The 56,184-nt window shown below is 36.1% G+C and carries 66 protein-coding genes and 1 pseudogene; 32 read left to right on the forward strand and 35 right to left on the reverse strand.

The window, feature by feature from the left end; all coding sequences use genetic code 11:
- From AC3EA5_RS13880 to mobQ, 8 genes are all read right to left on the reverse strand, one after another.
- The coding region (locus AC3EA5_RS13880) for a hypothetical protein (RefSeq protein ID WP_488608879.1) at positions 1–428 on the reverse strand (428 nt) is incomplete at its 3' end.
- Positions 421–948, reverse strand: coding sequence for a sigma-70 family RNA polymerase sigma factor (locus AC3EA5_RS13885; RefSeq protein WP_488608880.1), 528 nt, complete (start codon positions 946–948; stop codon positions 421–423). The genes AC3EA5_RS13880 and AC3EA5_RS13885, both read right to left, overlap by 8 nt.
- A 567-nt stretch (positions 949–1,515) precedes the next feature.
- Positions 1,516–1,659 (reverse strand): hypothetical protein, encoded by a 144-nt coding sequence (locus AC3EA5_RS13890; protein ID WP_488608881.1) that lies wholly within the window; start codon positions 1,657–1,659, stop codon positions 1,516–1,518.
- A 5-nt stretch (positions 1,660–1,664) separates the two neighbouring features.
- Complete coding sequence (locus AC3EA5_RS13895; RefSeq protein WP_488608882.1) at positions 1,665–1,964, reverse strand: hypothetical protein; 300 nt, start codon at positions 1,962–1,964, stop codon at positions 1,665–1,667.
- Positions 1,965–2,213: 249 nt separating this feature from the next.
- Positions 2,214–3,815, reverse strand: coding sequence for an ArdC-like ssDNA-binding domain-containing protein (locus AC3EA5_RS13900; RefSeq protein ID WP_488608883.1), 1,602 nt, complete (start codon positions 3,813–3,815; stop codon positions 2,214–2,216).
- Entirely contained in the window at positions 3,805–4,029 is a 225-nt protein-coding gene (locus AC3EA5_RS13905; RefSeq protein ID WP_394189523.1) for a hypothetical protein, read from the reverse strand. Before AC3EA5_RS13905 ends, AC3EA5_RS13900 begins: the two co-directional genes overlap by 11 nt.
- A 49-nt stretch (positions 4,030–4,078) precedes the next feature.
- Entirely contained in the window at positions 4,079–6,064 is a 1,986-nt protein-coding gene (locus AC3EA5_RS13910) for a VirD4-like conjugal transfer protein, CD1115 family (protein ID WP_488608884.1), read from the reverse strand.
- Between the two features lie 15 nt (positions 6,065–6,079).
- Entirely contained in the window at positions 6,080–8,140 is a 2,061-nt protein-coding gene (gene mobQ, locus AC3EA5_RS13915; RefSeq protein ID WP_488608885.1) for a MobQ family relaxase, read from the reverse strand.
- Positions 8,141–8,360: 220 nt separating this feature from the next.
- Here mobQ and AC3EA5_RS13920 point away from each other — a divergent pair, with 220 nt between their 5' ends.
- The 3 genes from AC3EA5_RS13920 to AC3EA5_RS13930 all read left to right on the forward strand — a co-directional run bounded on the left by AC3EA5_RS13920 (position 8,361) and on the right by AC3EA5_RS13930 (position 9,323).
- Entirely contained in the window at positions 8,361–8,591 is a 231-nt protein-coding gene (locus AC3EA5_RS13920; RefSeq protein ID WP_488608886.1) for a hypothetical protein, read from the forward strand.
- A complete protein-coding gene (locus AC3EA5_RS13925; RefSeq protein ID WP_488608887.1) occupies positions 8,581–8,838 on the forward strand; it encodes a hypothetical protein in 258 nt (85 codons plus the stop codon). Before AC3EA5_RS13920 ends, AC3EA5_RS13925 begins: the two co-directional genes overlap by 11 nt.
- Positions 8,839–9,071: 233 nt before the next feature.
- Positions 9,072–9,323 (forward strand): DUF6199 family natural product biosynthesis protein, encoded by a 252-nt coding sequence (locus AC3EA5_RS13930; protein WP_488608888.1) that lies wholly within the window; start codon positions 9,072–9,074, stop codon positions 9,321–9,323.
- A gap of 64 nt (positions 9,324–9,387) precedes the next feature.
- Here AC3EA5_RS13930 and AC3EA5_RS13935 read toward each other — a convergent pair whose 3' ends face one another.
- Genes AC3EA5_RS13935 through AC3EA5_RS13945 form a run of 3 tightly spaced genes read right to left on the reverse strand, consistent with a single transcriptional unit; the run spans position 9,388 to position 10,328 of the window.
- Positions 9,388–9,624 carry a hypothetical protein gene (locus tag AC3EA5_RS13935; RefSeq protein WP_488608889.1) on the reverse strand — a complete coding sequence of 79 codons (237 nt, stop codon included), beginning with the start codon at positions 9,622–9,624 and terminating at the stop codon, positions 9,388–9,390.
- Positions 9,625–9,637: 13 nt separating this feature from the next.
- On the reverse strand, positions 9,638–9,802 hold the full coding sequence (locus tag AC3EA5_RS13940) for a YvrJ family protein (protein ID WP_488608890.1): 165 nt from the start codon (positions 9,800–9,802) through the stop codon (positions 9,638–9,640).
- On the reverse strand, positions 9,792–10,328 hold the full coding sequence (locus tag AC3EA5_RS13945) for a sigma-70 family RNA polymerase sigma factor (RefSeq protein WP_488608891.1): 537 nt from the start codon (positions 10,326–10,328) through the stop codon (positions 9,792–9,794). The genes AC3EA5_RS13940 and AC3EA5_RS13945 overlap by 11 nt, the downstream gene beginning before the upstream one ends.
- A gap of 168 nt (positions 10,329–10,496) precedes the next feature.
- Here AC3EA5_RS13945 and AC3EA5_RS13950 point away from each other — a divergent pair, with 168 nt between their 5' ends.
- On the forward strand, positions 10,497–10,940 hold the full coding sequence (locus AC3EA5_RS13950; protein WP_488608892.1) for a hypothetical protein: 444 nt from the start codon (positions 10,497–10,499) through the stop codon (positions 10,938–10,940).
- Positions 10,941–11,024: 84 nt separating this feature from the next.
- On the opposite strand, the gene AC3EA5_RS13955 is transcribed toward AC3EA5_RS13950, so the two are convergent.
- A complete protein-coding gene (locus AC3EA5_RS13955) occupies positions 11,025–11,483 on the reverse strand; it encodes a hypothetical protein (protein ID WP_488608893.1) in 459 nt (152 codons plus the stop codon).
- 742 nt (positions 11,484–12,225) lie between these two features.
- Between AC3EA5_RS13955 and AC3EA5_RS13960 the strand changes: the two genes are divergently transcribed.
- Positions 12,226–12,864 (forward strand): hypothetical protein, encoded by a 639-nt coding sequence (locus AC3EA5_RS13960; protein ID WP_488608894.1) that lies wholly within the window; start codon positions 12,226–12,228, stop codon positions 12,862–12,864.
- A gap of 54 nt (positions 12,865–12,918) precedes the next feature.
- Here the strand turns inward: AC3EA5_RS13960 and AC3EA5_RS13965 are convergent, their stop codons facing one another.
- A complete protein-coding gene (locus tag AC3EA5_RS13965) occupies positions 12,919–13,374 on the reverse strand; it encodes a hypothetical protein (RefSeq protein ID WP_488608895.1) in 456 nt (151 codons plus the stop codon).
- Complete coding sequence (locus AC3EA5_RS13970; RefSeq protein ID WP_488608896.1) at positions 13,371–14,174, reverse strand: AAA family ATPase; 804 nt, start codon at positions 14,172–14,174, stop codon at positions 13,371–13,373. The genes AC3EA5_RS13965 and AC3EA5_RS13970 overlap by 4 nt, the downstream gene beginning before the upstream one ends.
- A gap of 946 nt (positions 14,175–15,120) precedes the next feature.
- Between AC3EA5_RS13970 and AC3EA5_RS13975 the strand changes: the two genes are divergently transcribed.
- The gene (locus AC3EA5_RS13975) at positions 15,121–16,632 is read left to right on the forward strand and encodes a primase C-terminal domain-containing protein (RefSeq protein ID WP_488608897.1); all 1,512 of its coding nucleotides are present in this window, start codon (positions 15,121–15,123) and stop codon (positions 16,630–16,632) included.
- Between the two features lie 132 nt (positions 16,633–16,764).
- On the opposite strand, the gene AC3EA5_RS13980 is transcribed toward AC3EA5_RS13975, so the two are convergent.
- A complete protein-coding gene (locus tag AC3EA5_RS13980; protein WP_488608898.1) occupies positions 16,765–17,079 on the reverse strand; it encodes a helix-turn-helix domain-containing protein in 315 nt (104 codons plus the stop codon).
- Between the two features lie 318 nt (positions 17,080–17,397).
- On the opposite strand from AC3EA5_RS13980, the gene AC3EA5_RS13985 reads away from it, so the two are divergent.
- The 11 genes from AC3EA5_RS13985 to AC3EA5_RS14035 all read left to right on the forward strand — a co-directional run bounded on the left by AC3EA5_RS13985 (position 17,398) and on the right by AC3EA5_RS14035 (position 27,277).
- Complete coding sequence (locus AC3EA5_RS13985) at positions 17,398–18,342, forward strand: replication initiator protein A (RefSeq protein WP_488608899.1); 945 nt, start codon at positions 17,398–17,400, stop codon at positions 18,340–18,342.
- A gap of 212 nt (positions 18,343–18,554) precedes the next feature.
- Complete coding sequence (locus tag AC3EA5_RS13990; RefSeq protein ID WP_427447687.1) at positions 18,555–18,779, forward strand: hypothetical protein; 225 nt, start codon at positions 18,555–18,557, stop codon at positions 18,777–18,779.
- Positions 18,780–18,799: 20 nt separating this feature from the next.
- Positions 18,800–19,834, forward strand: coding sequence for a TraC-like domain-containing protein (locus AC3EA5_RS13995; protein WP_488608900.1), 1,035 nt, complete (start codon positions 18,800–18,802; stop codon positions 19,832–19,834).
- Between the two features lie 15 nt (positions 19,835–19,849).
- Positions 19,850–21,724: a VirB4 family type IV secretion system protein gene (locus AC3EA5_RS14000; protein ID WP_488608901.1), complete on the forward strand. Its 1,875-nt coding sequence runs from the start codon at positions 19,850–19,852 to the stop codon at positions 21,722–21,724.
- Positions 21,725–21,741: 17 nt separating this feature from the next.
- Positions 21,742–22,821 carry a M23 family metallopeptidase gene (locus AC3EA5_RS14005; RefSeq protein ID WP_488608902.1) on the forward strand — a complete coding sequence of 360 codons (1,080 nt, stop codon included), beginning with the start codon at positions 21,742–21,744 and terminating at the stop codon, positions 22,819–22,821.
- Between the two features lie 15 nt (positions 22,822–22,836).
- The gene (locus AC3EA5_RS14010; RefSeq protein ID WP_488608903.1) at positions 22,837–23,388 is read left to right on the forward strand and encodes a hypothetical protein; all 552 of its coding nucleotides are present in this window, start codon (positions 22,837–22,839) and stop codon (positions 23,386–23,388) included.
- 26 nt (positions 23,389–23,414) lie between these two features.
- On the forward strand, positions 23,415–23,663 hold the full coding sequence (locus AC3EA5_RS14015) for a hypothetical protein (RefSeq protein WP_488608904.1): 249 nt from the start codon (positions 23,415–23,417) through the stop codon (positions 23,661–23,663).
- Entirely contained in the window at positions 23,660–24,685 is a 1,026-nt protein-coding gene (locus AC3EA5_RS14020; protein WP_488608905.1) for a conjugal transfer protein TrbL family protein, read from the forward strand. Before AC3EA5_RS14015 ends, AC3EA5_RS14020 begins: the two co-directional genes overlap by 4 nt.
- Before the next feature lie 16 nt (positions 24,686–24,701).
- Entirely contained in the window at positions 24,702–25,436 is a 735-nt protein-coding gene (locus tag AC3EA5_RS14025) for a hypothetical protein (RefSeq protein ID WP_488608906.1), read from the forward strand.
- A 35-nt stretch (positions 25,437–25,471) separates the two neighbouring features.
- Positions 25,472–27,016 (forward strand): hypothetical protein, encoded by a 1,545-nt coding sequence (locus tag AC3EA5_RS14030; RefSeq protein WP_488608907.1) that lies wholly within the window; start codon positions 25,472–25,474, stop codon positions 27,014–27,016.
- Positions 27,017–27,028: 12 nt separating this feature from the next.
- Positions 27,029–27,277, forward strand: a complete 249-nt coding sequence (locus AC3EA5_RS14035; protein WP_488608908.1) for an AbrB/MazE/SpoVT family DNA-binding domain-containing protein — start codon at positions 27,029–27,031, stop codon at positions 27,275–27,277.
- A gap of 761 nt (positions 27,278–28,038) precedes the next feature.
- Here AC3EA5_RS14035 and AC3EA5_RS14040 read toward each other — a convergent pair.
- On the reverse strand, positions 28,039–28,584 hold the full coding sequence (locus tag AC3EA5_RS14040; protein WP_488608909.1) for a hypothetical protein: 546 nt from the start codon (positions 28,582–28,584) through the stop codon (positions 28,039–28,041).
- A 207-nt stretch (positions 28,585–28,791) separates the two neighbouring features.
- Complete coding sequence (locus AC3EA5_RS14045; protein WP_488608910.1) at positions 28,792–29,211, reverse strand: Lrp/AsnC family transcriptional regulator; 420 nt, start codon at positions 29,209–29,211, stop codon at positions 28,792–28,794.
- 143 nt (positions 29,212–29,354) lie between these two features.
- Between AC3EA5_RS14045 and AC3EA5_RS14050 the strand changes: the two genes are divergently transcribed.
- Together AC3EA5_RS14050 and AC3EA5_RS14055 are read left to right on the forward strand one after the other, a co-directional pair.
- On the forward strand, positions 29,355–29,543 hold the full coding sequence (locus AC3EA5_RS14050) for a DUF1272 domain-containing protein (protein WP_488608911.1): 189 nt from the start codon (positions 29,355–29,357) through the stop codon (positions 29,541–29,543).
- Between the two features lie 75 nt (positions 29,544–29,618).
- A pseudogene (locus AC3EA5_RS14055) lies at positions 29,619–29,787 on the forward strand (DNA polymerase III subunit beta); the annotation flags it as partial.
- A 117-nt stretch (positions 29,788–29,904) separates the two neighbouring features.
- Here AC3EA5_RS14055 and AC3EA5_RS14060 read toward each other — a convergent pair.
- Positions 29,905–31,179 carry an MDR family MFS transporter gene (locus tag AC3EA5_RS14060; RefSeq protein ID WP_488608912.1) on the reverse strand — a complete coding sequence of 425 codons (1,275 nt, stop codon included), beginning with the start codon at positions 31,177–31,179 and terminating at the stop codon, positions 29,905–29,907.
- A gap of 100 nt (positions 31,180–31,279) precedes the next feature.
- Between AC3EA5_RS14060 and AC3EA5_RS14065 the strand changes: the two genes are divergently transcribed.
- The 3 genes from AC3EA5_RS14065 (at position 31,280) to AC3EA5_RS14075 (ending at position 34,171) form a co-directional block, all read left to right on the forward strand.
- Positions 31,280–32,935: an ABC transporter substrate-binding protein gene (locus AC3EA5_RS14065; protein WP_488608913.1), complete on the forward strand. Its 1,656-nt coding sequence runs from the start codon at positions 31,280–31,282 to the stop codon at positions 32,933–32,935.
- A 168-nt stretch (positions 32,936–33,103) separates the two neighbouring features.
- The gene (locus AC3EA5_RS14070; protein WP_488608914.1) at positions 33,104–33,661 is read left to right on the forward strand and encodes an AAA family ATPase; all 558 of its coding nucleotides are present in this window, start codon (positions 33,104–33,106) and stop codon (positions 33,659–33,661) included.
- Between the two features lie 204 nt (positions 33,662–33,865).
- A complete protein-coding gene (locus AC3EA5_RS14075; RefSeq protein WP_488608915.1) occupies positions 33,866–34,171 on the forward strand; it encodes a hypothetical protein in 306 nt (101 codons plus the stop codon).
- Between the two features lie 208 nt (positions 34,172–34,379).
- Here the strand turns inward: AC3EA5_RS14075 and AC3EA5_RS14080 are convergent, their stop codons facing one another.
- The 4 genes from AC3EA5_RS14080 to AC3EA5_RS14095 all read right to left on the reverse strand — a co-directional run bounded on the left by AC3EA5_RS14080 (position 34,380) and on the right by AC3EA5_RS14095 (position 36,998).
- On the reverse strand, positions 34,380–34,667 hold the full coding sequence (locus AC3EA5_RS14080) for a hypothetical protein (protein ID WP_488608916.1): 288 nt from the start codon (positions 34,665–34,667) through the stop codon (positions 34,380–34,382).
- A 63-nt stretch (positions 34,668–34,730) separates the two neighbouring features.
- On the reverse strand, positions 34,731–35,288 hold the full coding sequence (locus AC3EA5_RS14085) for a site-specific integrase (protein WP_488608917.1): 558 nt from the start codon (positions 35,286–35,288) through the stop codon (positions 34,731–34,733).
- A 535-nt stretch (positions 35,289–35,823) separates the two neighbouring features.
- Positions 35,824–36,081, reverse strand: coding sequence for a hypothetical protein (locus AC3EA5_RS14090; RefSeq protein ID WP_488608918.1), 258 nt, complete (start codon positions 36,079–36,081; stop codon positions 35,824–35,826).
- 17 nt (positions 36,082–36,098) lie between these two features.
- A complete protein-coding gene (locus AC3EA5_RS14095) occupies positions 36,099–36,998 on the reverse strand; it encodes a hypothetical protein (RefSeq protein WP_488608919.1) in 900 nt (299 codons plus the stop codon).
- A 621-nt stretch (positions 36,999–37,619) separates the two neighbouring features.
- Between AC3EA5_RS14095 and tcmP the strand changes: the two genes are divergently transcribed.
- The 3 genes from tcmP (at position 37,620) to AC3EA5_RS14110 (ending at position 40,638) form a co-directional block, all read left to right on the forward strand.
- Positions 37,620–38,804 (forward strand): three-Cys-motif partner protein TcmP, encoded by a 1,185-nt coding sequence (gene tcmP / locus AC3EA5_RS14100; protein WP_488608920.1) that lies wholly within the window; start codon positions 37,620–37,622, stop codon positions 38,802–38,804.
- A 73-nt stretch (positions 38,805–38,877) separates the two neighbouring features.
- Entirely contained in the window at positions 38,878–39,645 is a 768-nt protein-coding gene (locus AC3EA5_RS14105; protein ID WP_488608921.1) for a DUF5131 family protein, read from the forward strand.
- A gap of 69 nt (positions 39,646–39,714) precedes the next feature.
- Positions 39,715–40,638 carry an HNH endonuclease gene (locus AC3EA5_RS14110; protein ID WP_488608922.1) on the forward strand — a complete coding sequence of 308 codons (924 nt, stop codon included), beginning with the start codon at positions 39,715–39,717 and terminating at the stop codon, positions 40,636–40,638.
- 88 nt (positions 40,639–40,726) lie between these two features.
- Here AC3EA5_RS14110 and AC3EA5_RS14115 read toward each other — a convergent pair whose 3' ends face one another.
- Positions 40,727–41,746 carry a phage lytic cycle repressor MrpR family protein gene (locus tag AC3EA5_RS14115; protein WP_488608923.1) on the reverse strand — a complete coding sequence of 340 codons (1,020 nt, stop codon included), beginning with the start codon at positions 41,744–41,746 and terminating at the stop codon, positions 40,727–40,729.
- A gap of 197 nt (positions 41,747–41,943) precedes the next feature.
- Positions 41,944–42,498, reverse strand: a complete 555-nt coding sequence (locus AC3EA5_RS14120) for a recombinase family protein (protein WP_488608940.1) — start codon at positions 42,496–42,498, stop codon at positions 41,944–41,946.
- Positions 42,499–42,992: 494 nt separating this feature from the next.
- Here AC3EA5_RS14120 and AC3EA5_RS14125 point away from each other — a divergent pair, with 494 nt between their 5' ends.
- Positions 42,993–43,115, forward strand: coding sequence for a hypothetical protein (locus AC3EA5_RS14125; protein ID WP_488608924.1), 123 nt, complete (start codon positions 42,993–42,995; stop codon positions 43,113–43,115).
- 321 nt (positions 43,116–43,436) lie between these two features.
- Here the strand turns inward: AC3EA5_RS14125 and AC3EA5_RS14130 are convergent, their stop codons facing one another.
- Positions 43,437–44,438: a DUF2268 domain-containing putative Zn-dependent protease gene (locus tag AC3EA5_RS14130; protein ID WP_488608925.1), complete on the reverse strand. Its 1,002-nt coding sequence runs from the start codon at positions 44,436–44,438 to the stop codon at positions 43,437–43,439.
- A gap of 270 nt (positions 44,439–44,708) precedes the next feature.
- Between AC3EA5_RS14130 and AC3EA5_RS14135 the strand changes: the two genes are divergently transcribed.
- Positions 44,709–45,761: an ATP-binding cassette domain-containing protein gene (locus AC3EA5_RS14135; RefSeq protein WP_488608926.1), complete on the forward strand. Its 1,053-nt coding sequence runs from the start codon at positions 44,709–44,711 to the stop codon at positions 45,759–45,761.
- A 139-nt stretch (positions 45,762–45,900) separates the two neighbouring features.
- Complete coding sequence (locus AC3EA5_RS14140) at positions 45,901–46,221, forward strand: hypothetical protein (RefSeq protein ID WP_488608927.1); 321 nt, start codon at positions 45,901–45,903, stop codon at positions 46,219–46,221.
- Positions 46,222–46,380: 159 nt separating this feature from the next.
- On the opposite strand, the gene AC3EA5_RS14145 is transcribed toward AC3EA5_RS14140, so the two are convergent.
- The 7 genes from AC3EA5_RS14145 to AC3EA5_RS14175 all read right to left on the reverse strand — a co-directional run bounded on the left by AC3EA5_RS14145 (position 46,381) and on the right by AC3EA5_RS14175 (position 50,931).
- Positions 46,381–46,632 (reverse strand): IS3 family transposase, encoded by a 252-nt coding sequence (locus AC3EA5_RS14145; RefSeq protein WP_488608928.1) that lies wholly within the window; start codon positions 46,630–46,632, stop codon positions 46,381–46,383.
- A 175-nt stretch (positions 46,633–46,807) separates the two neighbouring features.
- Complete coding sequence (locus AC3EA5_RS14150) at positions 46,808–47,110, reverse strand: IS3 family transposase (RefSeq protein WP_488608941.1); 303 nt, start codon at positions 47,108–47,110, stop codon at positions 46,808–46,810.
- A gap of 241 nt (positions 47,111–47,351) precedes the next feature.
- Positions 47,352–47,741 (reverse strand): transposase, encoded by a 390-nt coding sequence (locus tag AC3EA5_RS14155; RefSeq protein WP_488608929.1) that lies wholly within the window; start codon positions 47,739–47,741, stop codon positions 47,352–47,354.
- Positions 47,742–47,873: 132 nt separating this feature from the next.
- Entirely contained in the window at positions 47,874–49,085 is a 1,212-nt protein-coding gene (locus tag AC3EA5_RS14160; RefSeq protein ID WP_488608942.1) for a Y-family DNA polymerase, read from the reverse strand.
- Between the two features lie 100 nt (positions 49,086–49,185).
- Positions 49,186–49,671 carry a hypothetical protein gene (locus AC3EA5_RS14165; protein WP_488608930.1) on the reverse strand — a complete coding sequence of 162 codons (486 nt, stop codon included), beginning with the start codon at positions 49,669–49,671 and terminating at the stop codon, positions 49,186–49,188.
- Positions 49,672–49,809: 138 nt separating this feature from the next.
- Positions 49,810–50,055, reverse strand: coding sequence for a hypothetical protein (locus AC3EA5_RS14170; RefSeq protein ID WP_488608931.1), 246 nt, complete (start codon positions 50,053–50,055; stop codon positions 49,810–49,812).
- Between the two features lie 54 nt (positions 50,056–50,109).
- Positions 50,110–50,931 (reverse strand): JAB domain-containing protein, encoded by an 822-nt coding sequence (locus AC3EA5_RS14175; RefSeq protein ID WP_488608932.1) that lies wholly within the window; start codon positions 50,929–50,931, stop codon positions 50,110–50,112.
- A gap of 260 nt (positions 50,932–51,191) precedes the next feature.
- Here AC3EA5_RS14175 and AC3EA5_RS14180 point away from each other — a divergent pair, with 260 nt between their 5' ends.
- From AC3EA5_RS14180 to AC3EA5_RS14190, 3 genes are all read left to right on the forward strand, one after another.
- On the forward strand, positions 51,192–51,548 hold the full coding sequence (locus AC3EA5_RS14180) for a hypothetical protein (protein WP_488608933.1): 357 nt from the start codon (positions 51,192–51,194) through the stop codon (positions 51,546–51,548).
- A 24-nt stretch (positions 51,549–51,572) separates the two neighbouring features.
- Positions 51,573–51,917, forward strand: coding sequence for a hypothetical protein (locus tag AC3EA5_RS14185; protein WP_488608934.1), 345 nt, complete (start codon positions 51,573–51,575; stop codon positions 51,915–51,917).
- Positions 51,918–52,019: 102 nt separating this feature from the next.
- Positions 52,020–52,397 (forward strand): transcriptional regulator, encoded by a 378-nt coding sequence (locus AC3EA5_RS14190; protein WP_488608935.1) that lies wholly within the window; start codon positions 52,020–52,022, stop codon positions 52,395–52,397.
- Positions 52,398–52,540: 143 nt separating this feature from the next.
- Here the strand turns inward: AC3EA5_RS14190 and AC3EA5_RS14195 are convergent, their stop codons facing one another.
- Complete coding sequence (locus tag AC3EA5_RS14195; protein WP_488608936.1) at positions 52,541–53,407, reverse strand: Abi family protein; 867 nt, start codon at positions 53,405–53,407, stop codon at positions 52,541–52,543.
- A gap of 1,159 nt (positions 53,408–54,566) precedes the next feature.
- On the opposite strand from AC3EA5_RS14195, the gene AC3EA5_RS14200 reads away from it, so the two are divergent.
- Positions 54,567–55,016, forward strand: coding sequence for a hypothetical protein (locus tag AC3EA5_RS14200; protein WP_488608937.1), 450 nt, complete (start codon positions 54,567–54,569; stop codon positions 55,014–55,016).
- 59 nt (positions 55,017–55,075) lie between these two features.
- On the opposite strand, the gene AC3EA5_RS14205 is transcribed toward AC3EA5_RS14200, so the two are convergent.
- Together AC3EA5_RS14205 and AC3EA5_RS14210 are read right to left on the reverse strand one after the other, a co-directional pair.
- Positions 55,076–55,474 carry a hypothetical protein gene (locus AC3EA5_RS14205; RefSeq protein ID WP_488608938.1) on the reverse strand — a complete coding sequence of 133 codons (399 nt, stop codon included), beginning with the start codon at positions 55,472–55,474 and terminating at the stop codon, positions 55,076–55,078.
- A gap of 51 nt (positions 55,475–55,525) precedes the next feature.
- The coding region (locus AC3EA5_RS14210) for a hypothetical protein (RefSeq protein WP_488608939.1) at positions 55,526–56,184 on the reverse strand (659 nt) is incomplete at its 5' end.

Genomic DNA, 56,184 nt, shown 5'->3' on the forward strand with positions numbered 1-56,184 from the left:
TACTCTTTCACATCAGTGTAATATTGTTCTGTACCCTTAATATTTATCTTAATAATTTTATCCGGGGGATCTAAAAAAACATTCTCAATACGATATCCTTTTTTTATCAACTTTTCATGAATAGCCACGACTATGGAGGTAATTGAATGCTTGGGTTCGAAAATCAAATTCAAGAAAGGTGCTTTTGCAAGGGCGTTGTTCATTGCTGGAGAAACAAAAGCCGAACCTAATAGCAAAATAAATAATAAGATTGCGACACCAATATAGTTTTTTCTATTTTTCCTTAAACTAATATTTACGATTTTCTTGCGATTAAGCTCCTGTACCACTTTTTCTGTATATGCTTTCTCGGCACCCATTCGAACTCTATCGTGTAACTCCTTTGGAATTTCTATTTTCCTTATCTCTTCTCTTATATTATTATCCATACATATCCGACCTCCGTACTTTTTTGCGTAACTTTTCTAAGGCTCTGTATAAATCAGATTTTACAGTCCCCAAAGGAGAGCCCATGATCTCTGCTATTTCTCTAAAATTATAACCGTGATAAAATTTTAGAAGCACAATTGTTTTTTCTTTTTCGTTCAGTGACCCAATTAAGTCATTTAGGGTTACTGACAGAGGAATATCATTATTTATAAAAGCAACATCCTCAATATTTTTCACGTCAAACTTAATGACTTTATTTTTCTTTTCTAACAAGTCAATTGCACAATTTATGGCAATTTTCATTAACCAAGTTTTGAAAAATTGTGGTTCTTTTAAACCATGTAAGTTTTTAAAGGATTTGTACGCTGTTTCTTGAACTATATCCAATGCATCTTCTTTGTTTTTTGTATACACAAAAGCCATTCGGTATAAATCTTCTTCAAATTTTCGGAAAATTTTTAAAAATATTTGTTTATCTCCATTTTGAGCTTCACGAACCATTCCAATGATTTTTTTCATCCTCTCTTTTTTGTCTTATACTCATTAGACCCCTGTATTATGTAATTAGCCTAAAAATTAAATTTTTTGGTTGGATTAGAGAACTGGTTTGACCTAAATAAGTGTCTTACTATCTTCGCAGCTGCGCTCGTGATGAACAAAAGGTATTTAGGTTTCCCAGTAATCGTGAGCTGTTGGCTCTCATTTTATTTAAATCCTTCTTCAAATTATTCAAGAAGTTTCTGCTCCATAACAATGGCGAAACACTGACCATTGAAATGTTCATGCAAAAAAATAGAGCGTAAGAAAAGCCACTACCGGTCATGGTATGGCTTTTTATTGCTTAAGTTTGGATGTACTGTGAATTAAGAATTTGCAGCCTTTTCTCGAAGCATTGTGGGCAGCAATTTGAATCTTAATTTTGTGCATCAAACATGCTTTAAATTTGAAATTTTTTCGCCCCTGCGGGTCTAATGCAGTGCATTATTCACGACTAGAAGTCGCCCAAAACCATACCAAAAATTTTAGGCTGTGTAGATGGGCACTCTCTCTGATTCGGATATTGCTAATCACTAAAAAAGTCCTCCCTTATTTCGTGGAGGACTTTTCTTCTTTCAGTTTTTCATATGCTTGAATCAAACTTTCTAAATCTGAACGTCTCACTGTAATCATCAATTGTTCATTACTTATTTCGCTTAAATCTTCTTTTAAACTTTTAAGGTAATTTTCCAATGTGTCTATTCTCCTTTCATCAATTCTTCAATTTCTTCCGGAGACTTCCCAAAACTTGCGAGCAACTTTCGTTTTTGCTTTTTCGCTTCCTCACTCAATTGGGATCTTTCGTGCGACTCTGTCCGTACAGTTCTTCGTTTACTCGATTTTAAATCAGCAAAAGTAATAGGAAAGCCATTTTGATGTATTTCCCAAGCAGTCTTTATTTTCGATTTGATAAAACCGAACGGATTATTTACAGTTTCTTCTTGGTTTACATAACGAATGAGCAGACTGATACATTTGAGTAAAAAAAGTTTGGTCAAGGTTAAAGTCTCTTGCCAAATCGTTCAATCGTTCTCTTACATCTTCATTAACATCATTCTTGTTTGGCTTTTCATGTGATATCGGTAGCTTAATTTCCATTTTTTGATTCGGATAAACTCAAATTAATGTTTTACTTATTACATAATCTTTCCAGATATAATATCATATTTCAATAATTAATTTCAGTAAATAATTTCAGTAAATAAATATAAGAGAAAGTGGGTTTATTCCCACTTTCTCCTATTGTTTCATTTCTCTAATTCGTGTTGTTTTTCTTTGGTAGCCACTGCTTCTTTTAATTCTTTGGTGTGACTGTGGTGAGGATTTAAGGATTCAATGTTTTTCTCCAATGCTTCACTGGACTGCAACAATGGGTTTTTCATTAAATGCCATCCTACCGTAACATTTTGTCGGTGCTCAGCTTTAAAGTTCTTCGCTTTAATGTACTTGCCGACACGTTCAAGTAAAAGCTTTTCATTTTTGGTCTGTAAATGATTGGTTTCTTTCACGGAAGTGACAGATAGAAATCGTTCGGTATTTAAGGACTGGGCGATCGCTGTCTTCTGAATGAACTTTTGTCCTTCAATTTTCTTCGCAAAAGTTCGTTCAGTCGTTGTGCCCCCTTCTAGTGTTACCGCATATTTACCATCATCGATTTTGGTTACCTTCATGAAGTCTTCTACTTTTTTAAACTCTTTTGTAATTTCATTCTTGTTTTCCAATACGTTGATGACATGATAACGGTTTTCCAAGTCACTTAACGGCACTAAGCGATTAGTATTAGTACGCAGGATAAGTTGGTTGTCGCGTGTATTTTCTTCCACTTTCGCAAATAAGACCAATCCGTTCTTTGGATCTACCAATTGCATGGTTGGAAAATCGTTTAAATCAATTTGAAGTTTTTCCTCTAATTCAGATTTCACTTTGGAAGGATCGATGGATTGATAAAACTCATTGATTTTTTCACTTTGCAGAGAATTAATTTGTTCAATCATATGACTGGATACTTGCTGCACTTCTTGAATCGCTTGTTTGGCGACATTCAAGTCCTGAGCCCAGGTCGCAATGTAGCCGGTCGAAGTCAGGTTGGTATCTAGCCCATAATATTTCGACACAATGTAGGCTGCGGATTCTGCCTGTGCTTCCTTATGACCACGGGGATATTGATGCATCTCATTTTCTTTGTTGTGAAGTAGCCCGTGTGCATATTCATGAATGACGACTCTGAATTTAGCATCTGTTGTATTGGAAACTGCTGTATTGATAACAATCTCGTCGGTCGTACGATTATAAAAACCACCATAGGCTTCATGCTCGTGGTGAGCTTCTTGAATGGATAACGGATTCTTCTCGTCTGTGTTTACGTTCTGTACAAAACGGTCATACAACTCACTCAAGGAGTCTTCCGACTGCAAATCATTCTGGACGAAATCTCGAACATTGGGAAGGTCACGGCCACTTGTCTGAGAGACATCAAACACCTTGCCAAATACATAGCCACTAATCGATTCTTTTACATTCACTTGTGGATCGCCGTTCTCATCCTCAAGGACACGACCGGTTTCCTTGTCTACAGTCTGCTCTACTTCTTTTTGAAAGGTAGGTACAAGGATTTCAATACTCTTTTCGCCTTTAAGGACGTGGCGTCCGAGCGCTTGCCATTGTTTGAAACCGCGAATCATGGTCGCATCCGGATATTGAGAAGCAATCAGTAACGCGTTATGGAAAGAATAATTGTGTCCTGAAGCCATAACATTCAACAAGTCCTGGAATCGGTCATTTTTGAATAAATCTTCTAAGCTCGTCTCTAACCGTTTGGATACTTCAGTTAAATCTACTTTACTCGACATATTCAATCACGTCCTTTCGTACATACCAAGCCTCATATAAAGGCTCTAACCTGCCTTCAATACGAATGGGTGTGTAACAAGTCACCGTGTAATCTGCGATGTTTTCCTCTAAATCGAGAACACCATCATATGTAAGTGCCTCAAAGGGCACAGGGTCATAAAAACTTAAGATCCGTTTGTCCGTTGCGAGAATTTCACTAATGGTCAAATACATCCAGTTCACTCCTTTTGGTGTGTGGGTTTATATAGTCATCCATCTAGAATTAGAAGAAGTTTTGAATGGTCACTTCTTTCTCTTTTAATCGCTTTTGAATGTCCTCTTTTTCAGAATCATCCTCTTCTTCGGTAAGCGACTCATGTAGTTCCGGCTCGGACTCATCAAAATCTAAGTCCAGATGTTCCGATTGATTCCATTCTTCCTCGAGTACTCGTGTGGTTATGCCCGCACTGACAGAAGTAGGAGGTGCAGCTTGTGGCGCCTCTTCTTCTGTTGCAGCGACTTGTGTTTCTACGACTCGATTCGGTTCCTCTACTTGATGGACGTGATGGAATTGTTCGAGATAGTTTCCAAATACTTCGGATTGCCAAGCCTTTTCAAGTTTCATTGGGAACATGCCACTGACAAATAAGTAGCTGGTATCCTTAGGAATATTGGATAGGTCCCCTTCGGGGATCAAGGGTTTCTTCACATATTGTTCGGACTGACTGGAACTAGCACTCGATTTGCCACTCATGAAGCCGCCACTTTGACTGGTGGAACCGGTTTGAACTTTTGCTGTCGTTTCGCCAGCGAGTTGAGAGAAATACTTGATGGTCTCCATATCCTTACTGCGTAAATATAAGAGCGTGTCATGATTGGACAAAATAGAACGAGCCATTTCTTTGCCATACATCGCTTCAATCTGCCCGTTATCCTGAACAATCGTATTCATAGATAACCCTAACCCTCGACAAGTGGCTAAAACGCGACCGTATTTCTCAATTTTTCCGATGTTCGCAAACTCATCTAATAAGAAAATGGTTGGGATTTTCAACTTCCCGCGATTTTCATCGGCCATTTTATAAAATTGGGAGATCAATTGGTCGAAAAAGACAGATGTTAGGGCCATGAATGGATTGTCGTCCATGGGTAATTTCACATATAGCACACTTTTTTGTTCTTGGAATGTACGGAAGTTAAAATCACTTGTACTTGTCATCTTGCTGATCTTATTTAGCGTAAAAATGCTCACTTGGGATGCGAATGAAGAGGTAACACTCGCTCGTGTATTGCCACCAAGTGTCGTCAACCCTTTTAATAGTTGATACGCTGGATGATTTTGACCTAAATCATCTTCTACCCAATCACGGAATTCATCTTCATCAGGTGCCACTTTTTCATTAAACGTCGCAATGACGTCTTTCATACTGGCATTTTGTTTTTCTGTTTTGCAGTAAACAATCAATCCAGCTAACATTTTCTGCGCACGTTCCATGAAAAAGTCTTCTTTTCCATCTTTCGTGGAGTTTTTAGCTATGGTTAGAGAGACACTTTGCGCATCCTGATCGTCAAGAACGTAATCTAGTAAATTGTATCGGTCTTCATTAAAGTTAATGAAATCAACTTGATAGACTTGATACCCTTGCTCACGCTTAATTTGGGCTGTTTCATGAAAAAGTTCGCCTTTAGGATCCGTGACGATAATCGATTCTTCTCGATTGTTTAACAAGTTCGGCAATACATAGGATTGTCCTTTCCCACTCCCACTGGATCCGACCACATACACGTTTCGGTTGTCGATGGACGTTTCTCGAGGGATGATGAGCACTTGTTTTTTATCCGGAACCTTCCCTACAATCAAGCCGTTTTCAAGCGACTCAAACGTTTTAGTGGGATTCGTTTTGTGATACTTGTTGCGTTTAGCTAACTGTTTTCCATTCATGACTTCCTGTGGTAACGTAAAGCGTGCCGATCCATGGACACCGTAATCATGTGCATCTTCATAGGTTTTTTCAATCAAGTTCATCTTGGAAATAAACCAAAAGAAGAAGATGCCCATTAATAGAAGAATTAATAGTTTGGTTTGATTGTCGGCATCATTCAGGACGTAATCAAGGGTACCAGATACATCGAGTAGCCGATGGTTGAGCTCGCCTTTTAACTTCAATAACGTAAACAATCCAGATAACACATACCCAATCAGAAGAGTTAATAGGAATGTCATCGCTATTCGTACTCCGGCACCTTTTCGGAATTTTCGTTTCGCCATTTTTCCTCCACCCTTCTATAAGTCGACTTCTAAATCTAATTGCTGACGGATGCGTTGATTCTTCGTTTTTCTCTTAAGTTTAGATGACAGCTGTGTACTTTGTTTAGCACCGTGAGAAAAGCTGGATTGATGGATCAATTGTTCAAGTAATTCGCTGGATGCTCGTCCTCCCATAAAGTGAGAGATGTCTCGCTGCGCGGTTGATAAGCGATTGAAAAATGGATGAGCTTGCGTTTTTTCATAAGCTTGCTGCTTGGCAGTTCGTTCAGTTTCCTGAGTTGCAGCGAATTGTACGCAGGATTTTAAACTTGGCATGAACCCATCCTTTAACTCATCTTTGTAATAGCGCAAAATGTCAGCTTTTACTTGAAGAGGCAACGCATCGATCTGTTTAAGAGTGCTTTCTTTTTCGTCTGCAAACGTTTGACGAAGAAGTAGCCCTAGTTGTTCGTTAACCAACTCAGCTTTGCGACTACTTTGGATGAGAAGTTGTTGCATCGTATTCAGCTTAATAGAAAGAGAATAGACTTTCTCAGGTTCCCCGCGCATTTTAAGAAGCGCATCCTTTTCTTTACCCAATTTATTACGAGTTAACGATTGAATCCGGACAGTATTGCTTAACATATCGCTTTTTTCGATTAGTTGCTCCATTTCAGCAATCGCTAATACTTCTGACACGTCTTCAGAAGTTGGAACTTGATCTAATCGATTTTGTTTAAGTGCTTCAAGAATGTCAGATTTAGCGAGAAGGACACGATCGTTCCATGTAAACTCTTCTGAAACATCTGAGTATATTTGATTGAATGCGCGATGTGTAATCAGTGAACAGACGTTGTAAACTCGTTCCGTATGTTCCAGTAACATGTCTTGCGTTTGGGCTTCTTTTTCTCGCAGCCTATCTTGTTCTTCGTATGCTTCAAGTCGAGGCACAAATTGTTCATAGAAGCGATCCAATGAAAAACCTTGGGACTGCAGGAGTGCTTGGTTTTGTGTATGATACGCCTTGTTGACAGCGTCAAGCAAGCCATGCGTAACAGTCATTTCTGTTTCTTTCGGTTCGAGTGTGCGCTCTCTCCAACGATACAATCCGTCTAAGTGCTGACGAACATTTTTGAATTGCACATCTTGTTTTAAACGGCCTTGTAAAAAATGAATACTCTTTTGGTATTCAGGTTCGAGTTGGCTCATCACGAGACTCGTTTCCTGGTGAAGAAGTTTCTCAATCGATGGAGTTGATTGATGCGCAACGAGCGAAACGATTTTGGATTCCAGACGCGCAATTTCTTGATTGGTTTGGCGAATTTCTTGATTGAGTTGATGATAAAAAGTGGATGCTTCTTTTCCTTGCGTTGCCAATCGTTTAACGAAATGATATTCGTTACGTTCCAAACGAACTTCGGCGATTTTTTCCAATCCTTGTTCCTCAAAAGAGAGCGCTGAGACTCTTTCGTTAATCCCGTTTTCTAAGAAAGAGTCGTTGATGGCTTCTGCATAAGCAAGTCTCCACTTCACCAATGTTTCTCGTTCATTCCAATCCGTTGACGATTCCGTTTGAAATATTTTCTTTCCATCATTTGTTCGTTTGATCTCTCCGTCTTCATCTCGTTCATACACTCTTCTTTTCTTATCTCCCCATGTCCCGTCTTCTTTAAAAGGACGAACCGTCAGTAAAATATGTGCGTGAGGATTGTGTTCTTTATCTCGATGAATGGCGACATCCGCCACCATTCCTTCATCGACAAAGTGCGTTTGAACAAATGTTTTGACGAGATTCTTTTGTTGATCGTGATTGAGTTCGAGTGGCAAAGCAATAAGAATCTCACGAGCTAATTGCGCATTCCATGCTTTTTCTTTTGTCTCAACTTCATTCCATAACTTTTCACGATCAAGCGTCCATTCAGGGGCGTGATTAGGTTTTAAGATGAATACTTCAGGGGCTACCCCACGAGTTCGAAAGCTTTTGGTTTCTTCATCGCGTTCAGAATACAAAGGCATTCCACTTCGGTAGCTGGCACTTGCTACTACGGATTGTGTTTTTTTGCTAATCACGTTCGCTCGCAGCATGTAATAACTCATCTTAATTCCCTCCCCTCTTTTTCATTTATCTTTTTCATATCCGAAGGCGACAAACTTTTTGACCGAAGGCAAAACCCAGGGCACCACTTTAGTGGTGTATAAATGGGCACTCGTCTTTCAGTCCTCGGATTTATTGTACCATAATTTTTCCTTTTTTATAGATTATTTTTATATATATGTTAATATTTTTATATATAAATAAAAAAGGAGTGAAAGAACAATGGCGAATAACTTTGAAAAGATTTTAACGATCGAACAGCAAATTGAGAAATTAAAGGAAAAACAAAAACGATTAGAGGAACAAATGCAGCTGAATATTGGACGTGAATTATTAAAGGTGTGGAATGTGGATTCAGAGGAAGAAGCTTTGAAATGGATTCAAGAGCTGGCTGTTCAAGTGAATGGGGAGAATGAAACGCGTGAAAATGAAATGATGCGCCATGAAGGATAATCGGCTGCAACAAGTGAATGAATTACAAGAAAAAGTGAAGGCGCTGCAACAAAAGAAGAAACGGTTGGAAAATGAAGCCCTGCGTAAAATCAATTGGGAAAAGAGAAAAGCCCGGACCAAACGGTTAATTGAAACCGGTGCCCTGGCAGAGAAGTATTTTGATCTCGGAGACGATTCGATGGAACAAAGGGAAAAAGTCTTTCAGACATTTTCTGAATTTGTGAAGAAAAATAAGATGAAGAGCTAAAAAGTAAAAATAATGTGATGGCAAGAATGAATGGACGTTTTATTGAAAGTGAAGAGTTCCGATTGCATCAATCCACATCAGTATCCAGTGGAGAACCACTTGCCTATAATGAAGTAACTAGAAAAAGTAAATCATCCCATAGATATTGCTATTTTTGAAAAATGAACAATAAAAAGTGAATCTTAATTTTAGATAAAACGTACATGTATTTATAAGTTAGGAGGAGTGTTTCATTGTTATTCATATGTATAGTACTATCAATTCCGGTATATGGATATTGTATTTGGAGTCTTTATAAACCAGTGGAAAGTTATTTATTTTTGGATCGTTGGAGGTACAAAGAGACTCCTGAATTATCAGAGATACAAATTAAACTGATTAGAATTGGGAGTATAGTAGCTATGATTATTATGACATTTTCTTTGATAGCACTTGCTATTGTTACATTTACCCCTTCAACTCCTTTACCAAATATTAACGTTTAAATAGACACATTAGTTAGTTCGAGGGGTTCTTTCTTTTGGTACAAGAGATTTACTTTTTTATAGTTCAAAATAAGACTAACTCACCTTCTGTATCACTATCAAGTAGCTCAAAAAATGTAGGCAGTCTATTAAATTGCTTTTTGCTTAGGACGTTTAGTACCAGTAAATTTAATTCCTGTTCTAAATCTGCTCGTTCACTGAAGTTAGTTTGATATAGTGCAGCTTTGATTTTTGGTCGTAACATAACTATAACTTCTTCGTTTAATGCTTGATCATTTCTAGTTCTTAAGTGTTGTTTCATATTTAATCTCCTCCTATTCTTTCTGCTGATTTTTCGCTATAGCAAACGATAACTTTTGAATATTTTCCTCCAGCGAGTCTATTTTTTTTTCGAAACGATGCAGTAAATAGACTGTTATTGCAATAGGAAAACCAATATTACTTACAAGTTGTATAATAATTTGATATTCATCGATCATTAATATCCCCCCTTATCTTTTTAATAGCATAGTTTTTTTGTTTATTAATTGCTTGTTTTGAAACACGAAGTAATTCAGCTATTTCTTGGTCTGAGTAAATTTCTACAAAAGATAAATAAAGAATCTGCTTTTGTCTTGTAGTTAATTTAGCTACTGCTTCCGAAATGACTTGATTGTTGAAGTAGGATTCTATATTTTGATAACCTCTAATCATATCTTCATCAAAATTTTCATGGTAACTCTCACTCTGTAAAGTGTTCAATATGGTTTCTCCATCACCAATAACTGGTTTATCCAGTATTAATTGATTTTGTTCGTACAACTTTCGTTGTTTTTTATCAAAATTTCTTGCAGCGAAGTGTATTGTTTTTGATAAGTATTGTAATAATCTTATTTTTAAAAAATACAGTTTAAAAGCCTTTTCTAACTTTATCTTATTTTCCTCAGTTGGAGATTTTTGAAAATCATTATATAAAATTTTGTACTCAGTTTTTGACAGAAAAGTTACTAATATTGGATTTTTCATTTTTTTACCCCACTTTTTAGAACGTGTGTTCTATTTTATCACAAAAAAATATGCCCTTTCAAATCAGTGTTTAGAATCGTACTAAAATTTTTACAATGTATTATACAAAGGATGAATATAGCGTGGATTGACAACCTTTCATTAATAAATATACGAGGAGTATAACTAATGATTAAATTTAAAATTATTATGATTCTGTCTCTTGTTATAGTTTTAGTTGGATTTTTTGTTTTCTCTATGGTTGAAGAATCTAGTACAAAACCATTAGACGAGATTTTAATTGAAAAAGGCAAATTTGATAAAATCACTTCAATGGTTGTAATTGATCATGAAAAGTCGATTAATCGCGAATTTTATGAAGAGAATCTGGATTTATATAGAGTTGAGGAAATTCTACAATTAGCTGAGTTAAAGAGAGAATGGACATTTTCAAACTCGCCAATAGACTATACGCTTGGAGTTAATGCGACTTTTGGTATGAATTTTTTAATGCATATTTCGAAAGACGGTATAGTTAAAATAGATAATGTAGACAAAGAATTTAGATTTACTAATGAAGAATTGCTTAAAGAATTAATAAAAATCATTAATAAATCACCCGAAAATACTTAAATCTTTTGAGAATTAAAAAATGGTACCGAAAAACTGCACCATATTGTTGATTTCTAACAATTTAGGTGCAGTTTAAATCTAGTATTATTGAGTAATCCAGTTCCCATTTGTTAGCTTAATTCGATGAATAATTCCATATCCAGAAACAATAGTTGTTAAATTACCTGTATTTCTATCTCTGAATTCTAAATAAGGAAGTTCAACATCAATTTGTGCATAACCCGAGTTACTAACCATCATACTGAATAAATCCACGATTTGGTTATTCCCATATTCAGCTGTATCAGCAACTGTTTCTTTATATGATAACGTAGCCCAGGAAAAAGCTCCTTCTGCAACAGTGACGATTATTCCAGCAGTCGTAGTTTTAAATACAAATCCTAAAGCAGTTGCACCAAGACCGATGATGTTTGCTTGGAAAGTTGCTTTAGAAATTTCACCCTTCCAATACCTTTGAAAGCTATTTTGTGCGATTACCATTTTATCTAAATCTGATTTCGTTAAAATAATTCTTCGCGTATATTCCTGTGTAGTGAATGACATGAGCTTTCCCCCAATTTCAATTTATATTTGTTAGTTAGTTCCTAACACTTTATAAAGGGGGATTTTCATGTAAACTGACAACCTGAATTATATAAAATTCTTTAAAAAAGGAATAAAAAATGGCATTGTCGGTGTGTACCAAAAGAGAATATGATAATTGGTGGGGCGTCTCATCGGCCACCAGACCATTTTGCCGGAGCGATTTGTGGAGACGGCTGAAAATGAATGGTCAACGATTCATCCAGTGAATTAATGAAAGCCGGCATTGGATTCTTCTTTTCAATTTTGACAGTTAATTAGCTACAGTATTTGATACCTTACCCCTACCCTTCTAATTTAACAACAAGTAAATCTGTGACACTAAGAAACTGTCACAGATTTATGGGTCAATGTTTATTCATGTTGCAGTATATAAGATGGGGCTAGCTATCTAGTTTCTTAAATTCCCTGATTATAAATCGAATTAATATTCCATTTATAGAAAATCTTATTAATCACTTGTTATTTTTAGGTTTTTTCTTTTGTAGTGGAAGATGATATTTGTTGGCGTTGTCAATTGCTTTCTTTGCCCAATCTGCAGCTTTCTTTTTTTGATCCATAGTAACACTCCTATACTTATTCTTTGATACTGGTAGTCTCTCCAATTTCAAAAGATTTATACATATCTCCATTCCCTTTTTCATAAGTTGAAAAATAAGTCTATGACACTAAGAAACTGTCACAGGCATAAGGAGGGAATTTTATGGTGCAAGTTGGTCAGGAAGTAGGGAAGAGAAAGACACGCAGCGATAAAAAGCGAGAAGTGCAACCTACAATTACAATTCAATTAAAAGAAGCGATTTCTCGGTTATCATATATTTCAAATACACCAGTTAAAACTGTGGCTGAACAAATTTGCATAAAAGGTATTGTAACTCCGAAAGTGCTGGAGCATCTTGCTCTTAACTTTAGACGAGACTTAAAGCTTGGAACTACTTTCTTTTTAGGCGATTTGAATAGAGTATCCGTTCAAAAACGTTCGGCCTCTGCTCAAAATGAAAGAATTGGAATACGATTTAAGCAACATGATTATGAGAATCTGACCACATTGGCTTATGCTTTAGATGTAACACCCTCTCGAGCAACGGCACTGTTACTTGATGCGAGCATAAGAAATTCAGATTTTATAAATGAATTCTTTCATAATTACTTAACTACCCAACTAGATGGGAATCGAATGAAAGAGTTGAAGAAAGTAATGCGCTACATAAATGCCAATAATCCATATGAAGAAGAAATTTCATGGGGAGTTATGCTTTCCGTAATTCATGATGAAATGAAAGCTGGAGCTAAGAGCGTACCTGAAGCAATAAGTGACTTTATCAATTATTGGCGAAAATAAAAAATCCGTACTTGATTCAATTGTTGAATCGAGTACGGATTTTTTATGTTTTTTTCACTCTTCAGTATCATGTAAGAAATCGGTCATAAATTCGAACTGTCTTTGTTGACGGTCAGTTAATTCGGTTTCTACATAATAATTTACTAATTGAGAGATAATTGCATAGGTTTTATTTTCATCCATAAATTTCCCCAAAACACCTATTTGAATATGAAGGTCATGTGGGACTTTAATAGATTTTACATTATTGTTTTTTCCAACAACGGAAACTCTCTTTTGCGGAATTACTTTCTTTTTCTCCAATTCAATTGAGGGAGATTTTTTCTCAGATGCAACTTGGGATTTTTCTTTCTCTTTGTTGGAAACTTGAACAATTTTATCCTCATTTGATTCATTAGACGAAAACTTAAAATCATCTTTTCCTGTCACAAGAACAGGTTTTGGACGGCTCAAGGTATTGGGTTTTTGCTTTTTCTGAATGAGTGGTCCTCTTTTTATTTGTTCATTCATGTGCTCACCGCCTCGAAGTGTGCCAATTTCTCTTCAATTTCATCTACGACATCAATAAAAATTTGATGTGCTTTTTTATCATGATGATCTTCATTCTTAATCCCGGTAATGTCCCATGCCTTCAAACGTTCGAGATGTTTAATGACATTCTTAAATACATTATCCTCACCAAAAAGCTCAGTTGCTCTTTCGACTGTAATCTGGTCAACCCTTCCCCCTGCTCGCAATAATACAGGGAGTACACCTAAAACCTGGATATCCGCATCATATTCATCAGTCATGAATTGAAGATATGAAACATACGTTTCTGCACCTTCCAGGGACAATTCCTGAGCTTGTAAAATAATTAAAACGTAGTCTGCTGCCATCATGGCATTATCCGAATAATCACTGATTGTTGGTGGAACATCGATAAAAATGTAGTCGTAATCGTCTTTTAATGGTTCAAGTAATTTTTTTAAATACGATATTTGGTCTAGGTCATTTTTGAATTCTGAATATAAAAATTTAGAGAAATTTTTGAAAGAGACTGCTGCAGGAATCATGTCTAAGTTTTCTGTTACATTCATGACGACGCTCCGGAGGTCTCCACTCTTAAATCCATCAAAGATGGTTTTATCGATGGTCTCAATACCTGTAGATCGAGCAATCATTGTACTTGCATTTCCTTGGGGATCCATGTCAATCAATAATACTTTCTTATTATATACAGTTGAATATTCCCAACTAGTCATTACAGACACTTTAGTTTTTCCTACTCCACCTTTAAAATTTCCTACTACAATGGTTTTTGCGCTCATTCCATTCCCTCCTTCTAAAGTTTACCAAAAAACAAACTTCTACCTAACAAACTTCTACTTCTGTATATGTCTGATAATAACACAAGTGGAACTTTGTTAGGTAGAAAAATGAAATGTAATATAAATGTAATATTTACTCTTTTATTTCAGCAAAAGTAGAAAAGTAGAAATATCTACTTTTGCGAGAAACAAAATCATTCTAACATAGGTGGAAAAGTAGAAATATCCACTTTTGTATATTTAGTCTTTATACTCACACAAGTGGAAAAGTGTAAATATCTACTTTTGTTAGATATATAGATATCTCCACATAAGTGGAAAAGTAGAAATATCTACCTTTGCGAAAAACAAAATCAATATAACACAAGTAGAAAAGTAGAAATATCTACTTATGCGATAATTATTTCTAAATTAACACAAGTAGAAATATCTACTTGTGTGGGAAATATGTTTTAAAAATGATTTAATCAATCGTTGATAGATCAATAGATTAATCGATTTGAAAATAACCAATAAATAAAATCGTCTTCACACAAGTGGAAAAGTAGAAATATCTACTTTTGTTAAATACAGATTCATTTCAACACAAGTAGAAAAGTAGAAATATCTACCTTTGCGAGAAACAATTTCAATTTAACATAAGTAGAAAGGTGGAAATATCTACTTATGTTAGATACGAGAACATATCGACAAAGGTAGAAAAGTAGAAATATCTACTTATGCGAGGAATGGCTTCATTTTAACTAAAGTAGAAAAGTAGAAATATCTACTTATGCGAGACAGTAATTCATTCTCGCATAAGTAGAAAAGTAGAAATATCCACTTAAAAGATTGAAGAAACCTTGATATGACGCTATTTACAGAGATTTATACTTGCTTTAAGTTGTGTAATAGAAGCTTGCGAGTATAAGAGTTCTATAGATTACAATGTCAGGGGGGAAGTGAAATGCAACATATTCAACACATTTTCGATACGGTTCTGCATGAAGGAATCTTTACTTTTAAAAAAGCCAAATCTAGAGCCACCCTTCCCCAACTCAGCGAAGCTAGCAAAATTGATACTTATCATAAAAAGGGTGCATTGTTCGTCACGCGTTTGAAGGAGAATCTATCTAATCCACTAGGAGTGAAGGGTTATATAATTTCTTCTAAAGAAACCCTTATAGAGGATTACCAGAACCTATCTCACTGGACTCCAAATGTTTTTAACTATGGTACTTACACCAACCAAAGTCGAAAGTACATCAAAGGGCATGTAGAAACCAACTTACAACAAATCAATACATTTGTTGTCGATATAGATTCCAAAAAACAATCCTATACGGAAATATTGACGGCTGCACTCGATCACAGTGTCGGTGCCCCAACCTTAATCTTGGAAACCCCGAAAGGATTTCAGGTTTATTTTGTGTTGGACAAGCCTTTGTTCATTTCAAATAAACATGATTTTCGTGGTCTGAAAGTGGCCAAACGGATTTCAGAAAATATGAAACGTAACTTAGCGAAGGTTTTACAGGGAGTGGATCTCTCGTGTAACGACTTTGGCTTTTTCCGTATGCCTAAAGAAGAAAACATTCGTTGGTTTTCAAAAGAAATGACGTTTGATTTTGGCCATTTAATTGAATGGTCTAGAAGAGAAGATGACAATCACGGACGCGGCTTATTTGTGGTCCATGAAAACCAATCAGCTCACGATGTTACACAAGAAGCCTGGTTCCAGGAATTACTGCATGCCAAACATGTAAAAGGGCAACAAGGGCAAATCGGTCGCGATAACTTGTTGTTTACGTTGGCTCTTGCTTGTTACAGTGCTAGAAAAGAAGAGGACGAAACATTTAATTTGCTAGATGAAGCGAATTCTTCCCTACAAACTCCTCTGAAGCATTCGGAAGTACGAAAAATTATGAAAAGTGCATATCGAGGCCGTTTCAAAGGGGCTCATTCCTCCTATATTCAACAACTGCTAGAAGAGTGGGGGAGTGGGAAAGAGATTGTTATTCCATCCAACCCGAAGGGATGGTACAAATTTAAGAAGGCTCGGAAAGATCGATCTCGAAGTCATTACGAAGAGTGGGAAAGCGATATTTTAACGTTTATCAGTAATCATGCGAATGTCGATCAACCTATCAAGTGGGGAACGCAAAAAGAAATCTGCGAAGAAATTGGCATCGCGCGCAGTACGTTCCATGAAGTCGTGAAACAATCGACAAAAATCATGATGAAAATAGAAGGAAAAGGCTGCAAAGCAAAAACGGGTTTAACGTCGGTTGCTGTGCTTCTTCAGTGTGCGCTTTCATTCAACCAAGCCCATCGGGCAACTTACTACAAAGCTGTCCAACGAATGGTAAGCGAAAAAGAAAATCTAAAAGCGATTCAATCACTGTATGATACAGTAAAAACTATTCAAGAGGCTGTCATACCAAGGGTTCCGGACTTATTTACGATTAATTCATCCTAATTGTCCAGTCTGCCATTACATATCTGTATACGTATCTTGTTTCGGTTTTTGCATCCTTTATTGTCTGTATCTATCTATCCTCTTTTTCTTTGCAAACAAAAAAACACAACCAGGTAGCGTCGTGTTTTCAGGTTAGTCGTTTTCTGTTGGTGTTTTTTCAAGTTGATAGGCAGCGAACTTATCAAAGATACGGTCCAGTTGTTGGGATTTAAAGTCCTCTGCAAAAGCGCGAACAAATACTTCATTTGGGTTGATGTCGAGCACATTGCAGTAATGAATAATCCAGCCAATGCTCAGATTCGATTTGCCGTTTTCAGCTAATGAAATCCGGGCTGCGTGTTGATCACTGTTTTTCTCAATTTGCTGAAGGGTTAACTTTTTTTCTTTTCGAATCTCTTTAAGGGCTTTGCCTATTTTTTGATAAATATCGATTTCATTTTCGGTCATAGTGGAAAATCCTTTCAAAAAATCATTATGCATCTGGTGAATGTAGGTGGTATACTGAACTAAATTTTTATTTATATATCAAAAAATCTCTACAAACTTGGTTATTGGACAGTTTGGCGACCAGCAATAATCAAGTATATCGGTAGAGAAATTCCAAGGAAAATTCATGTAATTGATGTAGTAAGTATAGCATTTGAATAGAGTCTTGTGAACCTCTATTCATCCGTTATCTTTGCCATGAAGACATCAAAAATGAGTGAATGAATCCTTCTTTGGAGTTTCTGGTGTATGAACAAAATGTAAAAGGGGGGATTTGACATGGCGAAAAAATTTCGTGTGCAAGAAGAAGTAGGGGAACGCTTTTATCGTTTACCCAAAATCTTCTTCACAAGCGATCTTTATAAAAAGATGAGCAATGACGCGAAGATTGCCTTTGCACTGCTGCAAGATCGATTAGAATTATCGATTCGCAACCAATGGTTTGATGAGGATGGATATATCTATTTTTTATTCGGGAATGAGCAATTAAGCGAGATTTTAAATTGCAGCAAGCCGACCGTCATCAAAATTAAAAAAGAACTGCAAAAGGCAGAGTTGCTGGAAGAAAAACGCATGGGTTTATCACAATCGAATCGTCTGTATTTATTAAAACCACAGGTGACGAACGAGGATGTAGTGGAGTTACAGAAGAAGAATGAAAACCCGTCATCCTTAGAGCCCCAACAGAAGTTAAAAAATTTAACTTCAAGAAATCAAAATTCTTTACTTCAAGAAGTTAAAAATTTTAACACTAATGATACTGACCTTAGTGATACTGACTTTAAAGAGACTGAATATAAGATCTATCAAGGCATTGAACAATTGGAGATGCCGGTTGTGATCAAGGATGTACTGAAAAAACATCAAAAGAGATTGATAGATGACGATATTCACATACAAGATATAGCGAATCATTATTTAGGGCATGCATCCATTTTGAGCGCTTATCAATATGCTGATGCGTTAAACTATTCGTTGGAACGTACACCTGGCAAGATTAAAAGCATTCATGCAAGGCTTACCAAGGCTGTAGAGGACAAGAAGCAATGGTTATGTGAACAGGAACAAAAAGGTGGGTTCGAAAGAAAAGAAGAGAACTTGCCGGAGTGGTTTAAAAAAGATCGGGAAAGACGTCAAAAACCAGATAGTGTCGAAGAGGATGAGGGTCTTTCTCCGGAAATGGAAGCAATGAGAGATGAGTTATTAGCAGCGTTAAGAAGATAATCCTTCTTAACGTTTTTTATTTATAAATTAAATTATTTTATCCATAATTTGTATTGCTTTGAATTAAGAACCCTTGAAATCGAGGGAATACTTGAACTTATTACCTAAACAGAAAAGGAAATAGTGCCCATGTAAAATATGGTTATTTAACTTGCCTTTATTGTGGCAACTTGGTAGAGTGGACACAATACAAGATTTAGGAGGTGGAGGAAATGTTTGAAAGAATTCAAGGTTTTTTAGATACATTGTTTAGCGACATGCAAGGAACGTTTATTACCATCTTTGCCATTGGGTTGCTGATTTGCGCCATTGGGGTCTGGGCAGGAGATGAACAATCTTCCCCGAAATTCAAAAACGGCATTAAATTATGTGTAGTTGGCGTGGTGTTGTTTTTACTGGCTCGCCCGGTCATCGATTATGTTCAAACGAATCTCTAACCTAGAAAGATGTGATAGCTATGCGTTCCGAAGGTTACTTTGAACGACAAGAACGATTGCGCTCTTCTGGAAAAGTCGAATTGCCACTGAATATCGACACCAAGAAATACTTATACGGCAATATTTCCTTTCAAGATGTATTTGTCCTTTCCCCATTTGTGGTTTTGGGCATGATTATTTCTTACGTGCTGTACAGAATGGGTCATCTCGATCAAAAGATGATGTTGATTGCGTTTTCCCCCACTTTGTTGGTGGCCGTTTTTCAACTCAACAAACATCCAGTTCGGAAAAATCTTTCACTTCTGCAATACAAAGTGATGTGGAAACTACAAGCAAAATGGCGAAAGAAAGAGTTTTATTATGCGAAAGGAGAGTTGCCGATGAGTCGTAGCGATGGGGATACCCGTACCGAACTTGGACTGAAGAACATTGCGAACGGCTGCATTGAATCGTCGAGTAACACCTTAATCAAAGTGTTGGAAATCTCTTCGGTCAATTTATCGCTGATGAATGAAGTTTCCAAAGAACGAGTGCTTGAAGCGTATCAAGCGTTCTTAAATGACTCAGGTGAAAAACAAATTCAAATCATGCAGGTGGCACAACCGATTAATTTAACGAATTACTTGATGTGGTTCAATGACCAACTGGGGACGGATTCTTCTTACGCAAAACGTGTGTTGAAAGAAGGCTACATGAGCCAGATTGAGCGCATTCAAAAGTCCAAAAACATGGTGACACGAAAACGCTACTTGGTGATTTCAAAACCCATGACTAGTCCAGAAAAGGACTACATGAAGATGGATATGACAGCGAATATCTTGAAGTCGAAACTTGAAATGATGTTGAGTGGCTACGAAAAGCTCGACGTGAAGGTGCTCAACAACGATGAATTGCTGAAGTTTTACTATGCCTGTATCGACTTTGAAAATGCACAAGCGCAAGGCGAGAACATCATCAGTAAAACGAACGCCAGCGCTGATGTCATCATTGGGAAAAATACCGCAAAAGAATTGCTGAACTACTACAAAAATCAAATGAATGAGCGTTTTGAATAAGGAGGTGACGAGACGATGAATTGGTTTACACAACTACTACGCCCAAACAAAAAAGAAGAAGCGAGTTTTGAAGATACAGTCAGAGGCATGAACCAATCACTCCTCACCGTCTTAGCACCTGACAACATCACGGAATACGACTCGTACGTCCGTGTGGGGGCTAACTATACTCGGTCCCTGTTGATTGTCGATTACGATCCCGTGCAAGACCAAAACAAAATCCAGCAAGTCACCGAAATTCCAGAAAACGTGTCCATTATCAATTATGTTCAGGAATACCACACCGGCGAAGTGCGTTCGCAGCTCGTCAAAAGCATCAAGCAAAACCGCATGAAAATGAATACACGGTTTGCAGACGAAAACACCATAATCGAATCACAAGGTCAGATTGATAGTGCATCGGAGATGCTGAAGAATCTCGCGTATCGAAACGATAAAATCTTCTTATTCCACACCTTGATTCACTTAGTGGCGAGTTCCATCGAGGAGCTCGATCAATTGACCACGACGGTGAAAAGCAAATTCTCCAAAATCGGAATCATCCATAATCCAACGGACCGTGCCATTGACGCCTTCCGTTCCTTCCTGCCCCTGAATGAAAATAAAGTGCATGAGCTGACCTACAAGATGAGCAATTCCGAGGCCATTTCCTACTTCTTTCCCTTTCATGAAAATGAAATGTTCTCACAGACCGGTTTAATTAAAGGTCGCAACATGACGACCGGAAACGTCGTGATTGTCGATGACACCACGTTGTTAAATCGACATGAGTTCGTGATTGGAATTTCAGGAATCGGGAAATCGACGTATTTGTTCGCCAACATGACAAACAAGCACATGCTCGGACGCAAAATTATTACCGTGGATCCGAAAGGTGAATTCGGACGTTCTTATGCAGATTTGGGTGGGGCATGGGTGAAGTTTCAATTAAAAGGCGGCAATCGCATCAATCCGCTGGACCTTCCGAAAGTCAGTGAGAAAGTCATCGTTGAGGAAACGGAATTTGGCAATATCCTATTAACGAAGATTTCGAATCTATTAGTCATGTTCCGCCTCATGTATAACGGCATGACCGATTTACAAGAAGAAATTCTAAGTAGCTATATTCAAAAAGTCTACGCGGAAAAAGGGATTACAGATTCGACCAATACCAGTTCATTGACGGCGACCGATTATCCGACTCTACAAGAATTATATGAACTCATTGAAAAAGATCAACAAGATGATCCGTATTTATTTGAAACCATCCGGGATTTTCACACGACACTCAAAACCTATGTCACGGGGATGTACTCGGAACTCTTTAACGGACACACCAACATCAGCATCGATAACGACCTGGTGTGTTATGACTTGAAAGAAATGAGCAACAACGAAAAGATTCAACGCATCTTGTTTTATAACATTCTCTCGCATACGACCTACGAGATTATGAGTGGCGACCGGGAACCAAGTGAAATTTTCATTGATGAAGCACATGTCATTGCGGATCCAAAGGTTCCGAAGGCGATGGAGTTTATCTACTTCATGATGAAAGTGTTGCGTTCGTTTAATTGTGGGATTACGACAGCTTCTCAATCAGTGGAAGATTTCTTGTCTGCGAGAGATGAGAATCGAAACTACGGAAAAGCGATTATTACGCAATCAGTGCAGCGCTTGTATCTGCCAATGAGCGAAGAGGAATTAAAGTTCCTAGAAGAAGAGCTCGGCAACACGTTCTCGAAAGGCGAACGTGAAACGCTCATCTTAAAAGACGGCAAGAAAAAAGAACAAGCCGGAAAAGGCATCTTCTATACCGGTTCCAAAAAAATCAAACTGGAAGTGCAGTTGAATGACGTGACGGAGATGTTGTGGTTTGAGCAAAAGAGTATTAACGACATCACGATTTAAGGAGAAGGGGTGAGGAGATGAACACAAAGGAAACCGCCAAAACACTGGGGGAGTTGCTTCTCGTGAAGGTTTTCTTCAATCCTCTTGGATTGGTCATCATCGGCACTGCCATTCTCTTACTCGTCCTTCCTGTATTCATGGCGATGAACGGCAAAGACAAAGGATTTGATTTAGAAAATCCCGATCAAAACGTACAAGCCCTTTCAGATGCTTCAGGAGGCGCGTATTGCGCGGTGAATGGAGAAATCAATAAAGAGCGTTGGGAAGCCAAATTCAGTACGGCAGGGGTCTTTACGGGTAAAGGACAAGTCTTCATACAGATTGCGAAGGAAAAAGGCATTGACCCCGTGCTCATGGCGGCCATTGCATTTCATGAAACCACGAATGGAACATCGAATGCGGTCATCACGAAAAATAACCCGGGTGGTTTGATGGGAACAGATGGATTGATGAACTTTGCGACGCTAGAAGAAGGATTGATGGCGATGGGGCAAACACTCCACAATCGCATCATACAAGACGGGAAAGTCACCATTGTCGATCTCGGCAGTGTTTATGCCCCGATTGGTGCTGAAAACGATCCGACGAATCTCAATGCACACTGGGTACCGACAATTACATCTATCGTCAGTTCACTTGGCGGATTGACGATGAATTGTACGGTCCAGTCCGGTGATTTTGCACAGCCAATCCCGAATGTCCAAGTGAATTCGAATTATGGCGTACGTATTCACCCGGTCACAGGCGAAATTAGTAATCATGAAGGCGTTGATTTTGCCTGTAGCAACCCAGAATCCATTTACGCAGCCAAGGAAGGAAAAGTGGTGTATGCGGAATTCCCAAGCAGTTATCCGAGGAATACGTATGGCAACATCGTCATCATACAACATGCCAACAATCTCTTTACGGCTTATGCGCATTTGAGTCGCATTGGCGTGGAGGTGGGGCAAGAAGTGCAACAGTTGGAAGTGATTGGACAATGTGGCTCTACGGGACGTTCGACCGGCGACCATTTGCATTTTGAAATTCATTCCGGCCAGATGTTTGGAACTAGACTCAATCCCATGTTGTATTTAGCGTCCGATGAACCCGTCTAACAGAAGGGAGAAACTATGCATAATCGTTCGAAACTCGTACAGCTCATAATGTTGTTTCTTGTGGTGGCTTTAGTCATCATTTCATTTAACTTATTTGCGACAAATCAAGATTTAAAACAAAAAAATGCAGATTTATCGAAGAATGTCGAAAAATATAAGGCTACTGAAAAGAAAGAAAAAGACGTGTTCACGCAAACCGAACAGTTTTTAACGGATACCCTGCAAGGCGGCTCGATTGATTACTTTACGAAACGATACCGCAAAGAGGTGGAACAAACGCTCGAAGCGAATGAAACGTCGCAAGATGTGGACGTCAGTCAAATGAAAGACCTTGAGATTTATAACATTTCCGTTCGCAAGCAAGATGACTCGTACAGAGTAAATGCCATTTATAAAGTGACCTTAACAGGGCTGGATGAGGAGTTTGTGAATCCTGGGGATCAACCCGTCTTAATCCTTACATCTACCATCACGTGGATGATTGAAAATGGAGAACTGAAGGTGGATGCCCACGATTTAGAATCTTTCACTTCGGGTGAACAGGCAATTCAGGAGATTTCTTCTTAAACCGGACACAAAGGACGTGAACAGATATGGCCATCTTGCAAAAAATGATGAGGTTGCAGCGAACCGTCAATGAAGTAGTTGAAAAGACCATCGATCGATTGGCTAAAAAGCAACTCGCACAGGCGCGTCGACAGTATGAATTGGATTATGGAAAATCGCTCAATGCACAAGAAGAAATCGAAATTAAAAAAGGCGTGGTCTTACGAATTGCGTTCTTTGTTTGCATGCCGTTGTTGGTATTGTTGATGACGCTCATGAATGGAGGTGTCAGATGATGAAACAACTTTTGTTGTGTTTGGGAATCTTGGTAGTATCCATGATGTTTATGAATGATGTAGAGGCTGCGGAAGGCGAATTCTTGGAAGATACATTAAATAGTTATCGAAACACAGACGATGTTACTGAAAAGGACGTTGAAAAAGCAAAAGGCTATATGGAAAATGTTTTGTATTTGGATAAATACGATCATGAAACCAATCAATTTGATTGTAAATGGTATGAAGTCATGTGCCAAACAAATGGTTTCTTGTTTACGACAGTCAGTGGATTTGTTTTTGCGGCAATCGATAGTTTCGGAAAGTTCCAGATAGATGAATCGGCTATTACTGGAAATCCAACATATGAAGGATATATGTTGAATTTCAAATCTTTGGCGTGGACGATTACCACCATCTTTTTAGTTTGGCAGACTGTGAAAATTGTGATTCTGTATTCTGCAAATGGCGAAGAAGGGATGAACACGCTTTATGATAAAGTTGTGGCCGTGATAACTGGTGCGATATTGCTTGGGATATATGGTGAGTTGTTTAATTGGATATTGGAATTGACACATCTCCTAACTGAGACGATGTTAAAGAACCCAGCTACACACTACAATGTGATGCAAGTATTGGCAGTTAATTCAGTTGGGTACGGTATCATTTTAATGTTAGTCATTTCAGCTATTTTGTTTGTTTTCTTCATTTCCATCTTGTATCGGACAGTATTGTTTGTAGTTTTATATATTTCAGGTGTTATGGCCATACCAACGATTGTGAACGATCAATACAATTTCTTTAGTCTCTGGCTGAAAATCGTTGTGAGCAATGTATTAACTTTAACGCTACAATTGTTGTGTTTTGTTTTAGGCGTAAAGACTTTAATCAATCTACAAAGTGGAAACCTTTTGATGGGCATGTTATTTTTCATTGTCGGATTATCGATTCCAACGTTACTCAATCAATTTGGCGCATCCACCGGATCTGCGAGAGCAGTAGGTTCGACAGTCAAACATGTAGCTCGTTATGCGAGAAGATGAGAAGGAGTGAAAGAAAATGAGGAAAATAGTCTTATTGGGAACAGTCGCATTCCTCCTGTTACTTCTAGGGGCTTGCAGTAACAGCGAAAGTACAGAAGAAAAAAACGTAAACAAGAAAATATTCACAGAAGTTGATGCTCAGACAACAAATGAGATGGTTCAGTTTTTAGAGGAAAGAATGAATGAGTTCCAATCCAAAGCTAATAGCGCAATAGAAAGTGGAGAAATTAAACCCGATCAAGACGGAAAACTAAACACACCCTTACAAAAACTAGCGAAGGAGACTGTTCTCCATCCATTTTTAGAAAAGTATCCTAACGGGATAATTGGAGATGAAGGAGAGTTATCGGTATCATTTGCAGTTACTGCATCAACAGCTTGTCCGTTTGGTAACTGTAAATATGATGGTATTGCTATACCGGAGATTAATTACGATGAGTCTAATTATTCGATTTATGCATCTAAAATATTTGGTTTTTCTCAAGTTATTTTTCAAAATGTGAAAAGTAAATTCAATGAGGAAAGTCGTGAATTAGAAGATTCTGAATTACGTTTTGTTAAAACAAAAAAAGGTGAACTTGTAATGACATCTAACCCCTTTATTTCAGGAGAAGCATTCTATTTAGAAAAATTAGATGATGAATATAGTGAATTAAAATCTGAGGTACCAGAAGATGAAGTAAAGGCATCGCAAGATGAGTTCAGACAGGAAGTTAAAGAACTACTATCCAATTATCCTGAACTTCAATAACTTAAGTAACAGGGAAATGAAAGGAATGAAAAGAGATGGTTATTCGAACAATTGCGAATCGTGTTGGGACATTTGAAGTTGAAGGGAATACCATTTCCTATTTACAACCACTGTTGACGTTTAATACACAGGAAATGAACGAAATCCAGAGCTGGTATAAAGAAAAAATGCAATCACTGCAGCATGCTGCATCTTTTCTACCGGCAAAAGACATTACCTTTCAATCCGGACAAGTTTGTTACTCGTATCAGGTAACTGGTCTTCAATCATTTAATGTATTAAAGACCATGTACTTGGAGGATAAACTGCCCTATTATCTTTCGTTAATTCAATTGGCGAAAGACAAACAAGTCCAGGTCTTATGGGAGACCGAGAACCTGGTCATTGATCATGAGGAAGTAACTGTAAAAGCACTCGTCATTGAACATAAAGCTTTTGATATTGAAAATACGAAGTCTCGCATTAATGCAGTCAAAGAATTGATTATTATCTCGCTGACAAACTTGCAACATGTATATGGTCGTCCTAAACGTAGTGATTTTTTTGAACAGAATGAAGAAGTCATCCAATTTGCTGAAATGATTTACTTACGCTTGGACTCGCTGGACCATATGGCATCTTACATTCAATCGTTGTACGATGAGGTACAGGTGCGAAAACAACAAGAACAAGACGAACTGGCGGAACGATTAGCAAATAAAAAACGCTTTTCCATTCCTAAACGGATTCCGATACAACTTCTTCCGCAAAAATCGACGAAGCAGCCTCAAATACGTCCGGATTCAATGGTTGCTAAGAAAGCAAAGAAGCCGTTAAATAAGAAAGAAAACAACATTCGTTTTCTGGTGGGTACTGCTATTATCTTAGTGGGAGCACTTTTGTTGAACGTCATCTTAACAAACGCTACCAAGAATGCCGAGAATACAGATGGACAATCCTCCTCACCGAGAGAAGCCAAAGACATAGAGCAAGTTTATGTGGATGGATTGTTAGGCGATACCGAGGGTGTACTGAAGGAATTGGAAGCAAAAGAGTATAAAAGTCTAAATCAAGACGAGACGGAATTGTTGCACCAACTCTGGATGAAACATGGGGCTTATGAGAAGTTCCTGGCAAAAGATGAGGATGCGGTCAGTCAACTCACGGAGCATATGACGAAGCAAAATCAACCCGAAGAATTGGATCGGCTGCAAGAAATTTTAAAGGTCTCGAATCCTCATGTTGAGTTTGGAAAAGGTGTGCTTGCCAAGGAGTGGGAACAAGTTCTAGCCAATAAAGATTTAGTAGAGTTGACAGATGAACGAAAAAACCACATTGTGACCGCCTATCTTCAAACAGGGGACATTGAAGAAGCTAAATCATTCGTTGCCGAACAGGCACCCAAGAATGATGGATTGATGAATCGCGTATTAACAGCTGAGAAAGTAGCCGTTGATTTAAAAGCGTTGGTAGAACAACAAACGTTGCTGCAGAAAACGATTGATGAGAGTAAAGACTTAGCGCAAGTGTCAAAAGCGATGCAAGAAATGAATGGGGTTAAGAAAGAAATAACAGGCTTGAAAAAAGCCATTGGATTGTGAGGCGTTGATTCATTGCATACCAAACGAATTAGCAAGCTAGGAAGAGTCGTGCTGCCAAAAGACATTTTGGACCGTTTCCACTTGAATGATGGAGATCAGATTGACATCTCCTTTAATGATACCCAAATCATCATTGAACCTCATCGTCAAACGTATGTATGTGCGATTACAGGAAAAATCTCCAATGAAGCTGTGAAAATTGGGGAAGCCTGGATTAGTAAAGAAGGCATCAAGAAGTTAATTGAATATATGGATCAGTAAAAGCCTGAATTAGCTTCAGGCTTTTACTTTTTAGAAATCAAGGAGTTAATGAACACCCAATATTTACAGTGTTTTCTGAGGGTTACCCTTTCATTAATGTTCAAGAACTCGTTCAACAATCTAAGTTCAGTAACCTATACGACACTAAGTAAAGGAATACGATTAAAATATACTCCATTAGAAAAAGCCACCTTGTAAAGGCAGCCGATTGTTCAACAAAAACACCTGTTACTAAAAAATTACCGATCAAATTGAAATGATAAAATAAGATATAAAACCCCAAATCCGAAATCTAAAAGATAGAACCGTTTATCCTCTTTTTGAAAATAACCTTCAATCCCATCTATAATTGAATTTACCCCAAATAAGATGAATAACCAACGAAATAAGTAATCAAAATCGTTGATTATACTCATTACCAAAATGAACAATGATATTATGACGAGTAAAATTTTTAGAATAATAAAAGGTTTTGAACTTTTCTTTTTCACCCTTTTTTCAAAAAATAATCCCATTCGAGAACCCCATCTGCGTTTTATTTAATTCCTTCTTGATTAAGTATAATGAAAAAATAGTAATTTTGGGGATATAGTATCAACATTTTTGTTTAAGTAAACTGCCCCGTTAGTTAATCCGACTGGATGATCCTTCCGTAAAACCACAGTAGGTTGACATAACACCAGAATTGGGAAGTAACAGAAGCTTTATGTCAATGAAAACAGCGCCTTAAAAGGCAGCTGGTTATTCAACCAAAACACCAGTTAGTTCAACAACTTTACTCGTTCTCTTAATTCGTTTACTTCTTCAATCATCTGAACTGGATAATTTCTTGGTGTTGACTCTCTCATTGACTTTTCCTCAAATACTTTATTTTCAAGCAAGACTTTCCAAAATTGTTCTGCTCCATCTAAAAGTGCTTCCAAAAATTCTTTTTGAGGTAGAATGGCTTTGGCATAGATATCTTTTGGTTCCCAATCACCTATAATTCGAAACTCCAATAAACTATTATCTATTGAATCTATTTTCAACGTAATAGGGTCAATGCCATACATTATCTGAATCTTACGTTCGTTTAAATAACCTTCAATAGCAGGTATATAAGTTTGTTCCCATAAATCTAACCCACTAGGAATACCATTTCCTACAACAATTTGATCATTATACTGAATCATTACATGCAATTGAATATACTCTGGAGTGAATTTACGATGTTCAAAAATTTCTCTTAGTTTTAAAGAATCTTCTAAAGATATATAACGCTCTTCACCATCACAAAATTCAACTAGAAATGTACTTATTTTAAACATCATTAAACTCCAATCTTTATTAATTTTATAGCCATACTAACAAGTCCAATTGTAGTGAATTTTCAGCATCGGAAAAATTATCCTTCCGTAAAAAATCGATTCACTTACTCAAGTGGATTGTATCACGTATGCATCCTAGGTTGACATAACACCACATCTCGGAAGTTAGACACACCGAAGTAACTAGTACGGACTCGCACTTAGCAGTTAAATCATTTTGTTAGGAACTGGAGAGGAAAGGTTCATCATGGTGTAAGGTTCTCCGTACTCCATGGTTAGATTAATGAACTCTTCCAATAACTCGTTCGTTTCTGTAATCACCTTCACTAGATAACTATACTCACCCGTTAATCGATGGCATTCAATAACTAAAGGATTTTCCTTGCAGAATTCTCTAAATACTTTACAGCGATGAGTTTTCACTAATACAAATGCTTTAACTGATTTGTTTATCTTACTTGAATTGATATCAGCTCTATATCCTTCTATTACCCCACTTTCCTCTAACTTTCGTACCCTTTCCGTTACAGCAGGAACAGACAATGAAATTTTACTCCCTAATTCTGTCATAGATATCCTGCCTTCGAGTTGTAAGATGTCGATTATTCTACGGTTAATGCTATCCAATTTTTATCACCTTCAAATGTTATGTAAAATACAAGTATTTCCTTATCTATTTAACCATACTAGTCAATATCCCTTAAAAAAAGCATGTGTTCTTATCACTACTTCAAATAAGATAAAGTGAGTTCAAATAAGGAGGAATTTTAATGGGATTAGCAATGAAAAATAAATGTGAGAAATGTCTAGAAAATGTGGAAGCAGAGGCTTATATTTGCGTTCACGAATGTACTTTTTGTCAGGACTGTACAATAAACATGTTTAATATTTGTCCGAATTGTAATGGGGAACTTGTAAAAAGGCCAAAACCAAAAGGATCATGTCCGATTAGTGCTTAATAATGACTAAAGTTTTGTTAATTATTAATGCCCAAAAAGCCTTTGATTCCATCACTAGAAGGGCAACATCGTTGAATAACATCTAGCTCATCAGTGATTGGTAAAGTGGAAGAAGAAATTCAAACCACATTGATTGAAGGGGAAAAGTTGAAAACTTCCTTCAGTGCGAAAAATATGATCAGTACCTTAAAAGCAGTAGGGGCATGATGTTTTACAGCTAATTTTTCCAGTTCGTACATACTAAATTTTAAAAGACGATTTAGCCCAAACAAGGGTTAAATCGTCTTTTTCTGTGCTCAATGGATTGTCTGAACTGTACCTACGCAAACCTTGGGTAATATTTGCAGGGACAGGAGTTTGACTATTTACTAAACATTTTCATGGTTGTCGTTAAAATAGCTTTTCTATTTTTTATAGGAATAGAGCCCTTCACAAATAACCCCGTGTAGATAAAGAAAATACCAATCATCAAGATGATTCCAATATATACAGACATCATCGTTGGGACTAAGAATGCGCCTATTATGATGGTGGATCTCGCAATTAAGTCAGCGCCAGAGAATGATAAATTAGAAAATGCCGAATAGGACCCTCTTTTATCAGCCGGCATCATATTCGCTTCCTCAGCATTTCGAATAGGTGAATAAATTAGCTCACCTATCGTTGCGATGAAACCAAAGATAACAAGCACATACCATGAATTTGCGGAAGTAATTGTTACATAACCAATCCCATAAATAATGAGTCCAATTAACAACATTTTTTGTTTGCTGAATCGGTCGGTAAATTTAGTAATAAAAAACGTTAAGCACACGACGAGTAACATATTTTCGATATTTAGAATGCTTAACATGCGCACTCCACCTATTTCAAACTCACCAATAGTGACGGACTTGAATGTTTCTGCAAGTCGAACGCCTATATAACTGTTTAACGAGAATTCCGCAGCAAAAATGAACATTGACCCTATCACCACTTTGACGAATGGTCGATCTTGAAAAGCCACCTTATAATTTTGAATTAAATCCATAAACACATTTTGGTGTTGCTTTTCTAAACGATTCGTATGTTCATCGATCAGCCAGATTTGATAAGCAATCGGGAGAGTCGCAGATGTAATTGTTAGTACAATAAATAATTCAATTTGATGATTTACATATAACAAGCCACCTAATGCAGCACCAATAGCCATAGATAAATTCACTAACCAATAATCAACAGCATAAACAGCCTTTCGATTCTCAGGTGTGGTGGAGTCGATAATAATGGCATGCATGGCAGGGCGTCCTAAACTACTTGTAATGACAAAGGCTACATAAGCCATGGCAAAAAGCCAAATCACATTATTTAAAGGAAGTAAGCTAATCGCCATCAATAAAAACATAACTGCACTTAAAGCAGAGGTTGTTACTAAAACAACTTTTCGCGGGAATCGGTCGGATATATACCCGCCAATTAGATTTATAAAAAAACTAATGATAACGGTGAATACCAAAAACAGTCCAGCCCACAACTTACTCATTTCTTGAGCAAAAAATAATGCCATAAATGGCATCACTGCAGAAGATACTGCCCTGTTAAAAAAAGATGTAATTAAACGAACCTTAATATTTTGTGGATAGTCTTTCCAATTCATGTTGCATACCTCCTCTGTCATTTGTATATTAAACTAGACTAGAGTATCTAAAAATAGACATTTAATCTATAAATGTCCACTTATGTAAGAGGAGGTTATGATGGATCCGCATCTTTTAACATTATGGAACACTGTATCGTCAGGTCACATAAAACAAGAGGAAATCGCAGAAGTCCTTCAATTAAGCCAAAAACAAACAGCCCGAAATATGCAGAAATGGTCTACTCAAGGATGGCTAATTTTTACACCTGGAAAAGGGCGTGGAAATGTTTCTAAGCTGAAATGGTTGAAAGATGTAGAAGAAATCTATGAAGAACAGCTAATGAAGATAATTGAGGATGAATCTGTTGAAATAAGTAGTAAATATCTTTTATTCGACTGGTCAACGGATAGTAAACTTCGTCTAATGAATAAGTTTCGATCAAAACTAGGTTATATTCAAAAAGCGAATGAGATAGACAAATTAATTATTCCTAGACGTTATCCTTTACTAACCATGCACCCGTTAAAAGCAGGAGAAATTCATAGCGCGAATATGGTTGTTAATGTATTTAATCGATTAGTTACAGTCGATGAAAAAGGTGTGATATATCCAGAACTAGCACATAGTTGGGATGAATGCTCGACAAAGCTAAGGCTGTACTTAAAGAAAGACGTTAAATTTCATGACGGCTCGATTTTAATCGCTGAAGATGTAGTGGTTTGTTTAGAGAAATTGAGAAGAGATGTTCATTTTCAAGATCTATGGGAACCGGTAAAGGAGATAAAGGTTGTTGCTCCTTTAATTCTTGATATTTATTTTCCAACCGGTTGTAGTTATTGTCTGCAAATGCTAGGAACGATTAACTCTAGTATTTACAAAGAAAATAAAGGTCAAGTGTTTGGAACAGGTGCGTTTTATGCTGAAAATAACCATGAGTTAAAAACGACTTTAACTGCTTTTAAAGATTATTTTCAAGAAAGACCGTTACTCGATGAAGTGGAATTTGTGCAAGTGCCTAAAGATTTCGATATCGTTTACCGCTCTTCAACACAGAAGAAAGGAAAAGATACAGTTGAAATCGAGAGTGATTCAGGTTTTGGAGTCGTTATCATGAATACTTTCCGTAAGTCTGACATTCAACGAAAAGAAGTGAGAGAATACTTGCATTACATTATTTCAAAGCACCGACATGATATTGGGAGCGTGCACTCTCGCGCAATGCCAAACAATAAAAGTTGTCTAATTGGTCAAGATCACAGCTATACAGTACCTAAAGTAAAGCGTCCTCATTTCACTGGAACTCTCATCATGAAGCTCGTGAATTACACGGAACAAACCACCCATTGGCTTAAAGAAATATTTGATGCTGAGGGTGTCCCCGTTGAAATTAAACGGATCTCATTTAAAGATACTGTAACCAATAGTGAAGAGAACCAACAAGTAGACTTATTTATTCATGGGGAAGTTTTCGAAATGAATCAAAACTTTTCCTTTTATCATTTTTTGAAGAATGGATATTCTCCTTTAGCCAATATCATAAAGAAAGATAGAAAATTAACTAATTACCTTAATGAGTACACTCATACGCCCTTTCATGAATGGACTGCTTTAAATTTAAAAGTAGAAAAAGCTTTATTGGAAACTTCAACGATGATTCCACTATATTATGAAAAACGTCAAATTCCATTCTCAGTAGATTTGATGAACATTAATATTAAGCACTTTGGATATGTCGACTTCTCTAAGTTGTGGGTTAGACCACAACTAAATTAATAATGGGTGTTGCCCGACATGGCAGCTTACTATTGAATAATGAATCGAATCTTTCGGTATGAGGTTATACAGTACGTGCTTACTCTTTAATAAAAATAATTAAGCCATTAGAATTAACATTTTTCAGATTAGGAATAGACTTTTTAGAAAAAATAGGAGTGAAAGATAATGAAATTTGTTTTATTGTTTGGACCCCAAGCTGTCGGGAAAATGACAGTAGGACAAGAATTATCAAAGATAACTGATTTAAAACTATTCCATAATCATATGACAATTGAGTTGCTTGAACCATTTTTCGGTTTTAGTTCAGAAATGTTCAGATTATCAACTTTATTTCGAGAAGAGATTTTTAATTCGTTTGCCAAAAGTGATCATTATGGAATGATTTTCACATATGTTTGGGCGTTGGACCAAAAAGAAGATTGGGAATTCGTTGACAAAGTATGTAACATATTCAGTTCTCACGGTGCTGAAATATATTTCGTTGAATTAGAGGCTGGTGTAGAAGAAAGGCTTAAACGAAATAAAACACCGAATAGGCTTGAACAAAAGCCGACTAAAAGAGATTTAAAACAATCCGAACAAAATCTATTGAACACGATGGACACATTTAGATTAAATTCGGAAGAAGAAGAAATTGAAAAGGAAAATTATTTTAAAATAAATAATACAGAATTAAGTGCCCAAGTAGTTGCCAAAATGATTAAGAATAGATATAAATTATAATCTCTAATTGTTCTTATATTTAGAAGGGGTAATTGAAGGTTAGAAAAACGTCAAAGACTGCCTTTTTTGTTGTCTAAATCCTAACAGATTGGACATTTTATAGAGGCTAAAATTCAACTCAGCATTTAGTTATAGCTTGGATAAAATTATGAGGTGCTGAAAGATTAGACATCCTGTATACTTAAAAAAACAGGAGTGATACAGATGGAAAACCAAGTTTTGGAAATGCTAAAACATATGAATGACCGTATGGAACAAATGAATGAACGCATGGACCAAGGATTTTCAAAAGTTAATCAAAGACTTGATGGAATTGATGAAAGACTTAATCAAGTAGAATTACGTCTTGCTGGAATTGATGAAAAACTTGATGGGATCGGCGGGCAATTTGAAGAAACCACAAAACAACTAATAGCATTAGATGATACAGGCAAATCAGAAATGAAGTTTCTAACACATAAAGTTATTCAACTTGAAAAAGAAGTGTTTATTATTGGAAATAAACACTAAATATAGTGAGTTTTTATAAGAGCCATCTACCTTTACAAGGTAGATGGCTCTTGGTTAGTACTGAAGTAATTTGAATACGTTCTAATCAATGTTTATGTCAACTCAGGTCCATGCGGTATATCATATCAATTTTGGACAGTGTTTGTTTCGGAAAAATAGCCGTGGGGATCCACAGGATTTGATATGACTAATTTTCGTAGTCATAAACTCAAATCCTTTTTGTTGTCCCGGCTAAAAAAGGGATACGATCCCCAGGAATGACAGCTTCAAGATCACAGAAACTGAAGAACTCTTCTTTATCGGTGCCATCATCTAATCGTGCCCAGAATCCTTTACGTTCTTCATCAAACTCTGTGATGAAACCGTGATAATAAACATCATCCTCGTCATCGTCTTTTTTAACCCAATAACGAACAACAATCGTTACATAATCCTCTTCCTTAAAGGTGAAATTCGTGACGCTCAGAAGCGAACCTTCTTTATATTTCACTTTCATATACTTGCACCTTCCTCTCTATTTATGATAATTTACAGCTTCAGAAGTGGGTCATTCCATTCCTTAGAGACTAAACTCATCAATTGCTTGGTCTATTTCGTCCTGTGATATCCCGATATAACGCTTAGTAACAACCGGAGCAGAGTGATTGAAAATATCCTGCAACATGGCCACGTCATTCGTTTTTTTATAGAAATGATAACCAAAGGTTTTTCGCAGCGTATGGGTCCCAATCTCTTCTACGCCTACTTGTTTAGCGGCTTTTGAAAGAATGCGATACGCCTGAATTCGAGTGATGGGCTGGATTCCTTTTCTGGAAGGAAACAGGTAGTCGTCATCGTACCTGCCAGCTACATACCTAGCGATTTCGTTTTGTAGTGACGCATTTAGTCGGAATTTCTTGAATTTGTCTGTTTTGCCTTCTCGAAGTCGCAGATGTTCTTTTCCTGCCACGTCTTGAACCCTCAGTTGAAGCATATCGCTAATCCGTAATCCGCAGTTAATCCCCATTACGAACAGAAAATAATCCCGGAGTGATTGTTGTTTTAATAGCTGTTTGATTTCTTCTATTTTATCTTTACTTCGAATCGGCTGGACGGTTGAATGTCGTAGAGCAGTCATCCTCGCTTCTCCTCCTAGCTACGTATAGAACTCCTGATTCATTATGATATAACGATAGCCTATAAACTGGAAGAGATAAAGGGAAATCGACTGGTTGCTTGTTTGGATCTGATAGAAGACGATGGGGGATGCGTGTCTATTTGTGAACAGATGAATGTAACACTTGTAGGAAAACGTTACATTCGTATTATTAATACCTGACAGCGAGATAAATTAATCTGGTTATGGTTTGTAAGAAGAGGGGAATCAATTTTAGGGGGCAGTGTAATTTGGACATAACAAATAGCAGGGGGACCTTTAAATTAAGATTGGTTTAAGATTTAGCGAGTCAATTTTTTTCGGAAGTCGAATCTTCAACTAAGCCCCTGTTAGCCATCCATGTAACGCAAAACCAGAGTTATACCACCAAGGATAGGAGAAGAAGGTCGATCTACTTTGGGCTTCGAGCCCAACTAATAGACTGATAGGTTATTACAACATTAAAGTGACCAGAATTTGCTCTGGTAAGCAAAACTGATCACTTTAACTTGAAAAATTAAGGTTGTTTTAACGTTTCCCAGGAAGAACTAGGATCGTCATCAACCAACTTTCTAAAAACTTGTCCATTGGTGTTATCATAAAGATATAGCCAACCGTCAGTGATAATTAGTTCATACTCACTCACAACGTTTTCACTAATGTTAACTGTCCTTGGATTATCTGTTTTTGAATTTGTAATTGCATTTGAAAGAATCCAGGCAGATAACACCATGCAAACTCCAAGCACAACAATAGATACTGGGTACCCTTTCATATTAAATCCTTCTTTCCTTAGAATGCGGTGTCGCCAGTTGAATAAATTGTCCATCCTTTACTTGTATCTGATAACCTGACTTCTACATTGTAACTACCTTTTCCAACTCCAAATGTAATACCACTGATATCGGAATTAGACCACGTGTGCGTATAAAAAGTCCTTGCATAACCATTAAATTTAGAAAATCCACTGTCATACGTCATAACTACCGAAAAACTCTCTCCTAAATACTCTAAAGCATTACAACACGTCTGGTATAATCTCACTTTATCCTGGTATTGAAATGCTACACCAATTTTCCCATTACCATCTGATGGATATGAAGAACTTTCCGTCCAACCTCTACTACTTCTTGCTACAAATGAAGAGCTCTTAACAACAGTTGCATAAGTACCACTTGTATTGTAGTAAGTTATGCCAAAGGCATCATCATAACCAATATTTGTCGGATAACAACAAGGAGGAACATCGTCTTTCCAACCTTCATTCAACCAATTTCCGTTTGCTGATACAAACCATTGACTAGAAAATGAGTCATAATAAATACTTGGCTTAGAAATAGTAACATTAGATCTACTACTGTTGATACTAAACGTAGGCTCTTCTTCAGGTATATCTAATTTATATAATCCTAATTCATTTGTTCTCTGATTAATTTCATCTTCAGAAAGTCCTTCTTGATACATTCTATGAATCTCTGATTCTACGAATTTAGTTCTGTCCTTAAGTTCGTTTATATTGTATTTTTTATCTTTGTTTTTATGCTTTTCTACAAGCTCTTTTTTTAGCTTCACGACATCTACTGTTTCTGCTTTGGCCTCTTTTTCTGCAGCATAAATTTCATTAGTGTTAATTCCCATGAAAATAACAATCATCATTAAAAGAGCTAAAGATAACTTACTACTAATCTTCATTAACAATTCCCCTTTCTGAAAGTTATTTAAACTTTCAGAATTTATTATAAATTAATAAAATTACAATAACAAGGAGATTTATATAAAAATTTGAAATTATTTACACCAATGTTAATAGAACTTTTTATTAATCAACCTATATTATTTCCACATCATCAATTCTAAGAATAGAGGGATGGTTGTGATTGGTATTGAACGAATGACTATATCGAATGTTCACGAGTGACGACTGTTATTTGTTAAGACATGACCGGATTGTCTTAACTAGTAAGTTTTGAAGTGAGTTCTTATGTAGCAACCGTATTAAAGTTAGTTTTAACGTGTTTTTCCTTTAATCGAATGTAACACTTATAGGAAAACGTTACATTCGGGTCAAAAAGTATGGGATTTTCTTGCGGAGTGGCAAGTTATTCTAGATGGAAATCTGACTGTTCACCTGATGTATGAATGTAAACAGTGCGGAGAGCAAATTTAAACGAGGTAAATAAACAAAAGGACTGAGCGCACTTTTCTCGGTTTTTCTCGTGTCTAATAATGTCGAATCTATTTCATCTTTCCATTAAAATGTTATATTTACAATTATTAGTTTAAAAAACTCTGAGTAAATTTATGGGGGTAAGTATGACAACGACAAGTTTTTTTGCGGAATTACAGCAACATAGTGATGCTAAGTTAAGAATATTAGACAATTATATTGTCGAATGGATGAGAAAAGTCACGTTGGGTCCTTATGGTCAAAGTGCGTTGGTAATTGATGGTTTTGCTGGATCTGGTGATTATGACAATGGAGAAGATGGGTCTTCAATTAGACTTATAAAAAAAGTAGTTCAGTTTTGTGAGCAATGCATACATCACAAGTGGGATGCTCCAAAAATATTTATATTATTAATAGAAGCAGATGAAAGTAACTATAGAAAGTTGATAAAAAATATTAACACTTTGACTTCTTTAGATTTATCAGATAAAAATGGCTTTGAGTCGATTCCTGCTCATCCTACAATCCAGGTTGCGTGTGTTAATAGTTCCTTTAATGAAACAATGACGAGCGTTCTTCAAGGCATTGAAAAAGGGCAAACGTTGATGCCTAGCTTTTGTTTTATTGATCCATTTGGATTTAAAGATACACCTTTTTCTATTATAAGTAAGTATTTGGATAATAGTAAATCTGAAATTTTTATTAACTTCATTTATGAAGAAACGAATAGATTTTTGACTGCAAAGAACAAGAAAATCCAAGAGCATATGCGCAAGCATTTTGGAACTGAGGACATAGATACTTTACAAAAGTTAGTTTCAGACAAACCTCCATTGGAAAGGAAACAACTAATTGTTGATTTCTATTCACGTCAATTACTAGAAAATACGGATGTTAAATTTGTTTTTACGTTTGAAATTAAAAAAAATGGAAGAACAAAACTTATACTTTTCTATGGAACAAGAAATGAAAAAGGATTAAAGGCTATGAAGAAGGCTATGTGGAAAGTTGATGATACAGGCTTATACATGTTTGATGATCGAAAAGAATCCACACAAATTGAGTTTGAGTTTGTTAAGGAGGCAGCAGAAACAGAACTAATTCAAAGTCTAGCCGACCAAATACTAAGTGAATTTAAATCTCTTAAAGTCACCGTGCCTGATATTGAGAGTTTCGTGATTACTCAAACAATTTACCCGGTTGAAAATTATATGAAGGGTGCATTAAAGCTTCTGGAAAATGGTGGTTATATGACTGAAGTGATAAAGCCATTTAATAAAAAAAGAAATAAAGGAACTTTTGCAAACGAGTGTATTATAACTTTTAAGTAAAAAGGGAACACGTGTTCTTTTTTCTATGCAAAATGCTTTTTTAACTATACAATGCAATAAAGGAGGCGTTCACATGTCTGGATCTTCATCAATTGAATGGACTGAAGCTACTTGGAACCCAGTAACCGGTTGTAGCAAAGTGTCTCAAGGATGCAAGCATTGCTACGCTGAAAGAATGGCAAAACGATTAACAGCGATGGGAAGTCCACGATACACAAACGGTTTTAACGTGACGTTGCAGTCTGATTTAATAGAAGCTCCATATAAGTGGAGCAAACCTAGAAAAGTTTTTGTTAATTCGATGTCTGATTTATTTCATGAAGAAGTACCATTGGATTTCATTAAAAAGGTGTTTAATACAATGAATAATACACCTCAACATACGTACCAAATTTTAACAAAACGCTCTTCAAGGTTGTCTGAACTGGCACATGAACTTCATTGGAGCCCAAACATTTGGATGGGAGTTAGTGTGGAAAATAGCACTGTATTTAACCGAATTAATGACTTAAGAAATGTACCCGCCAATGTGAGGTTTTTGTCGTGTGAGCCATTACTGGGGCCATTAACTAATATGAATCTTCAAGGAATACATTGGGTAATCGTTGGAGGAGAATCAGGTCCAAAAGCTCGACCAATGGAAGAAGAGTGGGCATGGGAAATTAAAGTACAATGTAAAGCTGAAGGTGTAGCATTCTTTTTCAAACAGTGGGGCGGAGTTCAAAAACATAAAAATGGAAGGCTATTAAAAAATGAATTATATGAAGAATATCCAGATTTTTCAAATAGTATAGACGTTGATGATGCCTTACTTATAGGTCCAGAATTCGACACTAGATAAGTATTTGTGAAGAAATAATGGATTTATAATTTAATAATTAAACTTTCTTTTGTACTTGGAGGTTTTGTAGTGGAAGAAAAATTAATTCCTTTATTAAATCAATTGCCAAAATGGCAACATACTATTCTTGAATATCTACTTAGAACTGAAGAAGAATATGTAATATATATGGAGCAATATTATAATCAACCTTTAAGTAAGTCTAGTCCTTTTGAAAAATTTGAAAAAGTGTATACAGCAATGCAAGAATATCGTTTAGCTAGGATTGAAAAATTAAGTTTATCCTATGAAGATTTTGAAAACCTCTACGATGAAGACCCTTATATTGGACTAACCACACTTTTTCAACACGGTATTCCTATGTCTTATCTTAGACTCGCTAAAGAAAAGATTTCTGCTAAGAAACACACTTTAAAAAAATATTACGAAAGTAATCAAATAGATCCGGAAGAATTTTTCCACCAAATTGTTACCTCGAGATTAGATGAGGAATATATGATGTGGAAGAAAAAGTGGCATAGTCAAAAAAGAGAGCCATATGAAAAACAAAACAATGTGACAACTGAAATATTAAATGGAACTGCAGAAACTAATCAACGGACAACCATAATTCTTCTCCGACGTCGGATTAGGGATTCTCAGATGGCACGAAGAATTAAAAGTAAGTATGAGGGAACATGTCAACTGTGTAATTCTAATCTAAAAAGTAGGGATCGCTATATTACAGAAGCCCATCATATTCGTCCTTTTAATGAAGAACATAAAGGACAAGATTCCTACAACAACTTGATTGTATTATGTCCTAATTGCCATACTCGTTTTGATGATTCATACTTTGCGATTCACCCAGAAACCAATATCGTCCATTGTCTTGATACCAGTAATGAATTACATTTATCAGCTCTGAGTCTGAAGAAAGGACACGAATTAGGAAGAGATAATCTTGAGTACGCTTGGAAGATTTTCGATTATCATAAAAAAAATTACCGATAGTATTTTTGTGATTTTTGGAGTGTGTAATGGGAATTACACACTCAGTATAATCATATAAAACTAAGTAGAATAACGTATAAAATACTAATTATAAATCGGTATTATTAGCTTTTTCGAATAGATCGTATCCATATAATTCACTATATTTTATTTTGATTAGATTTTTTATTAAGTTGGTATTCCTATAATCATATTTATTAACTCTTATCATAGCTGAATTAAATCGTGTTCCAATCTCTTCCAAATGAGCTTGTTTGAATTGTCCATCTCTTTTAAATAGCTCATTCGCCATGTACATCATGCCTGAAACCTCAATATCTCTTGATTTCAGGTACTTTAACCCAAAAATCTCTTTATAGATTCGAAATTTACGATTTACAAAATGCACATCTAAATTACCTTCTCGTTTCCCTCTTGTTGTTTTCTTGAAAATATAGGTGGAATCCAATAGATTACTAGTACTTTGTTGATTCTTCTCTGTAAGTCCATTTTTATTAATGTATTCTTCTTCCATATCTGTTTTATGGAGAAAACCAAACAATTCCTTGGAAACCTCTATTCTCCGTTCTCTTCCATTGTTATCAAATAGTCTAGCAAAGAATTTATCATTTTCTTCCTTCAAGTATTTAGTTCTTAAGTTCAGTAGTTCAGAGAAACCTTCACCATTAATGCCCTCAAAAAGTGCTAACAAGACTGCTCGATCCACATAGTTAATTAAATTCTCGCACATACTTAAAATCTCTTGTCTAGTAAAAGCATTTTGTTTATCGGCTGCCACGAACTGATTAGACCATTCCTTAATATTCTCTAGCCCAGATAAAGGATTAATACTACTTTCTTTATATCCGTGCTCTATAGCCCAATCAATATAATTTTTAAATTTTATCGTACTAATGTATGCAGAGTCATGCGTTGAGACTGACAAATCTTCTATAACCAATCCAAGTTCATCTAAATTCATTTCGAACATATCTTTACCTAAGACTTCTTCTATATTTTTCGCCTTCATAAAGGGAAATGCAGTAATTTTACGAGTCTTTAGATTTGGAATAGTATCTAGGTATGCAATTTTAGTATCTCCGTTATAAAATTTTTCTGATACAAACATTTAAGTCACCCCTGAATAAGACTTTGAAATATTCCGATATAAACTCTAAAATAAAGTAATGCAAATAATACTGCCCCCCAGAGTAATACCAATTAAAAGAAGAATACACTAGGGAATTCATTTATTCTGAAGTGAGTTTCTTCTATATATAATATACTGTATGGTTTTTGTAATTCCTTACTCCATATCTAATCAGATTACTTACGTTCTAAATAGCGATAAATTGTTGTTCGAGAAACTCCCCATCTTTCTGCCACATCTTTGATTGGTGTGCCTCCCTCAATAAGAGCCTTCATCATTTCAATATCTTTATCTCCATATTTCTCTGGACGTCCGCCAAGACGCCCCCTTGCTTTCGCCGCCACTCGTCCTGCAGCAGAGCGTTCTTGAATCAGATTTCGTTCAAACTCAGCAAATGCTGCAAAGAGATGAAACATTAGTTGGCCGGTAGCATTACTCCGATCCATTGTTATATTCTCTTGAAGACTGTGAAACCCAATGTTTTGATCATTCAAGTTGTTGACTAGGTCAATTAAGTCCTGCATGTTACGGCCCAGACGATCCAATCTCCATACAACGATGGTATCCCCTTGACGTGCATATTGGAGAGCTTCTTCCAATCCAGGCCGTTGTTTTTTCGATCCACTCATCTTATCGTGAAAAATCTTTGTACATCCATATTGAGTCAGTGCATCTGTTTGCAAATCCAAGTTTTGTAAACCTGTTGAGACACGAGCATATCCAATTAACACATTCATTCCCCATTTCCAATTTAATCCTAAATTGATTGTAACATAAGACTAAAGGAATAAGGTTATTGAACATAGAATAATGGGCAGAGTTTTGATACAAACAATAGAATAAAATTGATATCTTTGAGACCCCGTAGTGTCGTGTTCAGAAAAGGACGGGTTTTGTTACATCTCCCATTTATAATTAACAGTCCATACCTAAATAATTCAAGAGAAGATTTGGATATTTATGTTAAAATAAAATTATCGTATGTGAAGGATTTCACTTAAACTAACGCAGCAGTTTAATTGAAGAAGGAACTAAGAACTAAAGGTATAAGCTAATGATTTATCTTCATAAAAATGAAGGATTCAACAAAGGAAAACTTAAATTTTTTGTTGAGAAGACGTTGACCCAATGTAAGAGATCATCGTTCTTTTTAAATTTTATTTTTTCAATTTGAAACGTAAAAAGCACCTCATTCGTTTTAGTGATACTTAAATGGGGTGGGAAAATGGAGTTTATTGCAATAAAAAAAGAAACTTATGATGATTTACAAGAAACTTGGTTAGAAGACATTATGAATGAATATGGAGATAAAATGATCAGGGTTGCCTACAGTTATTTAAAAGATTAGGGAACTGCTCAGGAAACTTTTCAAGAGGTGTTTATTATTTGTTATAACCACTACGATCAATATTCTAATGCTGAAAACTTCAAGGCTTTGAAAAGATTATTGAACTTAGATTACTGGTCTTCTGATGGATTTAAGAGAAGAGTTATCTTTGTGTAACGAATTATCAAAAAATGGATATTTATGTAAAAATTAAATATGAAAAATTCTTATTCAACTAACGCAGAAGTTTAGTGAGAGAAGAGTTTCATGAATATAAACAAAAAAATCCTTTTCTACAAGATAGAAAAGGACACATATTTTGTAGACCATTGATTAAGAAAACTACTCATAGTTAGCTATGTAGTTTCCTTCTTCAAATATTTCCTGTGGACTTTTGGATGTCCATTCTTCTACTGTCATATCGGGATGCAAGTTTAAGTAAGATCTAATCATTTTATATCCTTCACTATAGCCATAATAATCAGGTAAACCATTAGAGCCACCTATTACAAACTCAACGGAATGACTACTCTCAAGATAGGATTCAATCTTACTCCAATACTCTTTGTTAAAGCTTTCGTCCACCACAAACTCACTACTATTTGAATCGGGATATACTAAGGTTTCAAACATCACGGCCTGACCTTCCATTATTAAATAATCTAAAACTGTCATAAAATAATCATCCGAATAATGCTTTTCGGTCCAAACACTATGATGATATTCATGCGAAACACCTGATTTAGTATAATTATCGAGTTCACTCAATTTAAAATAATTATTAAGCTCACTGAGAAAGACCGTAATTTTCCCTGTTCCCAATGTCATCATGTCAGAAGGAAATCTTTCATTTTCAGGAAACACACATACTGTTGTTTTTTTATCTGAGGAAAGTATGTCTGAAGATTTAACAAGGGATTCCTCAAATAAATTATTCATATGATCTTTATCCAATGATTCAATTTGATCCTTAATATTATTAAAATCACTTTCTGCCGGTGTCCATTCAAATACACTAAAATTATCATATTCCGCACCTTTAAAACACGCATCATATATAGGATCGATAATCACCTGTTGATATAATTGGTGTGGTGATTCATTTGGATTATCGTTTACAGTTTCAAAATAGTTTTCATATAGCATATAAGCATGAATTACATTAAATTCTTGGCCTGTATTGGGGTTTTTAAAAGAATAGGATATATTTTGTTGCTCATTTTGTAAATGTTCATTTTCCATAATTTTATTTTTGTGAGATTGTTCAGTTTGCTTACAGGCAGATAAAACAATTATTAATAGCAGCACACAAAATAAAAATAAAACTTTATTAGCGATATTCATATCCTCATACTCCCTCTACTAATTAGATAAATCTAAATATTCATTATAAATTATTTTATAACAAAACTTAATTATTATAAAATATTAAGTAAATATGTTAGAAATGGAAAAAAGTTTAAAGGTATAGCACAATATTATTTTAACAATAAAAATTTTTCTTTATCACAGAAACTTAATAAATTTAATAGAGAACAATTTTATTTGACGTATATATCTACCACACCAAGTTTTCTAAAAGAAATTGTTCAGTATTCTTCAATGAAATATCTAATGGAAAAGCACTTAGAAATGTTTGGAAAAATATTTAAACCCAAAAAATCTTTGTCGCAAAAAGAAACAATTGTTAATGTCTTCACATCCTTATTAGGTGTTTTTGCTATTGGACTTGCTCAATACAAGACTATAATTATGGCATTGCAAGGCCAATTATTAATTGGTACTTTAATGTCCATTTTACAATCACTTGGAATTGTTTTTCAAAGGGTTCAGTCATTTATTGTTACATTTGGCGGCTTTCATAGTGATTGGTTATATGTTGATAATCTAAGAGAATTTTTAGAAGTAGAACAATCTAAAGAAAAATGTCTCATATATGAACATGAAAATAATATTGAAATACCAATCAGTTTGACAGCGTATAATCTTTCATACAGTATAAATGGAGTTGAAATATTCAAGAATTTGAATTTTGAGTTTTCTACTGGTTCTATTGTGGGTATAACGGGGCAAAATGGGATTGGAAAATCCACTTTAATAGATATAATTCAAGGACTAAAGAAATTAACATCTGGAGAATTATACTTTAACAATATTCCCTCTGCCTCTATCCCAGATAATCAAAGAATTAAACTGTGTCAGACCTTACAGCAAAATCCTTCTAGATATGAATTCACACTAAGTGAAAATGTAGGATTGTCAAATGTGGAAAAATTAAAAGCCAAAGGTAATGATATATTGGAATTTATATATAATATTGATCCAGATTCTTTTGTGTTTAAAAACAATTTCAATGATGAGACCAGATTAGGTGATTGGTATGAAGAGAGTAGGCAGCTGTCTGGTGGTCAGTGGCAAAGGTTGGCTCTTTATCGATTATTTTATTCAAATTCACCAATTTATCTTATTGATGAGCCTACCAATAGTTTAGATAAAAATTCTTTGAATTTATTAGAAAATTTAATTAAATCAAAATCAAGAAATGCAATAATAATTATTGTTTCTCATGACTTAGCATTGTTATCCAAAATATGTACTGATATATATGTAATGACTAATTCCGCTATTTCTCAACAGAGTCCAAATTACGCAGTTCCTTCTACATAGTTTTCATATTTTTTACTGACTTTGGAATATAAACATTAACTTCTTGTAAAATTCAAGTACGTAGGACTGTGGAAAATGATTGGGATGCACTGATACCTACATAGTGGATGGAAAGAGTGGATAAGGGGGATAAGAAAATATGAAACGACGATTAATAACCATCGTTATAACTTTATTATTTTTATTAGGTTTGAATTTCGGTTTAACATATTACACCCAAACAAAATTACTTGACTCCTCATTTTTCATTGGATTGGCAGCTACCGCTATTATTTGGTTTTTTACTTCTAAGGGTGGTTTTAGTTCTCGACACTTAGATATGACCGTTCAAGGTTCTACGGGCATTAGAATGGAAAGTCAAAAGGTTGAGTTTTCACCTAATATTGCTTTTTTCACATCTTTGGCATACACCATCATATCACTCGTAGCAATGCTGTATCATTACAGAAGTTATTTCTAAGAGCTCCTTTGTGACAGTTGTAAATAGCGAAAGAGAGCTTGGTAATCCAAGCTCTCTTTCGCTGCAAAACTAAAAAAGAGGTCGTGGGGGTTTAACTTAAACTAACAGGTTTAGTTTAACAAGAACAAAATAAAAAGAACCTTAAAGTTATAGTTTTATTTATGCAGCTGATTGGTTGGCATGAGTTCGGTATTTTACTGGACTCATGCCGGCCAGTTTTTGTTTAACATGATTATAGTAATGGATATAATGTTCAATTTTCTTCTTCAATTCTCCATACGACATTAATTCTTCACCGTAATACATTTCTTGCTTTAGTAAGCCAAAGAAATTTTCCATCGTCGCATTGTCTGCACACGTTGCTTTTCGAAACATGCTTTGAAAAATTTTGTTCGTTTTTAATATTTCCACCCATTTACTATGCTGGTAATGCCAGCCTTGACTGAGTGAATCGTTGTTCGATAGGTGGCTTCCTTTTCAATGATTTTAATCGCTTGATCTAGTGGCGCAAAAACAAAATCCAATGTTGGTCTTTTCGAAAACCCATAAGAAATAATTTCGCCATTATAGAGGTCTAGAATCGGACTTAAATACAGCTTTTCATCTTTTCATCGTCTGTACAGTTAAACTCTGTTACATCCGTTACGAGTTTCTGGAGACGATAAGGTGTCGTAAATCGACGGTTTAGAAGGTTTTTAGCGACTTTGCCAACTTTCCCTGTAAATGAATTATAACGAGATTTACGTTTGAACTTCACACACTTTAAATTCAGTTCCCCCATAAATCGTTGTACTTTTTTATGGTTAATGACATAACCTTGCGCTCGTAATGCTAAGTAAATCCGCCGATAACCATACCTTCCTTCATGTTTGTGAAAATGGGCTGAAATTTAACCATTTCCATTCTTGATTTGGATCTGCATTGTTCAATTGTTTGATGTGATAATGGCACGTCGCTTCTGGAATATCTACTTGTTTCAATACATCTTTTAATCAGAATCCTTCTTCTTTGAGTCGAATGCCAACGCTGCTTGTACTTTTCGAGATAGGTATTTGGGTTCTCCCGTAAAGGACGAAGGAGCTCAATTTCACATTCTAACTGTTCTTCACGAGATTCTGTACTTTCTTGTTTTACAGTTTTGATTTTAGGATTTTAGACATAGGAAGCCGTCCCTTCACTTTTTCTTTCAGGCCTTCTATCCCTTCTTTTAAAAATTTACTGTTCCAATTCGCTATTAAAGTTGGATTATTCATGTTAAATTGATTCGCTGTGTCTTGATAAGAAGCACCTGTTTGTTTCATAAAGTTTAATACATCCAGTTTGAATTTAACAGAATAAACATGTTTTACACTTATCCTACGCAAACCAACTTCAACGAATTCTTTATAAGCACGAACCCATCGTTGTATTAGAGATTCAGTAGAAATAATAAATGCTTTAGCTAAAAATGTGTATCCCAAGGAACCTTCTAAATAGGCGCGCACAACTTTCAATTTTAATTCATCGCTATATTTTGCCATATAAAAAACACCCCAAAAGTTAGATTTATAACTCTAACTTTTGGGGTGCAGCACCAAATGGTCCTCTTTATTTATGAAATATCACTAATAGTATTTTTCATAGCTTAGAAAAATACTATTATAATTTGATTACTATTTTTTGTGTCCACCAAGTAATCTTGAACGGTGAATTGCTGTACCAGCAGCCGTATAAGATACTGCACGTAAGATAGCTGTGGTTCCATATTTTCTACGAATTTGATCCATCGTCTCTCCTAATTTACGCTTTTGCCATTTGCGTTCTTCAAAAAGGCTGAGTTGCATAGACGACTCATCTTCCAGATTAGTTATCGATAAAGAAATTTGACGGACTGGTTTATCTTGGTGGAACTCGTCAAAAAGATTTTGGCACACACGATAGATATTTAGGGTTTCATTCGTTGCTTCTTCAATCGTCCTTGAACGGGAAAATCCTCCACCAAACACTTCTTTACTATAGCCCATGCTTAAATGGACTGTTCGTCCTACTTTACCAGCCTCACGTGCACGTCTCGCTACGTCTTCACACATTTCGAGCAAAACAGTGAAGATGTCTTCCTTCTTTACATAGTCACGAAATAAGATTTGTCCTTTTCCATAACTAACTTGACCTTCTAATATGGGTGCTCCTAATTCTGACAAATCAATTCCCCAGGCATGATGATAAAGCTGATTCCCCATCACGCCAAAACGTGCTTCAAGTGATTTCAAATCAGCATTTGCGATATCTCCAACTGTATAGATTCCCATGGCATGAAGGTTTTGTTCCATACGTCGCCCAATTCCCCACATTTCGCTTAATGGACTTACTGGCCATAACTTTTGAGGTACATCTTCATATGTCCATTTCGCAACACCGGTCTTCTTAGCTTCTAAATCCAATGCCAATTTGGCCATCAACATATTAGGACCGATACCTACTGCAGAAGGCAATTGAAAGAGATTCAACAAGTCATCTTGTATACGTCGAATTGTATCGTCGAGGGATCCCCACAATCGTTCGGTGCCAGATAAATCAAAAAAACATTCATCAACGCTGTAGACATGAATCGCTTCTTTCGGAACATATTCGTTAATCAATCGTGTGATTTCCATTGATATATCTACAAAAAATTGCATTTGTGGTTCGATTAAGCGTATATCTGGATGGTTTGGGATTTCAAACAAGCGTGTTCCGGTCTTAACGCCAAATTCCTTTTTCATTCGTGGGGATGCAGCCAGCACCACACTGCCCTTTTGTTCTAAGTTGCCAATAACGGCGATGGCTTCTTGCATGACATCTAATCCCAGGTTAGCAGCAGCACAACTTGCGTAAAACGATCTCATATCCAGACAAGCAATAGTGCGATTTGGTAATGCTTTCACAAAGAATCCCCCCCACGACAAGAACGTTTGTTCTTATTGTGAGGGGGATTCAACGATTTGTCTAGTGTGTATCTTTTGTTTTTATCGGTAAATCATGGATATACGTTTCGATTTCTTCTTTTAGCCAGTATGGTTTTCCTCCAATTAAGGCTGTTTCAGTGGGCAGTTTCCCCCTCTTGCGCAACATGTGAATTTTCTTGGTATCCATGTTTCCTCCATGCTCATTCATCAGCTTACCAATATCCTTCTGGCTTAATAAATCATTTGGATTCTTAATAATCAGCGGTTTAAATGATTTTGCATGAAAAGTGTCGGAATAAAAGTAAGTAAGTAATCGATTTATCGCGAATTCCATCCAATCGGAATCCATTACTTTAAACATGAGGTTCAAATCAAGCGATTCTTCGTATTCAAAGAAACGTGCAAGTGCTACGAGCACTTGTTCATTTTGATTTAATAATTTCAAGTCATGCTGTTGTTCCTTTGTTTCTACATAAGATCTAAGATTCTGGCACTTCGTCAGAATTTCCATGGTTGCCTTTTTCAAGTGAATCCCCTCCCTTGTTGAATCATTCAACATCTAATATAATTGTATCAAGTTTTGTTGAATGATTCAACAAACTTCCTTTATCGCGTTTTTAGTGACGACAATCCCCCAGTAAAAAGAGAATTACTGGGGGGAATATTAGTTGCCCATCCTTACATCACCAAAAGCTTTATCTTGTGAAGCTGCATAGATGACAAGGTTTTGAATAGTAAATGGGATATTCAGTTTATCGCATGATTGGAACGCAAACAAAATAGCTTTTCTGCTCTTGGTGCACTCGATGACATCTTGATGGATGGATGCGACACACAAATTTCTTCGCCAAAAGTGAAGGCTACGAAGCGCACTTATCTGTGCTTCATTTAATGAACACTTTTCCGCCATGGGTATTCCTCCTTTATAGGATAAAAACAAAAGGGGAAACATCCCCTTTTGCATTTAAAGCAATCCTTTTTCTTTCAAAGAAATGCCGTCTTCAGGACTCACAATGATGGAATCTAATACCTCAATGCCCATAATCGCCCCGGCTTCCATCAGTCGTTTACTAACCTCAATATCCTCCGGTGAATACTGGCAGTTGCCGGATGGATGGTTATGCGACACCAAAATACTCCCTGCGTTATTGAGAATGGCGGATTTGAATACTTCTCTCGGATGCACAATGCTAGCATTTAAGCTCCCAACATGGCTTTTATGAACGGCAGTAATCTGGTTTTTTACATTGAGGCAAAGTACCAAAAACACCTCTCTGTCCTCCTCTGCTATCATGGCTTGAATGAATTCAATGGCATCTTTTGGAGAACGGATTTGTGTAGGTAGTAAGCTCGTATAGGCTTCTTCTACCTCTCGGATTTCTTGTTTAATACGTACGATTTCAATCACTTTGTTTAATTTCATGATTTTTTCGCTCCTTTTTTGTGTTGTTCTCCGGGCGGTAAATGTCCCAAAGGGATTATTTTTTGCCTTTTGACACGAAGGACGAACAGATCCAATAGCCGACCAGTCAAGGGTTCCAGCGTAAAAAGTTTTTCTGCGCAAGCGTGATGTGAAAAAGTTTTTCGCCCCTTGACTGTTGTTTTGGTAGTTAGTCGGCTCCTGTCTAAGCCCGAAACAGAGGGAGGGCGAACGCCTAGGAATCTGCCTTTGTTTCGGGCTTAGACAGGCTGGGAATCTGTACGATCCGGAGGACAAAAGCAAAAAATACAACAACAAAGGCAGCCAATAGGCTGCCCTCCATTTCTTGATTTCTTTATTTGCCAATCTTTTCGGCTCGTTTCCTCGTAAAGAAAAGAACAGGAACCTACGAAGTGTAGGCGAAGCTGTACAAATTGTGGTTCTCGGGCTTTTTAGAGGAAAGCGACGCGTTAGAGCTTCTTTCAAAGCATTTGCTGCTTTGTTAGGAGCTATCGTGCTGCCGCCCTGAAGGTATTTGATTCTAACTGATCTAGTTTTAAAGGGAATCGCCCACGAAATGGAGAATACTGTAAAAGTACGATAAAACTCATGTAAGAGGAGGACAAATGAAGAATATAAAAACAGTTGATACAGCCAAAAAAGAAATCAAGGTGCTTGAAGATTTTGTATCTCTCGTAGAAACCTATCAAGCGACAACATTAGGGCAAAAGATAGTAAAGGCATATGCCTATTCAGGAAGCATAGCCAAAGTAGTTTCATACATAAACAATGAATTTGGTCCTGACACGATTGACAAAACATACGTTACTGATTTACTCAAAAGCAAACCTCAAGATGAATTACATAAGCACATGAAAGCAACCTACTTAACTAAAACACGCCACACAAGGAAAAAACCGAGTAAATCACCTAATCACACAACATTTCAGTACATTAAACACAAAAACAGAGGTAAAAGATAGTTAGATATGGGAGGACTAGACACGATGAATCATGAAGCTGTAAACATATTTGTGCCGAAGGATTTCGAGGATGAGATGGAGGTTCTTACGACGATATTCAACCCTACAGATGATATTGGACTCGCAATTGCCGGTGAAAACATGCACCCAACTTCAAAGTGTCCGATCTTAAGAATCTTTATGTTAGAAACTGTCGATCAAGGATGGGCTTTTAAAGAAGAACTACAGGCGTTTACCTTCTCGAATTTTGATGACGCCCAAACTTTCCTGGAAAACCTTCCTCAAATGTCTGCGCTAGAAATGCTCATTCTTATGAATGGTCAAAAAGAGTTTAGGGAAACAGAAACTGAAGTAAGATTTCTCTCTTAGCAAGATAATTGGTTCCTGCCAATTGCTTTAACCACTCACTCAAATAATATGTTAAAGTTCTGTCTCCTTTTGCATATAGTAAATAAAAACGGGGGTGGTAGCTTGGACGAGAAGAAAAGAAAAGATAGTTGGACGGTAGAAGATGATAAAGTTCTGGCAGACACAGTTTTAACCTTTGTACGTGAAGGAAGAACACAACTACAAGCGTTTATTGAAGCCTCAACAATCCTTGGCCGGACAAGACAGGCATGTGGATTCAGATGGAATAAAACATTACGCAAACAGTACAATCTCCAAAAACTAAGTCGAACCAAAAATTCGAACGATATTCACAATCATTTGCAACTAGCGATGACGTCTTTTGATGACTTGGCAAAGGCGTATGAGAAATTGAAACAAGACTATGAACAGCTACAGTCCGAACACCAAAAAGTAAAAGCTTGGCTTACAAATGGAAAAGAGTTATTACGAATAGAATAGGATGGCAAAGAGAGCATGCAATATCGATGCTCTTTTTTACGTATTAACCTTTATCAGCACACTAAAATCACTTCTTCCAAACCAATTCTTTCTATAAGAAAAGACTGCTCCCAGTAAAGAGAGCAGCCCTAAATATAGGTTTTTTATAACAGAGTGTACCAATCCTTAGGAAAACCCATATGTGATATGTCGATAAACTCATCATATTCGTCAACAAGTGCCTTTAAAGAGGTTGAAAGGTTCAGTCGTTCATTGCTGCTTAATAGTTTACTCAGTACGATTATGGCCGTAAATACTTCATCATTGCTCACTTTTTCACGTATATCATCAAACAATTGAGGCTGTATAGATAGTTTTTTTCCGTATAACCGACCGTGATGAGCGCAAATATTTCTGATGGTGGTCAAGGTATGTAGCCAACTCTGTGTATATTTAAAATGCACATTATAATAGTGTTTAGATATGTATTGCTTATCCTTATTTTTAAAGTTTTTAAATAACATCGATAACGTTGAAAAGGAAAGGACTTCAATTGCCACCCAAACGGGAAAGACTCCACTATATTTAGTGTGATGATGAGCCACAAACAATTCTGTTTTACTATCATTTATAAATCGTTCTAGATTGCTCATGAACTTCTTGTGATACTCTGAATTTGAGAAATGAGCTGAATCTAAGTATCCGAGTGCTCCGTATTCATGAGAGTGATGATAAGAAATATGTGCCCTGAAAGCGATTTCGATACTTTCGAGTGCACCCAACAATAACTGGCGTAATTTTTTATCAAATTCGTATATAGAAATTAACTTACTAAAAGTAGTTCCTTCAAGATAGGTATCATCTTTAGATTCATCTTTCAATGTAAGGCCATAGGCGATAAGGCGATAATAATTCACTTTTTGCAATGCTGAAAGGGCTGCTTGATGATTATCAACGATTATTCCTCTATCTTGAAGAATTAGAAGTTGCTCTTCAAATGTTTTAGCATGTTTTATTGGACGTGTTTCCACAGGAATGCCCCCCTAAAAAAAAAAACGACCCACCGTGGTCCGCATTGTTAAGAGGCGTGGTGGGTTCTGTTACTTATAATATACATCAAGCTTAGAAATATGTACAGAATTTTAACATTTTCCACCGCTTTAAGTTTAAAAAATCCACTTCTGCTGAACGTTTTTGCTCTACTCTTTTTTAGGTATGTTCGAAGTTATCGTTGTGGGAGAAATGCTTGAGGGAGCCGATCATTTCCTCCTGTTATTTCATGAAAATCTATAGATGAATCGAAGAGGATTTTAAATTCACGGAATAAATCAAGAAACGTAAGTTCAAGCGAGTCCTTCCATGGAGAGAAACACCTTTTATCATTTCAATTGCCGCGGGTGATAAATCAACACCGTTTGGATTGTATCGCAAAAAAACTGTCCAATGAGTATCTATCATACTCCTTGATTACCCAATTTTAATTCTCTGCAGGGTTAAGGTTAATAAAATCAATGACTGATTTAATCACCAATTGTGCAAGTTCTTTAGCCGTTTTACCTTTCTCGTTGGGGGCTACAGGATAGTTAAGGATATCGGGATTCTGTTCATATATGTATTTACCCGTTGTCATTCCGTTAACCTGAATCAAATCGTTCGGAGAACTAATATTCGCATGGCACCAGCATCCATATACAAACCTTCTACAAAATGTGAACGTATTGTAAATACCCGCCCCCAACTCTAGGTAAAGATTAACCTTCAAAATTAGTGTATACCCCTTACAGAGTTGGTTGACATAACACCCCTTCAGGGAAGTTGTTCCCTACACGCCAACCTATACCAACGCTCACTTCTTCCTCTTTTCCCCGATCTATCTTTTATTCACCGAATATACATCGTTGAGTTGACGGGCTTTTGGTGGTTTTGCTTTTGTCATCCGATGAATAAATATCCAACCAATCTAAAAATAAACAATGCTAATTTCGAATTGGCATTGTTTATTTTTAGGACTCTTTTCCAATAAACCTAGACTTCAACCCCTGGTTTTTATAGACATTTATACAAGTGATTATCAATGTTATTAATAATATTCTAAATTTTGATAATAATGTATTAAATATAAAAGGATATTAAAAATATTTATAGAATTTAATATTTAGTAATAAAAATTAAAAATGGGGGAGAGTATATATGGCAAAAGTAGTATTGAACAAGTTCGGAATAGGCTTCCTTGTGTTGGCATTGGGTTTATTAGTTCCCTCTTTAACTTATGCTAATGATTTTTCTACACAAGCTGCTGGCTGGCAAACCCTACATGGTAGTACTTACACAATTCCAGGAGGATCAGGTTATAAGGAAACTCCTATTGTTGAATCTGGTGGAGGGAATTTTCAGGTCTGCGTGTCAGATTTACAGGCATACAATGGATTCATGATAGCGGTATATGAAGATGATGGGACTACAAACGATACTTTGATAGACTTGGGGTACCACCACAATAGTAGTGCCAGTAGTTCATATTGTTATACTTTGTATGACATAGGGAAGTATGTTGATGGTTCAAATGGTAAAGCAGAGTTTTACGTTAGAATTGGACCTGCTGATTTTACTGACACAGTATATGTTGTGCTTAATGACTAAAGTGAATTTAGTTTCAAAAACTACTTCGATTAAATATAATCAAGTAGTTTTTTTGTATTTTAATTTACTTTTTCTCCATCTTTATTTAAAACAACAATATCAAATGTTTCTTTTTCCTTAATCAATGATTGAGCCTTATCTGATTGGAGTATCTCACGAACCGATTTCTCAATATCATTTACATTTAAGCTATTGGATATCAAATTTACGTAAATCACTCGATTTGGAAAGTTTTCTATATCAAGCTTAATTAAATTTAATGAAAAATTCTCATTCTGTTTCAATAATTTTGCTAATTTTACTGTCCTTTTAGATAAGTCATCGATATATGCTTGTTCAACTTGCTTATTATCAACACTAACTTTGTGACTTGTTCGTTCAATGAGGAATGCTACTACAACCACCATTACAATAACAATTAAACTGGCCGCACTTAGACCCTTTTTCCATTTTTCCAACAAGTTACCTCCTTTTGAAAATTTATATAAGAATAGTATCTCCCTATCAAGCTACTGGGATATTTTTATTTTCTTCTCATCTCTGCTATAGATAATGATTTTGTATGAATCTCCTTTTACTATACTTTCTACTTCATTAGATTCAATAAATTCTCGAATAGTATTTTCAATTCCCCATGCTATTTCCTCGGCATTTGGATCTGTTGATTTAATAGATGTTTTTATGGAAAATATAAGTGGTGTTTCATAAAAAGAAAAATGGACTTCCTCAACTTTTAATTCTTTTTTTCCCATTAATCCATCGTTTATTGAACTTACAACAGTGCTCCATCTTTGTGCTGTCTTTTCTTTCTCAGGATCAACTAAAAATACTTTTATTGTGAACCCATTCATATTTTTTTCCCTTACAATGTTGTATACAATGCTCTTAATTTCTTCTATCCTTGTTTCCGTCACTGAAATTACTAAGGGAATAAACTTCTCTACATCATTAATCCTCACAAATGCAGATATAAGTTCATAGTCTTGTAATTTCGGTTCATTCATAATAGCTTTTTCAAGTTCCTGAGCATCCTCAATTTTCTCCTTCTCTCCCTCGGTCAGTTCATCGCTGGCTTCCTTTTGACGATAATGTACAACTTTTAATATATAAGCATCAAGATCATAGGAAGTTAAAAAGTTGTTGACTTCTTTTTCAATATCCTCTTTCA

This window comes from Paenisporosarcina sp., assembly GCF_057785155.1.

What these genes read in the sequence shown, in the direction of transcription:
- AC3EA5_RS13885 (WP_488608880.1), bottom strand. Translation starts at nt 948, where the DNA reads ATGAAAAAAATCATTGGAATGGTTCGTGAAGCTCAAAATGGAGATAAA.
- AC3EA5_RS13900 (WP_488608883.1), bottom strand. Translation starts at nt 3,815, where the DNA reads ATGTCGAGTAAAGTAGATTTAACTGAAGTATCCAAACGGTTAGAGACG.
- AC3EA5_RS13905 (WP_394189523.1), bottom strand. Translation starts at nt 4,029, where the DNA reads ATGTATTTGACCATTAGTGAAATTCTCGCAACGGACAAACGGATCTTA.
- AC3EA5_RS13910 (WP_488608884.1), bottom strand. Translation starts at nt 6,064, where the DNA reads ATGGCGAAACGAAAATTCCGAAAAGGTGCCGGAGTACGAATAGCGATG.
- mobQ (WP_488608885.1), bottom strand. Translation starts at nt 8,140, where the DNA reads ATGAGTTATTACATGCTGCGAGCGAACGTGATTAGCAAAAAAACACAA.
- AC3EA5_RS13920 (WP_488608886.1), top strand. Translation starts at nt 8,361, where the DNA reads ATGGCGAATAACTTTGAAAAGATTTTAACGATCGAACAGCAAATTGAG.
- AC3EA5_RS13925 (WP_488608887.1), top strand. Translation starts at nt 8,581, where the DNA reads ATGAAGGATAATCGGCTGCAACAAGTGAATGAATTACAAGAAAAAGTG.
- AC3EA5_RS13935 (WP_488608889.1), bottom strand. Translation starts at nt 9,624, where the DNA reads ATGAAACAACACTTAAGAACTAGAAATGATCAAGCATTAAACGAAGAA.
- AC3EA5_RS13940 (WP_488608890.1), bottom strand. Translation starts at nt 9,802, where the DNA reads ATGATCGATGAATATCAAATTATTATACAACTTGTAAGTAATATTGGT.
- AC3EA5_RS13945 (WP_488608891.1), bottom strand. Translation starts at nt 10,328, where the DNA reads ATGAAAAATCCAATATTAGTAACTTTTCTGTCAAAAACTGAGTACAAA.
- AC3EA5_RS13950 (WP_488608892.1), top strand. Translation starts at nt 10,497, where the DNA reads ATGATTAAATTTAAAATTATTATGATTCTGTCTCTTGTTATAGTTTTA.
- AC3EA5_RS13955 (WP_488608893.1), bottom strand. Translation starts at nt 11,483, where the DNA reads ATGTCATTCACTACACAGGAATATACGCGAAGAATTATTTTAACGAAA.
- AC3EA5_RS13960 (WP_488608894.1), top strand. Translation starts at nt 12,226, where the DNA reads ATGGTGCAAGTTGGTCAGGAAGTAGGGAAGAGAAAGACACGCAGCGAT.
- AC3EA5_RS13965 (WP_488608895.1), bottom strand. Translation starts at nt 13,374, where the DNA reads ATGAATGAACAAATAAAAAGAGGACCACTCATTCAGAAAAAGCAAAAA.
- AC3EA5_RS13970 (WP_488608896.1), bottom strand. Translation starts at nt 14,174, where the DNA reads ATGAGCGCAAAAACCATTGTAGTAGGAAATTTTAAAGGTGGAGTAGGA.
- AC3EA5_RS13975 (WP_488608897.1), top strand. Translation starts at nt 15,121, where the DNA reads ATGCAACATATTCAACACATTTTCGATACGGTTCTGCATGAAGGAATC.
- AC3EA5_RS13980 (WP_488608898.1), bottom strand. Translation starts at nt 17,079, where the DNA reads ATGACCGAAAATGAAATCGATATTTATCAAAAAATAGGCAAAGCCCTT.
- AC3EA5_RS13985 (WP_488608899.1), top strand. Translation starts at nt 17,398, where the DNA reads ATGGCGAAAAAATTTCGTGTGCAAGAAGAAGTAGGGGAACGCTTTTAT.
- AC3EA5_RS13990 (WP_427447687.1), top strand. Translation starts at nt 18,555, where the DNA reads ATGTTTGAAAGAATTCAAGGTTTTTTAGATACATTGTTTAGCGACATG.
- AC3EA5_RS13995 (WP_488608900.1), top strand. Translation starts at nt 18,800, where the DNA reads ATGCGTTCCGAAGGTTACTTTGAACGACAAGAACGATTGCGCTCTTCT.
- AC3EA5_RS14000 (WP_488608901.1), top strand. Translation starts at nt 19,850, where the DNA reads ATGAATTGGTTTACACAACTACTACGCCCAAACAAAAAAGAAGAAGCG.
- AC3EA5_RS14005 (WP_488608902.1), top strand. Translation starts at nt 21,742, where the DNA reads ATGAACACAAAGGAAACCGCCAAAACACTGGGGGAGTTGCTTCTCGTG.
- AC3EA5_RS14010 (WP_488608903.1), top strand. Translation starts at nt 22,837, where the DNA reads ATGCATAATCGTTCGAAACTCGTACAGCTCATAATGTTGTTTCTTGTG.
- AC3EA5_RS14015 (WP_488608904.1), top strand. Translation starts at nt 23,415, where the DNA reads ATGGCCATCTTGCAAAAAATGATGAGGTTGCAGCGAACCGTCAATGAA.
- AC3EA5_RS14020 (WP_488608905.1), top strand. Translation starts at nt 23,660, where the DNA reads ATGATGAAACAACTTTTGTTGTGTTTGGGAATCTTGGTAGTATCCATG.
- AC3EA5_RS14025 (WP_488608906.1), top strand. Translation starts at nt 24,702, where the DNA reads ATGAGGAAAATAGTCTTATTGGGAACAGTCGCATTCCTCCTGTTACTT.
- AC3EA5_RS14030 (WP_488608907.1), top strand. Translation starts at nt 25,472, where the DNA reads ATGGTTATTCGAACAATTGCGAATCGTGTTGGGACATTTGAAGTTGAA.
- AC3EA5_RS14040 (WP_488608909.1), bottom strand. Translation starts at nt 28,584, where the DNA reads ATGTTTAAAATAAGTACATTTCTAGTTGAATTTTGTGATGGTGAAGAG.
- AC3EA5_RS14050 (WP_488608911.1), top strand. Translation starts at nt 29,355, where the DNA reads ATGGGATTAGCAATGAAAAATAAATGTGAGAAATGTCTAGAAAATGTG.
- AC3EA5_RS14060 (WP_488608912.1), bottom strand. Translation starts at nt 31,179, where the DNA reads ATGAATTGGAAAGACTATCCACAAAATATTAAGGTTCGTTTAATTACA.
- AC3EA5_RS14065 (WP_488608913.1), top strand. Translation starts at nt 31,280, where the DNA reads ATGGATCCGCATCTTTTAACATTATGGAACACTGTATCGTCAGGTCAC.
- AC3EA5_RS14070 (WP_488608914.1), top strand. Translation starts at nt 33,104, where the DNA reads ATGAAATTTGTTTTATTGTTTGGACCCCAAGCTGTCGGGAAAATGACA.
- AC3EA5_RS14075 (WP_488608915.1), top strand. Translation starts at nt 33,866, where the DNA reads ATGGAAAACCAAGTTTTGGAAATGCTAAAACATATGAATGACCGTATG.
- AC3EA5_RS14080 (WP_488608916.1), bottom strand. Translation starts at nt 34,667, where the DNA reads ATGAAAGTGAAATATAAAGAAGGTTCGCTTCTGAGCGTCACGAATTTC.
- AC3EA5_RS14085 (WP_488608917.1), bottom strand. Translation starts at nt 35,288, where the DNA reads ATGACTGCTCTACGACATTCAACCGTCCAGCCGATTCGAAGTAAAGAT.
- AC3EA5_RS14090 (WP_488608918.1), bottom strand. Translation starts at nt 36,081, where the DNA reads ATGAAAGGGTACCCAGTATCTATTGTTGTGCTTGGAGTTTGCATGGTG.
- AC3EA5_RS14095 (WP_488608919.1), bottom strand. Translation starts at nt 36,998, where the DNA reads ATGAAGATTAGTAGTAAGTTATCTTTAGCTCTTTTAATGATGATTGTT.
- tcmP (WP_488608920.1), top strand. Translation starts at nt 37,620, where the DNA reads ATGACAACGACAAGTTTTTTTGCGGAATTACAGCAACATAGTGATGCT.
- AC3EA5_RS14105 (WP_488608921.1), top strand. Translation starts at nt 38,878, where the DNA reads ATGTCTGGATCTTCATCAATTGAATGGACTGAAGCTACTTGGAACCCA.
- AC3EA5_RS14115 (WP_488608923.1), bottom strand. Translation starts at nt 41,746, where the DNA reads ATGTTTGTATCAGAAAAATTTTATAACGGAGATACTAAAATTGCATAC.
- AC3EA5_RS14125 (WP_488608924.1), top strand. Translation starts at nt 42,993, where the DNA reads ATGGAGTTTATTGCAATAAAAAAAGAAACTTATGATGATTTACAAGAA.
- AC3EA5_RS14130 (WP_488608925.1), bottom strand. Translation starts at nt 44,438, where the DNA reads ATGAATATCGCTAATAAAGTTTTATTTTTATTTTGTGTGCTGCTATTA.
- AC3EA5_RS14135 (WP_488608926.1), top strand. Translation starts at nt 44,709, where the DNA reads ATGGAAAAGCACTTAGAAATGTTTGGAAAAATATTTAAACCCAAAAAA.
- AC3EA5_RS14140 (WP_488608927.1), top strand. Translation starts at nt 45,901, where the DNA reads ATGAAACGACGATTAATAACCATCGTTATAACTTTATTATTTTTATTA.
- AC3EA5_RS14155 (WP_488608929.1), bottom strand. Translation starts at nt 47,741, where the DNA reads ATGGCAAAATATAGCGATGAATTAAAATTGAAAGTTGTGCGCGCCTAT.
- AC3EA5_RS14160 (WP_488608942.1), bottom strand. Translation starts at nt 49,085, where the DNA reads ATGAGATCGTTTTACGCAAGTTGTGCTGCTGCTAACCTGGGATTAGAT.
- AC3EA5_RS14170 (WP_488608931.1), bottom strand. Translation starts at nt 50,055, where the DNA reads ATGGCGGAAAAGTGTTCATTAAATGAAGCACAGATAAGTGCGCTTCGT.
- AC3EA5_RS14180 (WP_488608933.1), top strand. Translation starts at nt 51,192, where the DNA reads ATGAAGAATATAAAAACAGTTGATACAGCCAAAAAAGAAATCAAGGTG.
- AC3EA5_RS14185 (WP_488608934.1), top strand. Translation starts at nt 51,573, where the DNA reads ATGAATCATGAAGCTGTAAACATATTTGTGCCGAAGGATTTCGAGGAT.
- AC3EA5_RS14200 (WP_488608937.1), top strand. Translation starts at nt 54,567, where the DNA reads ATGGCAAAAGTAGTATTGAACAAGTTCGGAATAGGCTTCCTTGTGTTG.